Raw genomic sequence first — 55,632 nt, 5'->3', positions numbered from 1 at the left:
GTCGTCGGCGAGGTCGGCGCCCTCGTGGTGCTCGATCAGCTCGCTCACGATGGTCAGCGGCACCTCCACCGCGTCCTGCAGGCGGCTGCGGCGGGTCGCCTGCTCCAGCGCGTGCGTGCCGAACTCGCCGCGCGCGGACCGCGCGGAGAACACCCCGTCGCTGACGATGACGAGCCGGTCGCCGGGCTCCAGCCGGAACCGCTGCGGCCGGTACTCGGTGTCGGGGAACATGCCGAGCGGCAGCTGCTGCTCCAGCGGGACGCGCGCGACCTCGGCGCCGCGCATCCGCAGGATCCGCGGCGAGCCCGCGTCGATGACGTGCACCATGCCGTCGGCCAGGTCGATCCGCATCACCAGCGTCTCGGTGAACTCCCGCCCGCCGTAGCGGACGTGCACCATGTCGTTGGCCAGGCTCGCCTGCTCGCTGATGTCGGCGCCGGACCGGCGCGCGTTGCGCAGCGCCCCGACGGTCAGCGACGTCAGCAGCGCCGCCTGGATGCCGGTGCCCGACCCGTTGGTGACGGTCAGCGCGAGGTGGTCGTGCTCGGCGGACCAGTCGAAGTTGTCGCCGCCGATCGAGTAGGCGGGCTCCAGGTGCCCGGCGAGGGTGTAGCCGTCTCCGGTGCAGGCGTGCCCGGGCAGCAGCTGCCACTGCAGCTCGGCCGCGAGCGTGAGCCGCTGGCTGCGCCGGGCCCGCTCGTACCGGTCGGTGTGGTTCCACGCGACCCGCAGCGCCGACCCGAACACCGCGCCGATCTCCGCCAGCTCGGCCAGCTCGCCCTCGTCCCAGTCGCCGCCCGCCGACCCGAACTCCAGGACGCCGAGCCGCTCGCCCCGCGCGGTGACGGGGGAGTACACCCGGGCGTCCATGCCGTCCGGCGCTTCGGAGCCGTCGGCGGGGACGGGCTCGACGACGGGCCGCCGGGAGACGAACGCGCGTCCCGCCGCGGAGCCCTGGATTCTGATCGGCGCGGCCGGCTCCCCTCCGGCCGGCCGCGCCGGCGCGGTGGGGAAGGGCTCGACGGGGAGCAGGATGCGCGAGTGGTAGTCGTTCACCAGCAGGCGGGCGCCGCGGATCCGCGGGAGCTCCCGCTGGAGGAGGGCGGCCAGCGTCTCCGGGAGCGCATGCGCCGGGGCGGTGCGCAGCGTCCGTTCGACCTCGGCCGCGCGGCCGTGCGTGCTCATTGCGACCCCATCTCGTTGTCCGGGCCGTCCACCTCCCGGGGGCATGGTTCCTCCGCAGCCCGTCCGGACCGGGACGGGGAACCGCAGGGGAAGACTGCCAAAAAGCTTGCCACATGGCAAATACTTGATGTCGAGGAGCACCGGAATTCCCTCCGGTACTTGCGGGCGGCGCGTGCGGCGGGGCGGCGCGCGCGGGAGCGGGACGCGGGCGGCGGGTCAGGCCGTCCGCGAGCCGAGTGCCTCGGACGCGCCCGCGTCCTGCCGCTCGCGCGCCATGTCGAACTCGGTGAGCGCGTCGATCAGCCGCCCCCGGGACGCGGGCGACAGCTGCGCGAGCACCTCGCGCACCGCCTCCCGGCGGCGCCGGGTCAGCTCCGAGTACAGCCGCTCGCCCTGCTTGCTCAGCCGGACGATGATCTCCCGCCGGTCGGCGACCGCGTTCTCCCGCACCACCAGGCCCGCCGCCTCCAGCCGGTCGCACAGCCGGCTCGCGGACGAGGGGATCGCGCCGAGCTCCTCGGCGAGCCGGCCGAGGTTCGGCCGGCCGAAGCGGGCGATCGCCTCCACGGCGCGCAGCTGGATCGGCGACACCGCCGGCTCCAGGCCCTGGTCGGCGCGGCTCCACAGCAGCGCGGCCGCGCTCAGCACCCGCTCCACGGCGGCGGTGACGTCGTCCGGCACCTCGCCCGTGCCGCCGCCCGCCGGTTCCTCCGTCGCCGGGTCGTCGGTCGAGAGCCGCGGTCGTCGCTGAGTCACGCCCCCGCCTTTCTCATGGAGTTCCCTGGCCAGGCCGCTCACGGCGCAGGCTCGCGCGTCCCGCCGCGGCGGGACGGGACGGGGCGCGTGGCGGACGGTAGACCACGATAAACGACGACGCCCGTCAGAGGGCGGCGGCGGACGGGCCGGGCCCCTCTCGGAGCCGCGCGACGAGGTCGCCGAGCGCGTCCTCGGTGCCGGGGTCGTCCCACGTCCAGAACGGGACGGTGCGCAGGTGCCGGCCCTGCGGGTCGAGCAGCTGGCCGGCGAGCTTCACCTGCCACAGCGCGACCGCCCGGTCCGTGATCGTCAGCTGCGGGAAGCGCCGCCGCAGCGCCGTCTCGAACGACTGGACGCGCTCCACCGACCGCAGCCACACGGCGAACAGCACGTTGTCCGACCCGGTCAGCGACGCGCACATCCGGGTCTCGCGGAGCCCGGCGAGCAGGGCCGCGAGCCGCGCCACCTCGTCGGGCGGCGCCGCGCCCCACAGGTACACCGTCACCGGCCAGCCGGACAGGAACCGCGCGACCTCGCACCGGTACATCAGCGCGCCGCCGCCGTGCATCCGGGCGAGGCGGCGCCGCACGGTGGTCGGGCTGAGGCCGGTGCGCTCGGCGAGCCGCGCGACGGGCTGCCGGCAGTCCTCCACCAGCAGCCGCGCGAGCGCCTGGTCCTCGGCGCGCAGCGCCCACCCGCCCATCTCGCCCGGACCGCGGGGGCGGTCGCGCGCCAGCAGGTCCCGCTGCTCGCGGCCGAGCCGGTCGAGCCGCCACCGGCTGCCCTCGGAGTGCAGGGTGGTGGCGATCTGCGTGCGGGTCGCGGCGACGCCGTCCAGCCGGCCGAGCCGGAAGCCGACATAGCGGGCGAGCTCCGCGTTGTCGCGGACCACCACGGTCATGAGCAGGTCCCGGCCGCCGGTGACGTGCTCCAGGTTGAACACGTGCGGGTCCTCGGCGATCTCCGCGGCCACCGCGTGCAGCCGGCCCGGCACGCAGTCGATCTCGATGAACGCCACCACCGGGGTCAGCCAGTCGACCGCGGCCGGGAAGCACGCCAGCCAGGCCAGCCCGGCCCCGGTCAGCCGCGCCCAGCGGCGCGCGGCGGTGGAGGCGTCCGCGCCGATCGCGGCGCCGATCCGCCGCCAGTCGGCGCGCGGGGCGGTCTGCAGCGCGGTGACGAGCAGGTGGTCGAGCTCGTCGAGGGTGGTCGATGTCGGCATCCGGGCGGCCTCTCGCGGTGGATACCGGCAGAAGCCGGGCGGAAAGGGTCCGCTTCCGCACCATACCCCCATGTCTGTCTGTGACGATGCCGCTGACCTGCGGGAAGAACTGACCGAACTGCGCCGCGCCCTGCACCGCGAGCCGGAACTCGGCCTCGACCTGCCGCGCACCCAGGAGAAGGTCCTCGCCGCGCTGGACGGGCTGCCGCTGGAGATCACCACCGGCAAGGGCCTCAGCTCGGTCACCGCCGTGCTGCGCGGCGGCGCCGCCCGCGCGGACGGCCGCCGGCCCGCCGTGCTGCTGCGCGGCGACATGGACGCGCTCCCCGTCCAGGAGGACACCGGCCTCGGCTACGCCTCGACGATCCCTGGCCGCATGCACGCCTGCGGGCACGACCTGCACGTCGCGGGCCTCGTCGGCGCCGCGAAGCTGCTCGCCGCGCGCCGCGAGCGGCTGGCCGGCGACGTGGTGCTGATGTTCCAGCCCGGCGAGGAGGGCATGGGCGGCGCCAAGATCATGATCGACGAGGGGGTGCTGGACGCGGCGGGGGAGCGCGCCGTCGCCGCCTACGCCCTGCACGTGTTCTCCACCGCGCTGCCGCGGGGCACCGTCGTCAGCCGCGGCGGGACGGCGATGGCCGCGTCCGACGCGGTGAACATCGTCGTGCGCGGCGAGGGCGGGCACGGCTCGTCGCCGCACGCCGCCAAGGACCCGGTGCCCGCGCTCGCCGCGATGGTCGGCGCGCTCCAGACGATGGTCACCCGCGAGCTGGACATCTTCGACCCTGCCGTGGTCACCGTCGGCTCGATCCACGCCGGGACGGCCGGGAACGTCATCCCCGAGACCGCGTCGATGGACGTCACCGTCCGGTCGTTCTCCGAGGAGGCGCACCGCAGGGTCCGCGCGGGCGTCGAGCGGACCGTGCGCGGGATCGCCGCCGCCCACGGCGTCGAGGCCGAGATCGATTACGTCGAGCAGTACCCCGTCACCGTCAACGCCCCGGACGAGGCCGCGTTCGCGTTGGGCACCGCCCGCGACCTGTTCGGCGACGGGCGCGTCTTCGACGTCCCGCGCCCGATGGCCGGCTCCGAGGACTTCTCGTTCGTCCTCCAGCAGGTCCCCGGCGCGTTCATCGGGCTCGGCGCCTGCCCCGCCGACCGCGAGCCCGCCACCGCGCCGATGAACCACTCCCCGCAGGCCGCCTACGACGACGCCGTCCTGCCCGACGCGGCGGCGCTGCTGACCGAGCTCGCCGTGCGCCGCCTGGAGGACGCGTGACGGCCGCCACCGGCGCCGCGTCGGGAGCGCCCGACGCGGGCGCGCCGGACGCGGGCGCGCCGGACGCGGGCGCGCCGCCGGTGCGGTCCGTCACCGCCGTGGTCGGCCTGCTGGTGCTCTTCGAGCTGGTCAGCGGGTTCCTCCAGGCCGGGATCGCGCCGATCCTGCCGAGCATCGGCGACACCTTCGGCGTCTCCGACTCCGCCGTCGCGCTCGTCGTGTCCGTCCAGCTGCTGTCCGCGGCGGTCTGTGCGCCCGCCCTGGGGCGGCTCGGCGACCTGCACGGCCACCGCCGGATGCTGCGGATCGCGCTGGCCTGCGTCGCCGCCGGCTCGGTGCTCTGCGCGGTCGCGCCCGCCTTCCCGGTGCTGCTGCTCGGGCGCCTGCTGCAGGGCCCGCTCGTCGCGCTGATGCCGCTGGAGATCGCGCTGATCCGCGACCGGCTCCCCGTCGGCCTCGCCCGGCGCGCGATCGCCCGGCTGGTCGGCGCGCTGACCCTCGGCGGCCTGCTCGGCGCCGTCGGGATGGGCACGGCGGGCAAGATCTTCGGCGACGTCCGGATCGCCCTCGCCGTCCCCGCCGTGCTCGCGCTGGCGTGCGTGGCCGTCTCGATGGTCGCGATCCCGGAGTCGGTCACCCGCGCCGCCGGACGGGTCGACCGGCCGGGCGTCGTGCTGCTCGGCCTCGCCGTCCTCGGCCTGCTCGCCGGGGTGTCGTCGGCCGGCGACCACGGCTGGCTCAGCGGACGCGTCCTGGTCCCCACCCTGGCGGGCCTGGTCCTGCTCGCGGTCTGGGCGCTCGTCGAGCTGCGCACCGCCGAGCCGCTCGTGGACCTGCGCGCCATGGCCGGACGGCACGTCGCGCCGTTCTACTTCGCCTCGTTCGCGTTCGGCGTGGTCTACTTCGGCGGCCAGTCCCCGAACGCCGCCTTCTTCGCCACCGACCGGGACGAGGCCGGCTACGGGTTCGGGCTGTCCTCGCTGTCGATCGCGCTCGCCACGCTGCCCGCCATGATCGCCAGCATCGCGGGCTCCGCGTGCACCGCCCGGATCGCCGCGAAGGTCGGCTACCGCACCGCGCTGATCGGCTCGTTCCTGCTGGTCGGCGTCGGGTTCGTCGCGTTCGCGGCGGCGCACGGGGAGCTGTGGGCGGTGGTCGCCGAGCTGACCCTGATGGGCCTCGGGCTGGGCACCGCGCTCGGCGCGATGCCGACGGTGATCGCCGAGGCGTCCGACCCGTCCCGGACGGGCGTCGCCACCGCCGTCTACAACAACGTCAAGACGGTCGGCGGCGCGGTCGCGGGCGGCCTGTTCGGGACGCTGCTCGCCGCGCCCGCCGGCCGGGACGACCCCAGCGAGGGCGGCTACGTCGCGGTCTGGCTGATCGGCGCCGCGTTCGCCCTGGTCGCCGCGCTGCTCGCGGTGGCCGCCCGTAGGCGCGAGGTCTGAGGCGGCGGACGTCCCGCCGGGCCCGCCGGCGGGACGTCCGCGCGGCGTTCCCCGATGATCACGGAATCTCCTCGCCATATCCGGGCAAAACCGCGCGCTGACCAGGGTTCGCGCCGCTCCCCGCCGGTAAGGGGACGTCGGAACGGCCGCACGCGCGCACCCGAGGAGAAGCCATGGACCAGCCGCCCGCCGGCGGCGCGCCCGGCGAGGACCCGGACGTCCTGCTGGACGTCCCGGTCGTCAAGGTCGACGAGATCGAGATCGAGGTCGACGAGCTGCGCGCGGACGTGTCGCTGCACGCCGCCGTGCTCGACGTGCTCTCCCTCGGCGTCGGCGCCGAGGTGTCCCTCGGCCGGGTCAGCCTCGTCCTCAAGGGCGTGGAGGCGCAGGCGCTGCTCAAGGTGCGGCTCGACAACGTCGCACGGATCATCGACCGGGTGCTGGAGACCGTCGACGCGAACCCCGACCTCCTGGCCGGGACGGCGCGCGGGGTCGGCGCGGCGGCGGGCGAGCTGGGCCGGGGCGCCGGCGGCGCGGTCCGGGACGCGGGCGCGGGCACGGCGCGCGCGGTGGACGACGCGGGCAGGGGAGCGGGTCGGGCCATCGAGGGCCTGGACGCCGGCCGGGCCGTCCGGGACGCCGGCCGCGTCCCGGGCGGCGACGTGGGCCGGGCGCGGAACGGGACCGAGGCCCGGAGGCCGCCCCGACGCCCGCACGTCGGGAGAGAGCCCGGACCGGAGCCGCCGCGCCCCGGCGCACCGCCGCCGGTCCCAGGCCGCCCGCCCCGGCGCGACGAGCACGAACGGCGGCGCGACGAGCACGAGCGGCGGCGCGACGAACGGGAGCGCGAGCGGCACGAGCGGGAGCCGCAGGCGATGCACGACGAGCGGGAGCCGCGGGCGGCGCACGGCGAGCGGGACCGGCGGGCGGCGCATGACGAGCGAGAGCCGCGGGCGGCGCGGGACGTCCCGGAGCGGCCGGACGACCTCGCGGCGGGCGAGCTGGCGGCGGCGCTGACCAGGAAGTCCGTCCGCGCCGGCCGGGACCTCATCGGCGGCGTCCTCAAGCGGCTGCCGGGAATGTGAGGGGGAGCGATGCCGGAACCGGAACGGAAACCGGATGTGGAGATCGGGGCCTCGGTGAAGGCGGACGAACTCGTCTTCCGCGAGACGCCGGAGGTCACCGAGCGGGCGGGCGCCGAGCCGGAAGGCGAGTCCGGCACCGGCACCGACCGGCGGAACCTGCCCCGGCCCGCGAAGCCGAACGTGACCTACCGCGACGTCCGCGTCTCGCACCGCCTGAGCGCCCGCCTGACCGGCGCCGACCCGGCCGACGAGCCGGATGACGACGAGCCGGCCGAGAACGAGCCGACCGAGGACGGGTCCACCGAGCGCGACGGCGACGAGCCCGGCGGCAGGTGACGTCCCGGGGCCGGGACCCGCAGGCCCCGGCCCCGAACCGGACGTGACGGGTCCGTCAGGGCGCGGACGCTCAGGCGGGCTGGTGCACCTGCTTCGCGGCCTCCAGGGTCTCGCGGAGGTGCGTCTCGGCCTCGTTGCTGAGCGAGGTCTGCATCACCTCGCCGCCGTACTCGGCGATCTGCGGGATGACCCGGTCCGGCGTCACGGAGATGACCAGCAGGAACAGCACCGCTCCGCCGGGCTGGAGCTTCGCGCCGACCTCCCGCATGAACGAGTCGTCCACCCCCACGTCCGTCATCGAGCCCCCGGCGGCCCCGGCGGCGGCGCCGACCGCCGCGCCGACCAGCGGCGCGAAGAACAGCATGCCGAGCAGGCCGCCCCACACGCCGCCCCACAGGGCGCCCGTGCGCGTGGTGCTGTGGATCTGGTGCAGCTTGATCTTCCCGTCCGGCCGCTTCTCCACCACCGCGGCGTCGCCGAGCGTGATCAGTTTCCGGCGCTGCATGTCGATCAGCCGGTCGCGCACCGTCACGGCGGTGTCCACGTCCGGGTAGGCGACGGCGATCAGATCGCTCACGGCATCCCCCGATGCTCCGGCGCCAAGGGTGTCCCCGCTGGCGCTCCGATATGCGTTTGATGCCATCTTCGCTGTCATATCGCCAAAGAACTGCAATCCATTGGCATAGAAGCCTTTTGTGCCATTTGTCGCCGTTAGCATGGGGATCATGACGGCGCCCGCAGGTCCTCCCGTGGACGACCGGCTCGTCTCCTGGTGGGGGTCGCTGGAGCGGAGGTCGCCGGAGTCCATCACGACCGTCGTCCTGCACGCCACGGAGATCCCGACGCTGGCGGAGGCGTGGGACTTCGCCGAGCGGAGCGCCACCGGGACCGAGGACGGGACGGGGGTGTGCGGCCACCTCTACGTCGACCGCGACGGCGGCTGCCACCGCTTCGTGCCGCTCGACCGGGTCGCCGCCCACGCCGCGGGCCACAACACCCCGTCGATCGGGATCGAGCTGGTCAACACCGGCCGCCATCCCGACCATTTCCATTCGCGGTCGCAGGACCCCTCCGAGGACTTCCCGCCGGAGCAGACGGCCGCGCTGATGGACCTGCTGACCGTCCTCACGGAGACCCACCCGGCGCTCGTCCGCCTGGTGCGCCACAGCGACCTGGACCAGGAGAGGGTCCCCGCGTCCGACGACCCCGGCATCCTGGTGCGGCGCCGCATCGACCCGGGCCCGCGCTTCCCCTGGGACGACGTCCGGCGCCACTGGGAGCGCCTGATCGGCCCGGCCCCCGCCTGACCCGGCCCCCGCCTGACCCGGGGCGTGGACACCCGCTAGCCCGGATCGGCGGAGGTGGGGGCGCGGCGCCCGAACCGGGACCGCAGGTCCGCGTCGACCTCGGTGAAGTCGCGCTCCTTCGTCTCCGGGACGAAGCGGCTCACGAAGACCCAGCCGAGCCCCGCGATCACCGCGAAGATCCAGAACGTCTCGCCCTGCCCGATGACGGTCGCGATCGGCAGGAAGACCAGGCTGACCACGAAGTTCGCCAGCCAGTTCACCGCGGTGGACGCGCTGGACCCGGCGGCGCGGGCGCGCGGCGGGAAGATCTCGCCGATCAGCGTCCAGAACACCGGCCCGGTGCCGACCGCGTACCCGGCGATGTACAGCACCATGAAGACCAGCGAGAGCCCGGACGACCAGCCCGCGACGAACGACAGCCCGAGCAGCGCCATCATGACCGTCATCGCACCGAGCGAGAACAGCAGCAGCGGGCGCCGCCCGGACCGGTCGATGACACGGATCGCGACCAGCGTCATCACCAGGTTGATGACGCCGATGGCGAGCGAGTAGACGATCGAGTTGGACGCGCTCAGCCCGCTCTTCTCGATGATCGTCGGGGCGTAGTAGATGATCGTGTTGATGCCGCCGAACTGCTGCACGGCCGCCAGGGTCAGCCCGACCACCAGCGCGGGCCGGACGTCGGCGGCGAGCAGCGTCCGCCGGCCGGTCCGCCGCCCGCCGTCCCGCCGCGCCCTGTCCCGCTCGTAGCGGTCGAGGAGCCGGTCGGCGGTGGCCTCGTTGGTGACGGAGGCGACCAGCCGGCGCGCCTCGGCCCGGTCCCCGCGCGCGGCCAGCCAGGCGGCCGACTCCGGCAGCACCCACAGCGACGCCGCGACGATCACCGCCGCGGGCACCGCGCCGACCCCGATCATGGCGCGCCAGTCGCCGGCCCCGGAGAACGCGAGGTTGGTCAGGTAGGCGACCAGGATGCCGATCGTGATGAGCAGCTGGTTGAGGGTCAGGGTGCGGCCCCGGATCTCCTTGGGGGAGATCTCCGAGAGGTACACCGGCACGGTCGCCGACGCGCCGCCGACCGCGAGGCCGAGGACCAGCCGGCCGACCACCAGCATCGCGTAGCCGGTGGACAGGACGGCGATGACCGTCCCGACGAGGAACACCAGCCCCTCCAGGCCGAAGATCCTGCGGCGCCCGATCCGGTCGGCGATCCGCCCCGACCCCATCGCGCCCGCCATCGCGCCGAGCACGAGCACGCTGACCACGCTGGACTGCTCGAACGAGTCGAGCCCGAAGTCGGTCTTGATGTACAGCAGCGCCCCGGAGATCACCCCGGTGTCGAAGCCGAACAGGAACCCGCCGACCGCGATCAGGACCGCCCAGAGCCAGATCTTGCGCAGCCCGTCCGGCGGGACCTCGGAGAACGGCCCCTCGTAGACCGTCGCGGTGGAGAACGCCTGCACGTCAGGCCCGCCGCCCGGCCGCGCGCGGTCCGCGGCCCGCGGCCGCCCGGATCGTCGTCATCGCCGTTGACCTCCCCGATCGGCGCCGGTGCCGATCGGGCCCTACCCTCCGTGATCACCGGCACACGCACTGGTCGCTCCGCGGGGGCGCGGTCAGTACGGCAGGCGGGCCTCCGCCGCGCCGTCCTGCGCGGAGACGCCCTGCTCGGTGACCCAGACGGCGATCTGTGCGCGCGAGGAGAACCCGAGCTTGGCCAGGATGTGCTCGACGTGCGAGTCGGCGGTGCGCTTGGCGATCGTCAGCCGCTCGGCGATGTCGCGGTTCGACAGCCCCTCCGCGACCAGCGCCGCGACCTGCAGTTCGCGGTCGGTGAGCGGGCAGGCGTCCGGCGCGGGCCCGTCCGCGGCGCCGTCGGGGCCGGGGTCCTCGGGGGCCGGGGGCTCGCCGAGGGCGTCCCGGAGCGCCTGCGCGGGCGCGAGCCGCCCGCCCTCCTCGAACGCGGCGCGGTACCGCCGCTCGCCGAGGGCCTCCCTGGCCTTGCCGATGTGGATCTCCCGCAGCATCGCGTGGTGCGGGCCGAACCACGCGGTCTGGGTGGACTCGCGCATCCGGTCGGCCGCGCCGAGCAGCCGGACCGCGCGGAGGTACTCGCCGCCGCTGCACAGGCACCCGGCGATCGCCTCCAGCCCCAGCGTCATGCCCAGCTCGTCGCCGAGGTCGCGCTTGATCCGCAGCGACCGGCAGAGCCGTTCCAGCGACGCGCCGAGGTCGCCCGCGAGCCACAGCGCCAGCCCGCACACGAGCATGCCGTAGGACCGCACCCACAGCTCGCCGTGCTCCTCGCCGATCCGCGCGCCCTGCCCGGCGTGCGCGACCGCCGCCGGGTAGTCCCCCTTGAACAGGTACGCGACGCCCCGGAAGACCTCGACGAGCAGGAAGAGCACGTCGTCGCCGGCGGCGTCCTCGCTCACCTCGTCGGCGGCGCCGAGCAGCCGCAGCGCGAGGTCGACGTCGCCGGCGAACAGCGCCGCGACGCCCTGGCACGAGACGATCAGGGCCGCCGTGTCGGCGTCCCCCTCGGCCCGCGCCTGCACCAGCGCCCGGTCGAGCAGCTCCCCGGCCGCGTCCAGGTCGTTCTGCAGGGCCATCGTCAGGGCCGCGACGCCGAGGAACGCCGACCAGCCCTCGCCGGTGGTGTCGCGGGTCTCCAGGAGCCGGTCCATCCAGTGCCGGCACTCGCCCGCCATGCCGTGCAGCATCCAGAGCCGGCCGAGCGCCTCCATCGCGTCCCGGATCGTCGCGGGCTCGGCGGTCGGCAGGACGTGACCGAGCAGGGCGCGGATGTTGGCGCGCTCGCTGCCGAACCAGGCGAGCCAGCCGACCTGCCCGGCGCCGGCCAGCTCGGCGCGCGCGACGCGCAGCCGCCCCGCGTACCAGTCGAAGCAGCGCCGCCTCAGCCGGGTCTCGCCGCCCTGTGCGGCGAGCCGCTCGACGCCGTACTCCCGGAGGCTGTCGAGCATCCGGTACCGGACCTGGCCGCCGCGGTCGGCGCGCTGCACGATCGACTTGTCCACCAGCCCGGTGAGCAGTTCGACGACGTGCTCGGCGGGCAGGTCGTCGCCAGAGCAGACGTGCTCGGCGGCGTCGAGCTCGAAGTCGTCGGCGAACACCGACAGCCGCGCCCACAGCAGCCGCTCCCCGGCCGAGCAGAGCGCGTGGCTCCAGTCGATCGCGGCGCGCAGCGTCTGGTGCCGCGGGACGCTCGTCCGCACGCCGCGGGCCTGGAACAGGCGGGTGCCGAGCCGGCTCAGCACCTGGTCCGCCGAGAACGTCCGCAGCTGCACCGCGGCCAGCTCGATCGCCAGCGGGATCCCGTCGAGCCGGTCGCACAGCCGGACGACGGCGTCGCGGTTGCCGCGGGTGAGCGTCCAGCCCTGGACGGCCGCGGCGGCGCGCTCGGCGAACAGCTTGACCGAGTCGCACTCCTCGGCGTCCGCGCGGTCCGGTTCCGGCCGGCCGAGCGGCGCGACCGCGATGGTGTGCTCGCCCAGCACGTCGAGCGGCTGCCGGCTGGTCGCGAGCACGCGCAGCCCCGGCGCGCTTCGCAGCAGCGCCTCGGTCAGCGCGGCGCACTCGTCGAGCAGGTGCTCGCAGGTGTCGAGGACGAGCAGCACCCGCCGGTCGGCGAGATGGTCGGCCAGCCGGGACGCGGCGGGCTCGCCGCCCTGCTCGACGAGGCCGAGCGCGTCGCAGACCGCCTGCGGCAGCAGCGACGGCTCGGACAGCCCGGAGAGGGCGACGAAGTAGACGCCGCCGTCGAACGCGTCGCGCGCCCGGGTCGCGGTGCGGACCGCGAGCCTGGTCTTGCCGACCCCGCCCGGGCCGGTGAGCGTGACAAGCCGGTGCCCGTCGATCAGCCGCCCGACCTGGTCGAGCTCCGCCTTCCGCCCGACGAAGCTGGTGAACTCCGCGGGGAGTCTTCCCGTCTGCCGTTCCAGCGTCACATTCAGCGCCACGCCGTCTCCGAGTCAGTTCCCGCCGGACGCCCGGCAACCAGAGGGGACCTTTGGAGTGTAGTCGCGGTGCTACGGAAGGCGACCGAAAATCGGTACCGGAATCCGTTCAGCTACCGATGGCGGATCCCGGCCGCCCCGCCAGGATGGGCATGGCCGCCGGCGGCCGGGGATCCGGGGGGAACCCCCGGCCGCCGGGCCGGACCCCGCCATCGCCACCGTGTCGTCGGCGCCGGTGGCGATGGCGGGCTCTTGCTCCTTTTGACACTCAGTGCCACTATGGCGTGGACCGCTTTATCGGCCCGATGGCAGCGCAGCCGTTGTCCGCCCGAAAAAGGCCTTCCACCTCTGCGACGTCGGGTCTGACCCATGTGGAGGAAGTAAGCCATGGCGCGTTTGACAGGCAAGGTCGCTTTCATCACCGGCGCGGCGCGCGGGCAGGGGCGCGCGGAGGCCGTCCGGCTCGCGTCCGAGGGCGCCGACATCATCGCGGTCGACCTCGTCGGGTCGGCCAGCTCGTACGTCCCCTACGAGCCCTCCGCCCAGTCCGACCTGGACGAGACCGCCAAGCTGGTGGAGGCGCAGGGACGCCGCGTGGTGGCCCGCAAGGCGGACGTGCGCGACCTCGCCGCGCTCCAGGCGGCCGTCGGCGAGGGCGTCGCCGAGCTCGGCCGGCTCGACGTCGTCGTGGCCAACGCCGGGATCGTGAACTACGGCCGCACCTGGGAGCTCGAAGAGCAGCAGTGGCAGGACATCATCGACACCAACCTCACGGGGGTGTGGAAGACCGTCAAGGCCACCGTCCCGACGCTCATCGAGCAGGGCCAGGGCGGCTCGATCATCATCACCAGCTCGGTGGCGGGTTTGAAGGGGCTGCCGTTCCTCGCCCACTACGCCTCGTCCAAGCACGGCGTCGTGGGCCTGGCGAAGGTGCTGGCCAACGAGCTGGGCGAGCACGACATCCGGGTCAACACCGTCCACCCGCACGGGGTGCGGACCGGCATGACCGCCGGGACGATGACCGAGCTGCTGGAGCAGAACCCGCTGCTCGGCCCGATCTACATGGCGACGCTGCCCTACGAGATGGTCGAGCCGGAGGACATCGCGAACATTGTCGCGTTCCTGGCCTCCGACGAGGGCAAGTACATCACCGGCGCCCAGCTGCCGGTCGACCTCGGCGCCCTCAACCGCTGACGTCAGCGCGGATCGCGGCCGGCCGGGCGGACGGCCGCGATCCACCGTCCTGCGGCCCTGCGCGCCCGTGCCCCGGCCTTGCGGGCCCGTCCTGCGGCGGAGGGGAACGACTCGGGGAGCCGGACGTCCGGGAGCAGGGGAGCGGCAGAGAGCGCGCGGGCGGACGCGGCCGTCACACCGGAGCCGTAGGCGACGTCCTCGGCGAGCCGCAGGACCGTGTAGCGGACGGGATCGACGGCCGGACGCTGCCGCAGCCATTCCAGGGCGATGGGGGCGAGCATGGCCGCCGCCGCCGCGCGCGCGACCCGGCTCCGGGGCGAGGCGGCGAGCACGACCAGGCCGAGCGGCCACCACTCGCGCCGCAGCGCGTGCCCGAGCGCGGCGGCGTCGGCGGCGACACCCTTGCCGACGATGGCGGCGGCCAGGCTCCAGTCGGCGGGCAGCCGCGACAGGCGCCGGGCCAGCAGCGCCGCCGCCACTCCCGCGACGCCGGCGGCCGCGGCCGGGCGTCCCCGCGCGAGCAGCCCGAGCACGGCCAGGTTCCACAGCGACGGCCGGGCCGGCGCGAGCCGGCCGGGGTGGCGCCGGGCGAGATCGGCCGCGGACGTGCCGTACTCGTGCCGCCGCCGCGCCCAGGCCGCCGGGCGCAGCCGCGGCGTGTGCGCGACGCGTGCGGCGGGCTCGTAGCGGACGTTCCACCCCTGGTCGCCCAGCCGCCAGACGAAGTCGACGTCCTCGCCGAGCCGCAGGTCCTCGTCGAACGGATCGTCCGGGACGGCCGCGACCCGGACCAGCAGCGTCGCGGTCGGCACGAACCCGAGCCGGCCGCCGGGACGGACCAGCGCGGGCCGCAGGCCCATGTCCAGCGCCGACCGCGCGGTCTCGTAGCGGGCTAGCAGCCCGGTGTCGTCCGACAGCGGCACGATGCGGGGGGCGACGGCGGCGACGCGGGGGTCGTCGAAGTGCGGGACGAGGACGTCGAGCCAGCCCGCCATCGGGCGGCAGTCGGAGTCCACGAACGCGGCGAACCGCGTCTCGACCAGGCGCAGGCCGGTGTTGCGGGCCGCCGCCGGGCCCCGGTTGCGGGAATGCCGGACGAGCCGCGCGCCGTACGCGTCCGCGACCCGCCGCAGCGGTCCGGGGTCGGGCGACGCGTCGTCCACGACGACCACCGGCACGTCCCCGACGGCGGCCAGGGATCGTTCCAGCTCGTCGGCCCGCCCGTAGGCGGGGACGACCACCGTCACGTCGTGCGGTCCGGGACGCGGCGCCGGGAGCGGGTCGGCCATGCCGAGGTCGAGGAGCCTGCGCGCCAGCGCCCGCCCGAGCGGCGAGGGGTCGGCGAGGCCGGCGCGGCCCGCCCGGCGCAGCGCCGCCAGGTGCGGGCGCGCCGCGTCCGCCAGCCGCACCACCTTCCAGGGCGCGCCGCCGGTGGCCACGCGCCCGCCCGACCAGAGCGAGGTGTCCCGGGCCAGCGCGACGGGCAGGCTCGCGGGCAGCCGGAACCGGTCCTTCGGCGCGCTCATGTTCTTCGGCGGTGTCATGGCCGCGCGGCGGCGGGGTCGAGGAGCCGGCCGCGCTCGTCCGCTCGCCGGCCGCCGATGCGGCGGACGACCGACGCCACCATGTCCGCCGCGATCTCGCGGCCCCGTTCGGCGGTCGCCCCGGCAGGGTCGCCGAGCACGCCGGACGGCGAGACGGCGCGCACGCCGCCCGCGACGAGGTCCGGCATGATCGCGGCGAGCGGGCGGGTCTCCCCGGTGACGCCGCCGAAGGGACGCACCAGATCGGGGGCCAGATGCAGCATCACGGACGTCTCGGTGAACCCGGCGTGCGCGTCGCCGCCGGGCACGCCGCAGCCGACCCAGGCGGTGTCGTGCCCCTCGGCCCGCATCCGCCCGGCGGCGGCGTCGAGCGTGGGGACGTTGCCGCCGTGCCCGTTGACGAAGACGACGCGTCCCGCCCACAGCGCGAGCGACCGCACGGTCTCCACCAGCACCGCGTGCAGCGCCTCGTGCCCGATCGAGACCGTGCCGGGGAACCCGGCGTGCTCGCCGCTCGCCCCGAACGCGATTGCCGGGGTGACGAGCACCTGCCCGTCCGCCTCCGCGCGCAGCGCGTCCGCCGCGCGCGCGGCGACCGCCTCCGCGATGACCGTGTCGGTGGACAGCGGAAGGTGCGGCCCGTGCTGCTCGGTCGACCCGACCGGCACCAGGACGAGCGGGGCCGCCCGGACGTCCGTCCAGGCGGCCCCGGCCAGCCCTCCGGCACCGGCCGGGTCTCCGGCACCGACCGGGTCTCCGGCACCGGCCGGTCCTCCGGCACCGACCGGCTCTCCGGGGCCGGGCACGTCAGCCGGCCGAGCCGCCGCCGCCCAGCGTCAGCGTGAAGCCGGGCGGGATGACGAGGTCGTCGGGGTTGAGTTCGCCGACCGAGGAGTGGCCGAGCCCGAGCACGGCCGAGTCGAGGCCGCCGCGCATGATGTCCAGGACGTTCTCCACGCCGGCCTGCCCGTTGGCGGCCAGCCCCCACAGGTACGCGCGGCCGATCAGCACGGCGCGCGCGCCGAGCGCGAGGGCCTTGGCGACGTCGCCGCCGCGCCGCACGCCGCCGTCCAGCAGCACCTCGATCTGGTCGCCGACCGCCTCGGCGATCGACGGCAGGACCCGGATCGTGGCCGGCGTCGTGTCGAGGTTGTTGCCGCCGTGGTTGGACACCGACAGCGCCGTCACCCCGGCGTCCACGGCGCGCTTGGCGTCGTCGACGCGGGTGACGCCCTTGAGCAGGAACGGGCCGCCCCACTCCTCGCGCAGCCACGCGACGTCCTCCCAGGTGGGAGGCGGCGTCTGCATCCACTCGCCGTACGCGCCGAAGAAGGTCGGCGCCGGGCCGTTCGGCGGCTTCAGGTTCGGGGTGGTGAGGTCGGGGATCCGGCCCTCCTTGGCGAACTTCCACAGCCAGCCCGGGTGGGGCAGCACGCCGGGCGCGAGCTTCGCCGCCGTCCTGAAGTCGATCTTCTCCGGGATCATGGGGCTGCCCCAGTCCCGGCCGTTGGAGAACGACCAGTCGAGCGTGGCGATCAGCGCCTTCGCGCCGGCCTTCTTCGCGCGGTCGAGGCGCTGGACCATCGCGTCGCGGTCGCCGCTCCAGTACATCTGGAAGAAGACGTTCGGGTTGGCCTCCGCGACCTCCTCCACGGGCTTGCTCGCGAACGAGCTGAGCCCCATGATGACGCCCCGGTTCGCGGCGGCCCGCGCCACCGCCACCTCCCCGTCGGGGTGCACGGCCTGCACGCCGGTGGGGGAGATGAGCACGGGCATGGAAGTCTCCACGCCCATCACGGTGGTGGACAGGTCGCGCTGCGCCTTGTGGCCGACGACGCGGGGCGCGAAGCCGAGGTCGCCGAACGCCTTCGTGTTGGCGTCGATCGTCCGGCCGCGCTCCGAGCCCGCGACCAGCGCCCCGTAGACCATGTGCGGGAGCCGCCGCTTGGCCCGGCGCTGCGCCTCGGCCACGGTCTCGAACCACGGGTTCTTGAACATGTCGATGTCTCCTGAAGGGGTGGACCACGAGAGGGTCCGTTGGAGGAACCGCCGGGGAACCGCTAGGAGAGCCGGAGTCCGGCCAGCGGGTTCTCCTCGCAGGCGCTCACCGGCGGGCGCTCCGGCGGGCGGCTCATGAGCGTGACCGGCACCGGCCGCCGGCGCGGCGGCGAGGTGCGGTGCGAGTGGTCGGCGGACGGCTTCGGGATCCCGGCCCGGTCCTCGGGACGCCGCGCGAGCAGCTTCTCGCCGTGCCCCTGCACGCATTCGGGGTCGGGGCCGTCCAGCGGCAGGCCGGTGAAGAACTTGGCGGCCATGCAGCCGCCCTTGCACGTGTCGTAGAAGCCGCAGGACGCGCACGCCCCGCCGGTCTGCGGCTCGCGCAGGTTCCGGAACAGGTCCGACTCGCGCCACACGCGGGCGAACCCGCCCGGCTGCCGGATGCTGCCCGCGAGGAACTCGTCGTGGATCGCGAACGGGCAGGCGTACACGTCGCCGATCGGGTCGATGAGGCAGACGACCCGTCCGGCGCCGCACAGGTTCAGGCCGGGCAGCGCCTTGCCGTAGGCGGACAGGTGGAAGAACGAGTCGCCGGTCAGCACGCTGTCGCCGTGCGCCACCAGCCAGTCGTACAGCTCGCGCTGCTGCTCCTGGCGCGGGTGCAGCTCGTCCCACACGTCCGCGCCGCGGCCGGACGGGCGCAGCCGCGTCAGCCGCAGCTGCGCGCCGTACTCGTCGGCGATCGCCTTGAACGCGTCCATCTGCGGGATGTTGTGTCGGGTGCACACCACCGACAGCTTGAAGTTCTTCATCCCGGCATCGCGCAGGTTGCGCATCGCGCGGATCGCGGTGTCGTAGGAGCCGGGGCCGCGGACCGCGTCGTTGACCTCGGGCGTCGCGCCGTCCAGCGAGATCTGCACGTCCACGTAGTCGTTGGCCGCGAGCCGCTCGGCGACCTCCGGGGTGATCCGGACGCCGTTGGTGGAGAACTTCACGCCCACGTGGTGGGCGGTGGCGTAGTCCAGCAGCTCCCAGAAGTCGGGCCGGACGGTCGGCTCGCCGCCGCCGATGTTGACGTAGAAGACCTGCATGGCCTCCAGCTCGTCGATGACGGCCTTGCACTCCTCGGTGCTCAGCTCGCGCGGGTCGCGCCGTCCCGAGCTGGACAGGCAGTGCGCGCACGACAGGTTGCAGGCGTAGGTGAGCTCCCAGGTCAGGCAGATCGGCGCGTCGAGCCCGTACTCGAACAGGTCGACCAGCCGCGTCCCCTGCCGGGCGGGGCTCTGCGGGGCGGGCCGGTTCGTCGTGGTGGTCATGGGGTCCTTTCCACGAGCATGGAGGAGCCGGCGAGGGCGCCGAGCGCCGCGCCGAACCTCGGCAGGTCCGCCGCGGGGACGCCGGCGCGGGCGCACGCCTCCCGGGCGGTGGGCGCCTCCCCGAGGGACCGGACGACCTCCAGGAGGCGGCGGTCCTTCAGGAACGACAGCTTGCGCGTCCCGAAGTGGTAGAGGAGCGCGCCGAAGGGCTCGGGCCGCACCGAGACCTGCGGGTGCAGGTCCCAGGCGCGGTCGAGGTCGAGGTCCGGCACGGGCTGGGCCATGGCGTGCGGCCTAGTAGACGCCGCACATGCCGTCGATCGAGACCTCCTCGATCAGCGACTCGGCGACGTCGGCGTCCTGGGCGCGGTCGTCGGCCTGGTCGGCCGGCGGGTTCTGCGGAGCGTTGCTCTCCATGGGTCCTCCCTCGTGCGGCGTGCGACGGCCCGGCCGCCCCGGCGGGCGGGGCGGCTCGTACCATCGGTCCTGGACGGATACTAAATGCATCGAGTGTCATAAAGGAAGGTCCCGCTCCATGATCCGCCGGAATCGCCGGTGAGCACGCCCGCCCCGCGCCGCCCCGACGTGCTCGTGGTGGGAGCGGGCGGCAGCGGCGCCGTCCTGGCGGCCCGGCTCAGCGAGGACCCCGGATGCGAGGTGCTCCTGGCCGAGGCCGGACCGGTCCCGCGCGCGCTCTCGGACTTCCCCGGCGGCCTGCTCGACGCTCGCCTCGTTCCCGGCGCGCAACCGGGCAACGCCGCCGTCCGGACGTTCCCGGCCCTCCTCGCGCCCGGCCTGCCCTACGCGGCGGCGCGCGGCCGGTTCCTCGGCGGGTCCACCACCGTCAACGGCGGCTACTTCATCCGGGCACGGCGCGCGGACTTCGACCGCTGGTCCGTCCACGGGGACCTGTGGTCCTACGACCGGGTGCTGCCGCTCATGCGGGCGCTGGAGACCGACCTCGACTTCGGCGCCACCGCGCTGCACGGCGGCGACGGCCCCGTCCCCGTCCGCCGCACCGACCCGGGCCATCCCGCCGCCGCCGCGTTCCAGGCCGCCGCCCGGTCCCTGGGGCACCCGGACGACCCCGACAAGAACGCGCAGGCCGCGCCCGGCTCCGGCCCGGTGCCGTCGAACACGGTGGACGGCCGGCGGATCAACACCGGGATCGCCTACCTCCTCGGCGAGGCCGCGAGGCGGCCCAACCTCACCGTCCTCGGCGACTGCGTGGTGCGGTCGGTCGTGATCAGGCGCGGCAGGGCGACCGGAGCGGTGCTCGATCACGGCGGGCGGCGGACGGTCCTCGACGCGGGGGAGGTGGTCCTGTGCGCGGGCTCGCTCTCCTCGCCCCACCTGCTGCACCTGTCCGGCGTCGGCCCCACCGACGACCTCGCCCGACACGGCGTCCCCGTCGTCCACGACCTGCCCGCCGTCGGCGCCGCGCTCAGCGACCACCCCCAGGTCACCGTGGAATGGGCCCCGCGGCGCCCGCTGCCGCCGCCGTCCGGGAGCTGGCTCGGCGGCGCCCTCCACCTGTCCTCCACCGGCGGCGCCGCGGCGGGCGACCTGGAGATCCTCCAGTCCCTCGTGCCGATCATGGGCCTGGTCGGCGGGGAGCCGGCCGCCCCCGGCGCGCCCCTGCCCCTGCTCGTCTCGGCGCTGGCGCCCCGCGCGAGCGGGACGCTCCGCACCGTCTCCGCCGACCCCGACGTCCCGCCGCGGATCACCTACGGCTACCTGGAGACCGCCGCCGACCGCCGCCGGATGCGCGAGGCCGTGCGCGCCGCGGCCGCCATCGTCGCGGCCGACGCGTTCGGCGAGGTCTCCGGCGGCCTGGTCGACCCCCCGCCCGGCCCGCTGGACGACGACGACCTGCTCGACGCGTGGATCCTCGCCCGGCTCGGCACGTCCCAGCACACCTGCGGGACCGTGCCGATGGGCGCCGCCGTCGACGGCCACGGCCGCGTGCACGGCCTGACCGGGCTCCGCGTCGCCGACACGTCCGTCCTCCCGGACGCGCCGCTGCGCGGGCCCGCCGCGACGGCCGTCCTCATCGGCGAGGTGATCGCCGGGGCCGTCCGCGCCGGCGGGTGACGCCCGCCCGCCGCGCCTCCCGCCAGGCCGACGCCTCCCGCTAGGCCGACACCGAGCCGGCGCCGTCCAGCACCGCCGACAGGCCCGCGCTCACCTGCCGCAGCGCCTCGTCCAGCACGTCGGCGAGCACCGTCTCCTCGCCGGACGCCAGCCAGAACTCGTACGCCGACACGCAGGCCGACAGCACGACGTTCCCGGCGAGCCGGGGCACCAGCGCCGACACCGGCGCGCCGGTCCGCTCGGCCACGAACGCCGTGATCACCGACCGCCAGGACGCGTACCGCAGCGTCGCGTCCGCCTGGAGCGTCGGCACCCCGAGGATCAGCTGCATCCGCTGCCGGTGCCACGGCACGTCCTGCGGGTCGAACCGGTTGAACTCGACGACGGCGCGGCGCACCGCGTCCATCATCGGGACGTGCGGGTCCGCCTCGTCGAGCAGCTCCCGCAGCCTCCGCAACTGGCCTTCGAAGTCGCCCCACACCAGGTCGTTCTTGGACGAGAAGTAGCGGAAGAACGTCCGCCGCGCGATCCCCGCCGCCGCCGCGATGTCGTCGACGGTGGTCTCGTCGAACCCCTTGCGGGCGAACAGCTCGAACGCCAGCCGCTCCAGGACGGCCGGCGAGGTCGCGCGCGGCCTGCCCATGGCCCGCTGGGGACCGGCCGTCCCGCCTTCCGAGGTCACGGCACCAGAATCCCACGCCCCGCACGGGTCCGCATCCGGAAGCCGCGCGGGGCCGTGTCGAGGAGACGGGTCGGGGCCGCGCCGAGGAAGGCGGGCGGGCCGCGTCAGAAGACGGGCGTGCCGTCGCGGACGAGCCTCCAGTTCGCCACGTGGAACGACGCCGGGTCGATGGTGCCGGCCGCCGACGCGTACGCCACGATCGCCTCGCGGATCGCGACCTGGGCGTTGTAGACCACCGGCGCCGTCGAGATGTGCGGGAAGCCGCCGCCGCCCGACTGGCGGTAGTTGTTCACCGCGACGACGAACTTCTGATCGTCCGCCACCGCCGTTCCGTTGAACGCGAGATCGCGGATCCGCGACCCTTCCGCCTGGGCGATGTCGATGTCGTAGGTGACCCCGGAGAACTGGTCGTAGTTGTAGTCGGGGAGGTTGTGGGCGTTCGTCCACGACGCGGGATCGACGGCGTCCCCGGCGGCGACCTGCTTGTAGTACCGCGCCGAGTATTCGAGGTAGTCCTTGATCTGCGCGCCGGTCAGGACGCTGGCGAGCAGGGTGTTGTCGTAGATGTAGAGCCCGGCGATGTCCTTGATGGTGACCTTTCCGGCGGGAAAGGTCGCGGCGCGGCTGAACGGCGCCGCGATCGACAGCACCGGAAGGGACGCGTACTCGGTGCCCGCCACCGCCTCGGTGACCTTCGCGGTCTGCACCGCGTTGACGTAGTCGAGGATCGCGGTGTCCTTCCAGCACGACTCCGCCGCCGACATCTCCTCGGTGGACGTCGCCACGACCTGGTTCACGTAGGCGACCACGGCGTCGTGCTGCTTCTTCACCAGCCCGGCGAGCGCCGGGTCCTCCTCCACGGTGTTCGTGTTCACCGTCGTCGCCGACTTCCCGACGACCTTCCACCGCCCCCGCTCGCGCCGCAGCGTCAGGTCGAAGACCGACAGCCGCTCGCCCCAGCACTTCGGCTCGCTCATCACGACCGTCTCGCCGGTCGCCTCGTTGGTGACGAACCGCTGGGGGACGTCGATGTGCGCGTGCCCGAAAAGGATCGCGTCGATCCCCGGGACCTGCTGGGCGACCATCGCGGAGGCGTTCTCCACCGGAATGTCGCCGGTGTAGGACGACAACCCGCTGTCGCCCGCGTGCGCGCTGACGACCATGACGTCCACGCCCTGCGCGCGCACGATCGGGACCCATTTCTTGGCCGTCTCGACCAGGTCCAGGAAATCGAGCTTCCCGGACACGTTCGCCTTGTCCCAGATCGCGACGCCCGGGTTCGTCAGCCCCAACAGCCCGACCCTGATCGGCGGATGCCCCGGGACGCGCATCCGCTTGATGATGTACGGGCGGAACGCCGGACGGTCGGTGCCCGCATGCACGGCGTTGGCCGCGAGCACCGGCGCGTCCATCTGACTGATCCACTTGTTCAGGAACGGCAGCCCGTAGTTGAACTCGTGATTGCCGAGCGCCACCGCGTCGAATCCGATGGCGTTCATCTGCAGCGCCATCGGGTGCGTCAGGCCCGTCTTCGTGATGGGCTCCACGGTCGCGTAGTAGAAGCCGAGCGGGGTCCCCTGGATGGTGTCCCCGGCGTCGAAGAGCAGCGTGCGCTCCCGCCCGCGCGCAGCGCGGATCCGCTTCACCAGGCTCGACACCCGCGCCAGCCCGACGACGTTCCCCGCGCTGTCGCTGTACGCGGCGTCCTTGTAGTAGTCCCAGTTCACCGCGTTGCTGTGGAGGTCGGACGTGCCCATGACGGTGATGGTCACGTCGCTCTCCGGCCGCCTGCCCGGCGCCGCGGCCTCCGCCGTCCCGGGCCATCCCGCGAGGGCCAGCGCGCCCGCCGCCGTCAGCCCGCCCAGCGCCTGCCGGCGGCTGATGCCGGGCCGGTGCCCGTGGTCGCCGCCGGCCTCGTCCGGCACCCGGCACGAACACCAGCGCGGCGCCGCTCCCTGCGGTTCGTCCATCGCACGTCCTTCCAAGGGCTCCAAGTGAGACGACCCGCAACCCTAGGCCCGCCGCGCCGGACCGGAGCCGGTGAGAATCCCCGATCCTGGGCCCCGATCGTTGGCAATCCCCGTCCTTGCGCCGCGCCGTCCGGAGCAGGTGTGCGACCGTCCTGACCGGGCAGAGCAGGCGCGTGAGCACCAGTGCGCTGATCGTCGTCGACATGCTGAACCCCTACGGCCACCAGGACGCGGGCCTGCTCACCGCGAGCGTGGAGCGGACGATCGAACCCCTGCGGCGGCTGCTGGAGCGCGCCCGCGAGCGCGACGACGTGCGCCTGCTGTACGTCAACGACAACCACGGCGACTTCACCGCCGACCGGCACGACCTCGTCCGCCGGGCGCTGGACGGCGAGCGTCCCGACCTGGTCGAGCCGATCCTGCCGCCGGACGACTGCCCCTTCCTGGCCAAGGTCCGGCACAGCGCCTTCTACGGGACGGCGCTGGAGTACCTGCTCTCCCGCGAAGGCGTGGAGGAGATCATCCTCGCCGGGCAGGTCACCGAGCAGTGCGTGCTCTACAGCGCCCTCGACGCCTACGTCCGGCACTTCAAGATCAAGGTGGTCCGCGACGCGGTCGCCCACATCCACCCCGACCTCGGCTACGCCGCGCTCCGCATGATGGACCTGAACATGCGCGCCGAGATCGTCACCGCCGCCAAGTGCCTCTGACGGGGCGGGACGCGGCGGGGAGGGGCGTGCCGCGGCCCGTGGAACGATGAGCGCGTGACCGTCGAGGCGACGACCGAGCGGGTGCTGCGGCTGCTGGGGCTGCTCCAGCGCCGGCCGTCCTGGACCGCCGCCGAGCTGGCGGCGGAACTGCGCGTCACCGACCGCTCGGTGCGCCGCGACGTGGAGCGGCTGCGCGCGCTCGGCTACCCCGTGCACGCCGTGCCGGGCGTCGGCGGCGGCTACCGGCTCGGCGCGGGCACCCGGCTGCCGCCGCTGCTGCTCGACGACGAGGAGGCGATCGCGACGGCGGTCTCGCTGCGGCTGGCGGCGGGCGGGACGGTCGCCGGGGCGGGGGAGGCGGCGCTGCGCGCGCTCGCGAAGCTCGACCAGGTGATGCCGCCCCGGCTGCGCGCCGAGGTGCGGGCGGTGCACGGCGCCACCGAGACCCTCGTCGGTCCAGGCGCCGTCGTCGACGCGGAGGTGCTGGTGACGCTCGCGCGGGCCTGCCGCGACGCGCTGCGGGTGCGGTTCCGGTACGCGGCCCGCGACGGCGCCGAGCGCGAGCGCACGGTGGAGCCGGTCCGGATGGTCGCGACCGGCCGCCGCTGGTACCTGATGGCCTGGGACGTCGACCGGGACGGCTGGCGGACCTTCCGGCTGGACCGGATGCGCGAGGTGGCGGCGACGACCTGGCGCTTCGCGGCGAGGGAGCATCCGGACCCGGTCGACTACGTGCGGCGGTCGGTGGCCGAGGCGCCGTACCGGCACCTCGCCCGGATCCGGGTGCGCGCCCGTCCGGGCCGGGTCCGGGAGCTGGTGCCGCCCGAGGTGGGCCGGGTGGAGGACGGCGGCGACGGGTGGTGCGTGCTCGTCGTCGGCGCCGACGACCTGGACCGGATCGCCGTGCGCGTCGCCCGGCTGGGCTTCGAGACGGAGGTGCTGGAGCCGCCGGAACTGCGGGAGGCGGCCGCCCGCCTCGCCCGCCGCCTCGCCGCGATGGCCGGACCCGACGAGATGCAACAGTGATGTACAACGCCGTTGTATATCGGTCGGTCCCTCGCTAGCCTGCCGCCATGCCCGACACCGCAGCCCCCTTCGCGCCCGCTCTGACCTTCGCCTTCGAGATCCGCGCCGACCTCGCCCCGACCCTGCACGTGGGCCACGGCGCGGGGGAGAGGACCGAGTTCACCCCCATCACCGGCGGCACGGTCGACGGCCCGCTGCTGCGCGGGACCGTCCTGCCGGGCGGCGGCGACTGGTCGAGCACCCGCGGCGACGTCTGCCAGCTCGACGCCCGCTACCTGCTCCGCGCCGAGGACGGCGCGGTCATCGACATCGTCAACCGCGGCTACTACCACGAGGCCGGCGACTCCCCGGAGCAGTTCGACGGCGACCTCCAGGTGTCCGCGCCCGGCGTCTACTACCGGACCTCGCCCGTCTTCCGCACCGACGCGCCGGCGCACCTGTGGCTCGCCCGGACCGTCTTCGTTGGCCTGGCGCGCGCTTCGGACCCCGAGGCCGTCTTCATCCGCATGTACGCCCTCCTCTGACCCGCCTCGCCGAAGCGCGCCCCCGCTCGCCGAAACGCCCGTCGCGGGCGGTGGTCAGCTCGGTCGGCGGGCGGGGCAGTGCTCGCCGGTCCGCAGGTTCGCGGTGGCGGCGGTGATGACGGTGTCGAGCCTGTCCCGGGCGCCGGACAGGTCGCTGATCCGCCGGTCGATGCGCTCGCGTTCCGCGGCGAGCCGGTCGAGGAGCTCCGGCGTGGCCTCGCCGTCCACGACGCAGGGCAGCAGCTCCAGGATCGACCTGCTCGACAGCCCGGCGCCGTACAGCTGCTGGATCAGCAGGACGCGGTCGACCGCCCCGTCCGGGTAGTGCCGCTGGCCGCTGGGGCTGCGCTCCGCGGCGAGCAGGTCCTGCTCCTCGTAGTACCGCAGGGCGCGGACGCTCACGCCCGTCCTGGCGGCGAGCTCGCCGATCCGCATCATGCCTCCCGGTGTGATCCCGGCCACGCCACTTGCCTCTGACGTCAGCGTCAGCTTTTAGCGTAGCCGCGAAGTCGCGCCCGCCGCGTCAGCGGCCGGAAGGGAAGAGCCATGACCGAAACCGCAACACCGACCCTCGATATCGCTTCTGATCGGCCCGTCCCCGTCGTCTCGGTGAAGCCGGTGGTGCTGCCGCCGCCGGGACCCGGCGCGGACCCGCGCGGGGAGGACCTGCGCGTGCGCGTCTCCGCGCCCGCGACCGGCGACGCCCTGCCGGTCATCGTGTTCTCGCACGGCTTCGGGTCGTCGCTGGAGGGCTACGGCCCCCTGACCGACTACTGGGCCGCCCGCGGGTTCGTCGTGGTCCAGCCCACCCACCTCGACTCGAGGACGGTGGCCCTGCCCGAGGACGACCCCCGGACGCCGCGGATCTGGCGGTTCCGGGTCGAGGACCTGAAGCGCGTCCTCGACCATCTCGACGTGCTGGAGGCCGCCGTCCCCGGCCTCGCCGGACGCCTCGACCGCGACCGCGTCGCCGCGGCCGGGCACTCGTTCGGCGGCCAGACGGCGGGCAACCTGCTGGGCCTGCGCGTCCTCGACCCCGTGACCGGCGAGGGCGAGGACCTCTCCGACCCCCGGGTCAAGGCGGGCGTCCTGCTCGCCACCGCCGGGCGCGGCGGAGCCGACCTCACGCCGTTCGCGGCCGAGCACTACCCCTTCATGAACCCGACCTTCGCGCACATGACCACGCCGGCCCTCGTGGTCATGGGGGAGCGGGACGACCTCCCGCTGACCGTCCGCGGACCGGACTGGACGGCCGACCCGTACCACCTGAGCCCCGGCGGCAAGAGCCTGCTCACGGTGTACGGGGCGGAGCACTCGCTCGGCGGGATCCCCGGCTATGAGGCCAGGGAGACGACGGACGAGGACCCGGAACGGCTCGGCCTCGTCCAGCGGCTCACCCTGGCCTACCTCCGCCACGCGCTCGGCATCGACGACTCCGGCTGGACGGCGGCGTGCAGGGAACTGCTGGAAGACGACGATCCGCTCGGACGCGTCGAATCCAGGTGATGCGCCGCGCCCGCGTCGCGCCCGCGTCGCTCACGCCGTCGCGAGCCACTCCTCGAACGTGGTCGGCGCGATGCGGGCGCCCTCGCCGGGCAGCAGGACGTTGCCCGCCATGTCCGTGCCGAGCGGCCCCGCCCAGGTCGGCACGAGCTTCACCGTGCGGCCGCGCGCCTGGTGGGTGCGGCGCGCCATGTCCACCAGGTCCTGCGGCTCCGGCCCGGCGAGGTCGGGGCAGCGGCCCTGCGGCGTGCCCGCGGCGACCTCGGCGAGGACGTCGGCGACGTCGGCGGGTGCGACCGGCTGGACGAGCAGCGGCGGGATCGCGGCCACGCCGTCCCGCTCGGTCCAGCCGGCGAGCATCGCGGCGAAGTCGTGGAACTGGGTGGCCGGGACGATCGACCACGGCACCGGCCCCGCGGCGACCAGGCGCTCCTGCTCGCGCTTGCCCGCGTAGTGCGCGTTGCCCTCGACGCGGTCGACCCCGGCGATCGACAGCAGGACGTGGTGGCCGACCCCGGCGCGCTCCTCGGCGGCGAGCAGGTTCCTGGTGGCGGCGGTGAAGAAGGCGACCGTCTCGGCCGGGTCGGCCGCCGTCGCGTTCGTGGCGTCGACGACCGCGCCGACGCCGGCCAGGGCCGCGTCGAGCCCGTCGCCGGTCACCAGGTCGACGCCGAGCGAGCGGCTGATCCGCACGACGTCGTGCCCGGCCTTCTGGAGAGCGGCGACGGTGAGCGCCCCGATGTTCCCGGTCGCGCCCGCTACGGCGATCCGCATGATGACCCCTCCTCGTCTCTGGACCGGACTGCACAGTATCTCGGACTAAAAGGATCTGCAATATCCGTGATAGGTAGGATCGGGGCATGAAGCTGCCCGTGAGCACCGAATGGCTCCTGCACTGCGCCGCGACGCTGGCCCAGCTCGACCCGGGCGCGACCGCCTCGGCGGCCCAGCTCGCGCAGTACTACGACCTGCCGGCGCCCTACCTCGCCAAGCAGCTCCAGACGCTGGTGAAGAGCGGCGTCCTGGCGGCGGCCACGGGCCCGCGCGGCGGGTTCCGGCTGGCCCGTCCCGCCTCGGAGATCACGCTCCTGCAGATCGTCGAGGCGGTCGACGGGGCGTCCTCGCCCTACGAGTGCCGCGAGATCCGGCAGCAGGGGCGCGGTGCCCTGCGCCCCGAGGACTGTCAGGAGACCTGCGTCCTCGCCGCGAAGATGGCCGAGGCGCACGAGGCATGGCGGCAGAGCCTCGACGCCACGTCGCTCGCCGACATCCTCGCCACCCTGCCCGCGTCCGCCCCCGACCGCACCCGCCGGCGCATGGCGGGCACGGCGTAGCCGAGGGCGCTACGGCGACCGGAGCGCGTCGCGCTCGCGCACACCGCCGCCGGTGTCGCTGCCGAGAGAGGGCGCCCGTCCCGCCCACCACGGCAGCGGAACGGCGGCCAGCCCCGCGACGGCGGCCACACCGAACGCGATCCGCATCCCGGCGACCGAGTAGCCGGTACCGGCCCAGGCCAGGGTGGCCAGCGCGGGACCGAGCGAGAAGCCCAGCTGCCGCGCGAGGCTCTGCGCCGCCCCGGCCGTCCCCTGGAGCGCGGACGGCGCGCGCGCCATGAGCATCGCGAAGCTCGGACCGGCGAACAGGCCGGTCCCCGCCCCCACCACGGCCAGCCGCCACCCCAGATCGCCGCCCGCCGGGACGAGCAGGAGCACGCCCGCCGTCGTGACCGCCGCGCCCGCCGCGGCCGTCCGGGACGTCCCCCAGCGGTCGCCGAGCAGCCCGCCGACCGGACCGGCCGCGACCATGGCCGCCGGCATCGCCAGGATCGTCGCCGCCGCGTCCACCGGCGACAGGTGCAGGACCCGCTGCAGGTAGAACGGCGCCAGGAACTCCACCAGCGAGATGACCAGCGCGTTCAGCATGATCGCGGCCACCGGCGCCGCCGCGGGCCGGAACCGCGCGAGCCGCCGGAAGGGCGCGCTGGTTTGCGTCCGCCACCACCAGGCGAGCGGCGGGACGGCCGCGAGGGCGAGCGCCAGCCAGGCCGGCCCCCGGCTCGCCGACAGCGAGAGCGCCAGCAGCAGCGCCGTCGCGGCGGTGGCCAGCAGCAGCGCCTCCGCCGCGAACGCGCGGTCGGGACGGGCGAGCGCGTCGCGGTCCAGGCTCGCCAGCGCGATCGCGATCACCACGAGCCCGGCGGGCACGTTGATGTAGAAGATCCAGGGCCAGCCCCACGCCTGCACGATCAGGCCGCCGAGGACGGGCCCGCTGACCGCGCCGAGCGGCCCCAGGGTCATGACGAGCGCGCTCGCCCGTCCCGCGAGCTCCGGCCGGACGGCCCGCACCGTCACCGCCGGGACCAGCGCGAACAGCACCGCCGCGAACGCCCCCTGCACCACCCGCGCCGCCACCAGCGCGCCGAGGCCGGGCGCGAGGCCCGCGGCGAGGCTGCTCAGCGTGAAACCGCCGGTCGCGAGCACGCGCGCGGCACGCGGACCCGTCCGGTCGAGCCACCGCCCGGCGGGCAGGCTGAGCGCGACCAGCGGCACCAGGTAGCCCAGGACGGCCCACTGCGCCGCGGCCGTGCGGACGCCGAGGGCGCGCTCCACGGCCGGCAGCGCCACGGCCACGATGCTGGTGTCCAGCGTGGCCATGAACACGACGAGCCCGCACCCGACCACGGGCCACCAACGGTTCCTCTCCATCGACCCTCCAAACTGCACACCGCGTGTACTTCAAAAAATTACACACTGCGTGCAGTTAAGGCCAGGGTCCGGGCTGAGAGCATGGGGGGCATGGCGAGGTCGATCGAGGAGCCGCGGAACGCGCGCAGCCGCCGGTCGCGGGCGGCGCTGCTGCGCGCGGCGCGCGAACTCGTCGAGGAGCACGGCATGGCGGCGACGACCATGGCGGCCGTCGCGGAGCGCGCCGGGGTGTCGCGGCGCGCCGTCTACCTGCACTTCGCGTCCCGCGCCGAGCTGATCAGCGAGCTGTTCGACTACGTGAACGAGGTCGAGGACATCGAGGGCCGGTTCGCCCCGGTGAGCGACGCGCCCGACGCGGTCGCCGCCTTGGAGCACTTCGCGCACCGGCACGCCGCGTTCATGCCGCGCATCCTCGCGGTGTCGCGCGCGGTGGAGCGGGAGGCGGGCGACGACCCGGACGCGGCACGGCACTGGGCCACCGCGATGTACTGGCGCTACGAGACGAACCGGGCGCTCATCGCCCGCCTGGACGCCGAAGGCGTCCTCGCGCCCGGCTGGACCGTCGACACCGCCACCGACATGCTGCTCGCGCTCATCTCCAACGGCGTCAGCGAGACCCTCCTCGTCGACCGCGGCTGGACACCGGAGCAGATAGGCGACCACATGGCCCGCCTCCTGCACTCCACCTTCGTCGCCCCCCACACCCCGCGCTGAGGCGATCGGCGAACGCGGAGAGCCCGACCTCGAACGCTTCGTGTTGCCGGACGCGGACGGGGCAGGGTCTCCCTCGCCGATGGCGGCTGCGCGCGGGACGGGGAACGGAAGGCGGAACGAGATGGCCTCCTCTGTACCGGTGCGCCCGGCCTCGCTGAGCAGAGCCGACATCGCGGATCTCCCGGAACGGGTCGGCGGCCCGGTGGTGCTGCCCGGCGACGCCGGTTACCCGGCTGAATGTGCCACCTTCAACCTGCTGACCCCGGTACGTCCGGCGGTCGCGGTCGGCGCGACCGGCGCGGACGACGTCCGGGCCGCGGTGCGGTTCGCCGCCGAGCGGGACCTGCCGGTGGCCGTCCTCGCCACCGGACACCAGATGGCCCGCTCCGCCGAGGGGGCGGTGCTGATCAACATGTCCCGGATGGGCGCCGTCCGCGTCGACCCCGGCCGGCGGGTCGCGCGCGTCGAGGGCGGAGCCCGCTGGCGCGACACCCTCGACGAGGCCGGCGCCCACGGCCTCGCTCCGATCAGCGGCGGCTCGTCCAGCGTCGGCGTCGTCGGCTACCACCTCGGCGGCGGGGCGAGCCCGATCATGGGCCGCCTCCACGGATACGCCGCCGACCACGTGCGGGCGATCGAGGTCGTCACCGCGGACGGCGAGGCGCGCCGGGCCACCCCGTCCTCCGACCCGGACCTGTACTGGGCGCTGCTCGGCGGAACGGGCAACTTCGGCGCGGTCACCGCCCTGGAGTTCGCGCTCTTCCCCGTCCGCCGGTTCTACGGCGCCGGACTCTTCTTCGCCGGCGAGCACATGGCGCGGACGTTGCACGCCTGGCGGGAATGGGCACGCGGCCTGCCGAGGGAGATGAGCTCGTCCGTCGCCTTTCAGCGCGCTCTGCCCACGATGCCGGAGCCGCTCCACGGACGGTTCGTGATGCACCTGAGGTTCACCTCGCTCGGACCGCGGGACGAGGCGGAACGCGCTTTCGAACCGATGCGCCGGATCGCGCCGACGCTGCTGGAATCGGCCACCGAGCCGCCCTACCGCGAGGCCGCCTCGCTGTTCCTCGACCCGCCCGGCCCTTTCCCCTGGGTCGAGCGCTCGGGAATGCTGCGGGACTTTCCCGGCGAGGCGGCCGAGGCCCTCCTCGCCGTGGCGGGTCCCGATTCGGAAAGCGAACTCAGCCTCGTCGAAGTGCGCCGCCTTGGCGGAGCCATGGAAGCGCCACCGGCCGTCCCCAACGCGGTTCCCGGCCGGGACGCGGGATGGTCGGTGCTGGGCATCGGCGGAGGCGACGCGGGCAAGGCCGGGCTCTTCCAAGAGCAACTGGACACCCTGGTCGACGCGCTCGCCCCCTGGACCATGGACGAGCGAATGCCCAACCTTCTCGGCGCACGGGAAGCCGCCACTCCGCAAGCCCTACGCGCGATCTACGGCCCCGAACGGTACGACCGCCTCGCCGCCGTCAAGAAGCGCTACGACCCGCGCAACCTGTTCCGCATGAACCACAACATCACGCCCGCCCACCACGTCGACGGCGGGCGGCCCAAGGATTCTTGATGCCTTGTTGGCCGCGCCCGGGGCGATATCGCGGGGTTTCGGGAAACCACCACGCTGTCCGCGGATCGATCGTGAGGGGAGTTGCCCGGTGCCCAACCAACGCACCAGCCGAAAGCCCGCAACGGGAAGCCAGCCATGGGTGCACGTCGATGGCGGGGAGATCCAGAAGTTCGGCACGGTCCGGATGTTCCCGCTCGGCCTGTCGTTCGAGGCCCGGATGTACTCCTGCGAGAGGCTCAACCAGGTTCTGGCCGACACCCAGATCCTCCACAGCCTCTACAAGAAGCATCACTGGCTGATGCGCGGGCCGACCTTCTACCAGCTCCATCTACTGCTCGACAAGCATGCCGAGGAGCAGCTCAAGCTGGTGGACCTGATCGCCGAGCGGGTGCAGACCCTCGGCGGCGTCGCGGTCGGCGACCCCCGCCACGTCGCGGAGATCACCGCCGTGCCGCGCCCGCCGAACGGCGCCGAGGAGGTCCCCGCGATGCTGTCGCGGCTGCTCGAGGCGCACGAGACGATCCTCGTCACGGCCCACGAGGTCGCCGCCCGCGCCCAGGAGATGGGCGACGACGGCACGAACGACCTGCTGGTCTCCGACGTCATCCGCACCGGCGAGCTGCAGGCCTGGTTCCTGATCGAGCACCTGGTCGACACCCCGCTCGTCGAGGCCCCGCACAACGGCCCCGCCCGCTGACCCGGGCCCCGTTCGGCGTGCGCTTCACGGCCGCACGTCCCAGGTCGCGCGGCGTGTGACGGCGACGCTCCACGGCACCGCGAGCAGGACCGCGGCGCCGAACGGGAACGCGACGGCGCCCCGGTCGCCGGCCCGGGGGATGAACGCCCCCAGCGGCACCAGCGCGAGGAGCTGCGCCAGCAGGACCGTGCGGCTCCGGGCGTCCTCGCGGCCGTGCAGGTCGTGGTACAGGCTGCCGTTGAGCCAGGCGATCCAGACCAGCGTGAACACCGCGCCGAACTCGGCGAGCCCGCGCCAGGTCAGGTGCCCGGCCAGCTGATGGGCGGCCTGCCCGACGAGCACGACCACGACCAGGTCGTAGAACAGTTCGAGCGGGCCGACGTCCCGTTCGAGCGGCTGCTCCCCGTGCGGCCGCGGCGGCTGCCACAGCCGTTGGCGCAGTCGCGCCCAGCGCTCGCGTCCCTCGGACATGGCGGACGCGGATCAGCGCCGCGCCGCAGCGCCGGACTCCTCAATGCACATGAAGCGACGGTAGCCCACCGAGGCACCGGGAGCGCCCCGTGCCGGCGCGCGTCGCGGAGCCGTGCGTCAGGTGAGCCGCTCGCGCTTGGAGCCCGCTTCCGCGCGTACCTCGTCGGCGAAGTCGCCGTCGTCCTCCGAGGCGTCCTCCTGGTAGATGAGCCAGCAGCCGCGGATGCCGTCGAGGATGTCCTCCAGGAGATCGTGCGCGGGGCGAGCGGGGTCCAGGGGAGTGGTGCGGAGCCTCTTGAGCAGCGTGCCGCGGAACCCCGGGTCATGGTGATGCCGGGCGAGGATCTCGGCTTCGCCGACGTGCTCGAGGAGCTCGTCGAGGTCGGGGATCCGGCCTTCCGCGACGATCATCGCCCCCCGGATCAGGGTGGTGACCGTCTCGTAGGGGCTGAGGCCGAGTTCGAGCTGTTCCAGCACGAGGGTCGGGGTCTCGTGCGCGAGGGCCTCGATGCCGTCCGCCTCCTGGATGATCTCCGTGGTCGCGTAGCCGGTCGTCTCGGACGTCACGTCGGCCGCGGCCTGCAGCCAGTGCGCCGCCGCGATGGCCGCGGCGGCGGGCTCGACCTCCGTGAACAGGCTCGGGCCGCCGAACGGGTTCGCATGGAGGATCCTGTCGGCGGCCTGGACCTGGACGGGCGAGGCATCGGCACGCGTGAGAGCGAGGGCCTGCCGGGCGCGCCCGGTGAGGTCGCCGAGCTCGGCCTGCTCGATCGCCTCCAGCTCGTCCCGCACCTCAACGCCGACCCGCCTGCTCAACTCCGCATCGCCGATGTCGTGCAAGGCACGGCCGACCCGGTGCGCGCACTCCTCAACGGGGTTGTACGACACGGTGAGCGTGCCGTCGGAGGGCAGGTTCGGCTTGGCCAAGGCCTCCGCCACACTCCCGAACGCTTCCCGTTCCTGTCGGCGTCGCCCGACCTCGCCGTTCACCTCTTGCACGTCCGCGGCGGACGCCGGATGGGTATAGGTGCGCCAGGCCCGGCCGGACAACCGCGTCAAGGCCCGAGCGAGATGCCGGACCGCGTCGGAGGGGACGTCACCCGGAAGCTCGGCGAAGGTGCGGGCCGCGCAGCCCGAGCCCGTCTCCCAGAACGCGACGATCGCGTGACGTTCCTCGTCGAAGGCGTAAGTCGTCACAGCTCCCCTCCCTCAGCACCACCTACGGTGCCACCCGCCGAGCCGAACCGCGACACGAACACCCACCCCAGGCCACTGCGAGGGGTGGGTGCGCGTGGCCGCTGCCGTTCCCGGCGTGCGACGGGTCAGCCGTTGGGGAGGATCACGGCGCGGCCGTTGACGCGGCCCGCGTGCAGGCGCTCGTACGCCTCGGGTGCCTCGTCGAGCGAGTACGTCTCGACGTGCACGTCCACGACCCCGGACCGCGCCAGCTCCAGCACCTCGATCAGCTCGGCGCGGCTTCCCCAGTAGGGCGCCCGCACCGACGCGTCGTACGGGACGACGCCGAACCCGAGCTGCGCGATGCCGCCGCCGATCCCGACGATCAGCACGTCCGCCTCCACGCCCGCGACGGCCGTCGCCGTCGCCACCGTCGGCGGCGCCCCGACGAAGTCGAAGACCGCCTGCGCCCCGAGTCCGCCGGTCAGCTCCCGCACGCGCGCCGTCGCCCGCTCGTCCGACAGCACCGTCTCGTGCGCGCCGACCGTCCGGGCCAGCTCCAGCTTGTCCTCCGACACGTCCAGCGCGATCACCCGCGCCGGGCTCAGCGCCCGCAGCACCTGGATCGCCACATGCCCGAGCCCGCCCGTCCCGATCACCACCGCGGCGCTGCCCGGCACCAGCTTCGGCAGCGCCCCCTTGATCGCGTGGTACGGCGTCAGCCCCGCGTCCGTCAGCGGGACGTTCCGCACCGGGTCCAGCCCGCCGAGCGGCACCAGGTGGCGGGCGTCATCGACCAGCAGGTACTCGGCGATCGCGCCGGGCGCGCCCAGCCCCGGCGGCCGGATCTCCAGCTCCTCCGCCCGCAGGCAGTAGTTCTCCTTGCCCTGCGCGCACATCAGGCACGTCCCGCATCCCCACGGCCCGTAGACGGCGACCGACTCCCCGATCGCCACCCCCTCGACGCCGTCCCCCAGCGCCTCCACCGTTCCGGCGCCCTCGTGCCCGAGCGTCAGCGGCAGCGGGAACGCGAGCTGCTCCGCCGGCCAGCTCATCACCGCGATGTCGGAATGGCAGACGCCCGCCGCCGTGACCTTCAGCAGGACCTGCCCCGGCCCCACGACGGGGTCCGGCACCGTCACGACCTCCGGCGCACCGCCCACCTCGCGATACTGCACCGCCTTCATGGCACCCCCTCCGACGACGGCCGCCGCCCCCGGACGGCCTTCTCCCTCGCCGCAGGGCATGCCCCCGAACAGGGCGTTCCACCCGCCCCGGAGGGCGGATCACCCGGAAGCCGGTTCGGCGGGGCTCCCGCCGTCCTCCCGGCGGACGCATTCGATCCAGTACCGGCCGTCCTCGTCCCGGTGGGCGCCGTGGATGTCGGTGGCGATGTCCGGGAAGGCGCGGTCGAACTCCTCCAGCGCCCGCAGGTACGTCATCACCGGCCCGTCGTCGGGCCCGGTGGCCTCTCCCGGCATCAGCATCGGGATCCCCGGTGGGGTGACGACGACCGTGGCGGCGCAGATCCGTCCGGCCAGCCGCTCCAGCGGCACCCGCTCGGTGCCGGACCGGATGAGGCGCTGGTAGCAGTCGCCGGGCGTCAGCGCGGGCTCCGGCAGGTCGGTGAACACCCGGTCGAGCAGCGTCCCGAGGTCCGACCCGCTCAGCCGCAGATGGGCCTGCTCGCAGTACCGGCGCAGGCCGACGCCCTCGGGCCCGAAGCCGGGCACCATCTCCCGCAGCGGCACGTCGCCGTCATAGGCGTTCTTGAAGTCGACGAGGGCGTCGATCAGCGTCCCCCACTTGCCCTTCGTGATGCCGATCGAGAACAGGACGAGCAGCGTGTAGTCACCGGTCTTCTCCACCACGATCCCGCGTCGCCGCAGGTAAGCGGCCACGACCGGCGCGGGGACGCCCCAGCGGGCCGGCCCGCCCGCCGCGTCGGCGCCCGGGCAGGTGATCGTCACCTTGATCGGGTCCAGCAGGCAGTAGCCCTCGTCGAGGCCGTCGAACCCGTGCCAGGACGCGCCCGGCTCCAGCGTCCAGCAGGAGGGCTCGGTGCACAGCAGCTCCGGGTCGGCGTCCTTGAACGGCACCGTCGTGCCCGTGCGCGGATCGGTCACGGCCGGCGGCTGCCACACGCCGAAGAACCACGGCGGACGCGCGTCGTCCGACCGGATCTGCGCGGCCACCCGCACCATGGCCTGCCGGAACCGCACCGCCTCCACGATCGCCTCGCCGGTGAGGAAGGGCCCGGACGGCCCGTCCATCATCGCCCCCGCCACGTCCAGCGACGCGATCATCGGATACAGCGGCGACGTCGAGGCGTGCATCAGATAGGTCTCGTTGAACCGGTCGTAGTCCACCGGTGCCCGCTCCGACGACCGGACGTGCAGCATCGACGACTGCGACAGGGCCGCCAGCAGCTTGTGCGTCGACTGGGTCGCGAACACCGTGGGACGTCCCGGCCCCGGCATTGCCCGCTCGTCCACCGCCATCCCGTACCGGCGCTCGTACATCCGGTTGAACCGCGCGTACGCGAACCACGCCTCGTCGAAATGGACGCGCGGGACGCTCTCGCCCAGCAGCCCCGCCACCCGCACCGCGTCGTAGCACAGCCCGTCGTACGTCGAATTCGTGATCACCGCGTACGAGGGCTCCGGCCCGGCAGCGCCGCCGGCGAGCGGATGACCGGCGAGCCGCCCCCGGACGGCGTCCCGCCGCAGAGCCCCCGGCGGGACCGGCCCGGCCAGCCCCAGCCCGTTGCGCTCCGGCACCAGGTACACCGGCCGGGCACCGCTGATCGTCAGCGCGTGCTGGATCGACTTGTGGCAGTTCCGGTCCACCAGCACCAGCTCGTCGCGGGCGATCGCGTGGTGCCCGACGATGCGGTTGGCGGTCGAGTTGCCGTTGACCACGAAGAACGTCCGCTCGGCCCCGAACACCCGGGCGGCGTTGCGCTCGGCGTCCCCGATGGGCCCGGTGTGCTCCAGCGGCGACCCCAGATCCGTCACCGAGATCGACAGGTCGGTGCGCAGCAGATGCTCGCCGAAGTAGTCGAAGAACGCCCGCCCCACCCCCGTCTTGAGGAACGCGACGCCCCCCGCGTGCGCCGGGGTGTGCCACGAGTACCGGTGGTCCTCGTCGAACCGGCGCAGCGCGGCGAAGAACGGAGGCAACCGGCTCTCGGCGTGCTCCTCCGCGGCCCGGCTGATCCTTCCCGCGATGAACGCGGGCGTGTCCTCCAGCGGGTACACCAGCCCGCAGATCACCTCGTACACCCACAGGGGCACGTCCCGGACGCCGCCGTCGCGCATCATCAGGAACACCGGCAGCCCATGAAAGCGTCCCGTGATCCCGCCGAGCACCTGGTCGGCGTCCTGCACCGCCCACTCGGCGAGGACCGCCGCGAGCGTCGCGTCCGACCGCAGCACCGCGAGCGCGTCCTCGGTCCGGTGGGTCCACCGCACCCGCAGCCCGTGCCGCTCCATCTCGCCGCGCACGTCCCGCAACTGCTCGGCGGCCACGGAGTCGGCGTCGGCCCGCTCGCCCGCCGCGATGAGAACCGTGTGCTCCAAGGGGGCTCCTAGGCTCGGAACGAGAACCCGGTCGCCGCCAGTAGTACAACAATCACCGTGCGTACAGACAGGCTCGGGCAGTCAACTGTCACCCACCGGTCTCATCCGCCACCGGACGCCTCGCGCCCCACTCGGTCGGGCTGGCGGGATTCGAACCCACGACCCCTGGCACCCAAAGCCAGTGCGCTACCAAACTGCGCTACAGCCCGCGACACGCCGCCGTCCCCGGCGACCCGTGAAGTCTAATGCCGATCAGGCCCGTCCGCCTCGCTCAACCCGGCATTACGACCGCGGACCCGTTCGCTCCCCGTCACCCGGTACGCTACCGTTGACGATCGAGGGCCCAGCCGGCCCTCCAACCCCTCGCGGGCGTAGCTCAATGGTAGAGCCCCAGTCTTCCAAACTGGCTACGCGGGTTCGATTCCCGTCGCCCGCTCTCTCATCTCTCCAGGTCAGAGCCCTGTTTTCCCACCTGGGCCGCCCTTTTCCTCAAGCTCTCTTCGGCTTCCGTGCCCGTTGCGCGCCCGATCGTTCCGGCGTGCCCTTGTCACTCTTGTCACGGGCCCGAGCCACCTTGAACGCCGCCGCGATCGCCTTGTCCCGATCCTGGCTCGCGTGCTGGTAGATCAGCGCCGCCCGAGATGAGGCTTGCCCCCTGCGGGACATCAGCTCTTTGAGGCTCGCGCCCGTGGTGGCCGTCAGGGTGTTGCCGACGTGCCGAAGATCGTGGAAGTGCAGATCAGAACCTGAGCCGCTGCATCTGCCAGCCGATTGCGGACCAGCAATCGACGAGACGGCCCATGACCTTGACGCCCCATCTCCCAGTCGCACAGCTTGAATCACTGCACTCTGCCGCTAGCCGACACCCCAGACAGTCACCGAGGCCAGGGCCAGCCCCGTGCGTGGACGATCGCCTTCCTCAACTCCTCCGGGTTGAGCGCCTCCACCAGCCGCTCGCCGCGGTCGAGCCGGACCATCGCCCACCATGAACCGGTGGCCTCCCCGTACCAGGCCCACACCCCGGAGAACTCGCGTTCGATCTGCGCAGCGACCGACCGCCCGCTCATCCCGTCCGGCAGCACCACCGGAACCGCACCCATCACGAGCCGTCCGGCGAGCTGGCGAACGGCACCGCCAGGACCTGAGCGATCCGGTTCGCCGCCGTATCGGTCTCCAGCAGCGGGCACAACGGCTCCAACTCCGGCGGAGACTGACGGGTCGGCCCAGCCCACACCCACAGCCACCACAGCACCCCCTCGTGCCGACGGCACACCAACTCCTGCCGCATCCCCGGATGCATCAACGCCCCGCGCGGGTCATCGGGGACGGGTTCGCCGGCCGGGTTACTCGCCCGCACCGCGCCCTGCCCGTACACCTGCGCGTCCAGGCCCCGCCGCTTCAATGCGTCGACCAGCGCCAGAGCCGCCGGACGCCACGTCGTGTCCTTCAGAGGCTTTCTGCTCACCACGTCCATGACCGAGAACTCCCAGCAGTCGAAGCGGGACCGGCAGGCGGGCGGACGACGTGGGTCCCCACACGCTCGGCGCGGCTGCCACGGGGGCGAAACGACCGCACCACCAGTCGACCGCCACGCCCGCCGGCCCCGCGGCTTCACCTACGCCGCACGCATCTTGCGCGTCGGCGCGCACCAGCGACACGGCTTCCGCCGCACCTGCGGACCGGAGTCACCCGGCGTACGAACACCACACGGAGAGGAGAGACGAACTTCCAGCCACGGCCACCGCACGAGCGGCGCCCCGGCTTGCCGGTTCCCTGCTGCTGCGTCATGCCGACCAAGATCCGCCAAATCCCGGACGGCACCCATTCCCAGGCGATATCCCGCGACGGGATATACGCTCAGCGAAGACCGGTTACGCGGAGGGAGACCCGATGTCGAGACGGGCGTCAGACCCGATCGTCATCCCGGACTCACTGTGGCAGCGCCCGCAGATGATCGAAGCCCTGACCACCCGCGACATCCGAACCGTCTTCCACCTGTTGCGCCAGTACGCAGGCGCCAGCCAAACCCAAATCGCGATCGCCTGCGGCATGTCGCAGGGCAAGGTCAGCGAGACCATGAAGAAGGGCGGCCGCCAGGTCACCACCCTGGAGGTCTTCGAGCGCATCGCCGACGGCCTCCAAATGCCCGACCCCGCCCGCATGACCCTGGGCCTGGCGCCGCGCACCCTCCCCGCGTTCACCTCGCCGACCACCACGAAGGCGACGATCATCACATCACGGGCTGCCCCCGCGGACTTGGTTCCGCCCGCATTCCTGGGTTCCCTGGACATAGATGCCGATGTCGAGGAAGGGGACCCCGTGCACCGCAGAACCTTCGGCAAGCTCGCCGGAGCCAGCGTGTTCAGCGCCATCCTCGCTGACCTACCGTCCGACGGCGCACCGCTAGAAGGCGTCGAGGCATTCGCCGCCGCCCTGGCCGGATACCCCTCCAGCAACGACGACCCGTCCCCGGCCGCCCTCAGCATCGCCCGCCTGGACGCCGCCGTAGCCGCAGCCAAACGCAGCTACCAGGACTGCAAGTACTCCACCGTCATCAACTCCCTGCCCGCCCTGCTGGCAGACCTGCGCAACGCCTGCGCCATCTACGACGGAGACGCCCGACTCCAGGCCGAAGCGCTCTCGGCCGAGGCCCACCACGTCGCCGCGAGCATCCTGCTCAAACTCGACCACGAAGGGCTTGCCTGGCTCGCAGCCGACCGCAGCATGCAGGCCGCCCGCCGCAGCCAGGACCTCACGACCATCGGGTCAAGCGCCCGCATCATCACCCACGCGCTGATGAACGACGGCCACCACGGCGCCGCCACCAAGACCGCCAGCACCTACGCCGAACGCATCGACCACGACATCGACCAGCGCACCCCCGACTTCCTGTCCGTCTACGGCGCACTCCTCCTACGCGGCGCAGTCGCCGCCGGCCAACGCTCCGACCGGCACACCGCCGCCACCCTCCTGGACGAGGCCGAAGCCGCTGGCCACGAACTCGGAGGCGACTACAACCACCGATGGACCGCGTTCGGCCCCACCAACGTCCAACTCCACCGCGTCAACATCGCCCTCAAACTCGGCGACGCCGGAGCCGCCATCCAGCACGCCCGCACCGTCGACCTAGGCCGCATCCCCCTCACCGAACGCAAAGCAAAACTCCTCGTCGACACCTCCGGCGCCCTCACCCAATGGGGCAAGCACGACAAGGCATACGAGGTCCTGCGCTACGCCCACCAACTCGCGCCCGAGGAGATCTCAGCCCGCCCCGCCGTCCACCGAATGCTCGGCGACCTCATGGCCACCGCCCCGCCCAGCATCAAGCGGCAACTCAAGGAGTTCACGACAGAAATCGGGGTGCGCCTGTGACCGACGCCGGAGCCGACGACGAGCGCCGCCGCGTCCTCTACATCATCGTCTGCGCAGCAGGCCCCGCCAGCGACGTCGGAAAACTCGTCACCCTCGCCCACCAACGAGGCTGGGACGTCCAGATCATCGCCACACCCTCAGCCCTGGACTTCATCGACGCCGAAGCCCTCGAAAAGCAAACCGGCCACCCCGTCCGCAGCCACTACCGCAAGCCAGGCGAACCACGCTCACCCAAAGCAGACGCCATCATCGTCGCCCCCGCCACCTACAACACCATCAACAAATGGGCCGCAGGCATCAGCGACACCTACGCCCTAGGCATCCTCGCCGAAGCCCCCACCCTAGGCATCCCCGTAGTAGTCCTACCCTTCGTCAACACCGCACTAGCCGGGCGTCTTCCATTTAGACACTCTGTCGAAAGTCTCCATCGAGAGGGTGTTCATATATTGTTAGGCTCTGGACAGTTTACCCCTCACTCGCCCGGCGAAGGGGAAAGTCGCCTAGATTGCTTCCCTTGGGAAAATGCTCTCAAGCAGGCAGATGATTACCGTGCGCGCGAAATCTAAGAGATATTTTCGCGTCGAAAGAAGTAAAGCCAGGCCGCAATGCTGGTTGCCGTTGCTATCACAGTAACGGCCGCCTGCCCCCATCCGTTGGGGAAAAATATTTGGACGGCAGCCACGATACCGGTAATGGCGAGCGTGAGCCATGCGATCGAGCGAAATGTCATTGATCGAGACACCATCCGGCGCCTAGCTGCCTCTATGTGGCGACTCTCCGCGATGCTGCGATACTTGTACTCATTCGGCCTGAGAGCATGAATCAGATCTCTCTCGTCATAGTTTGGGGCCTTCAATAGTTCAAAATTGAACACATCGGAGCAATCTCGGGACAATAGGAGTGCGACTACGTCCATGAGAAGATTCTTCTTTAGTGTGGTCACATCGAACATTGGCCTTCCGTGCGCGGCCAACCGCCCGAGCCTCTGATCAAGCTCAGGCCATGAAATAACACTAGCCCCAACTTGAACATCTTCGAGTTTTTCCAAACAAGTTCGGTACAGCGCGCGACCGTTCATGTCAACCGACGGCGAATAATCTTCCCCTGAAAGTCCGCTCGCAAGCTCTTCGAGGCGAGCATAAACGGCCGTTAGAGTCGCATTTACTCGGCCATCCACTTGCTCGTTGGAATATTCATGTTCCCTGATGCCTATAAATCTGACCTCCACCAAAGGATAGGTTGAGAGCGCGTGAACGAGAACATTGACATACGGATCAGGGCGATCAGAGCTAGCAAAAATGTAGAGTCTATTTGAACGATCGAGAGGCATTCAGTAAACCCTTAATCGCGGCTCGCAGTCGTCTGTATAACCTGATCTTTACCTTGCAGCTTGGCCCGCCGAAGACTAGAGGCCGCTTCGCTCAGACAAAATCCGATACCAACACTTAGCGTACAACCGCAGACATCGCGGAAAGTTTGACGGACCCGCTCGATATCTGAGAATGAAATAGAATCGGCCGTCCAAGATGCAATCAAGTCATCGCCGCCGGAGAGGACTATCGCGGCGCCCGATCGGGACAAGATTTCCTGCACTCGGGCAATAGCAATGTTAATGGAATTGCTATAGTCGCGCGCAGATTCCTCATCGTCATCAAGTAACATCAATTCTAGCTTCGACCCTACGTCGTCACCATCGAAATGTGCATATATCACTCGAAGTCTTCCAAATCACTCAATATGGACTTCGCCCGGCGATCTACTCCTGTCGTCCGGGCTGGGCGCGGCAGGACGTATCCGGTTGGCCTCGAGGCTACAGATCTATCTACCCGAAGCGCTGCCCAATTGGGCTGTTTGGGATCAAGGGGCGGCGGCGCTCGGGCCGCTGGCGCGGCCCCGCGCCTGGCCGCCCGGAGCGTGCGGCGTGGGCGCCGGTCACTGGGCGGCCGCGCCGGGCCGCGCATCGCGACGCGTCCGCCGGCCCCGCACCGTCCGCTCGTCACGGGGGCGCACCGCCGCCCGTCTCAGTCCCCGAAGAACCAGAGCTGGCTATGTCCGTGCTGGCTTGTGATCTCGCACAGCCGTTTGAGGTCGTCCCGCACCGCGGGGACCAAGGGGCTGCTTTCGGGGAGGCGGTCAAGTTCTGCGAGCAGTGAGCGCGCCTGCGAGCTGTTGAACATCGTGTCGGCGTACGGCAACAGGTGCCAGAGCATCGGGATCAAGTCCCGATCTAGCTCCCATATCCACGCTATGTCGATGCCGTGACTGCCCCACGCCTCAATGGTGCCGCCTCGCAGGACGCGGTAGTCAATCACGGCCGTCATCATCGCACGGGATCCTGGCTAAGCGAGCGTGAACCAGGGGGCTGCGCCGCCGTCAGACACAGTGGCACAGGCCATCCCCGGTGCGGGGACGTTGCAAGCTGAGGTGGAAATCCGCGGGGCTCCCCCCGACCCCGAGCTGTCGATGATACCGGCGGACGGGTTCTGTCAAGGGTGGCGAAGCCATCACGAAGTGACGCCCGAAGGGCGCCCTTGACAGAACCCGTCCGCCGCTAAGTGCAGGTCTCGTCGGGGCCGGGGGGAGGAAGGTGGGAGAAGAACAGCGGCTACGCCGCACGGCCTAGCGGTGCGGAAGCTAGGCGACCCGGCCGACGTGCAGAACCATGATGGCTTGGTCTTCCGGATAGATCTCGTAGAGGACGCGGTACCGGCCGACGCGGATGCGCCGCAGATCCTCGCTCCCGTAGGGAAAGGAACCATCGGGGCGGGGGTTGTCGGCGAGCAGATCGGTAGCGGTCATGACCTGGGCCAAGCCCTCGGCATCGTCGGAGAGGTAGCGGGAGCCTGAGGAGACAGCCCGTTCACTCCATGTGACGCTGTAGGTCATCAGTGGGTGAGCCCGAACCGGCGCCGTACCTCGTCCTGCGGGATCGCCGTCACCGTCCCCGCGTCCTGCTGTGCGCGGTACTCGGCCAGGGCTTCCGCCTCTTCCGCGTCGGCTTGCTCGGCGAGCTGCGCGCGGCGTTCGAGTTCACGCAGCCGACGGTACTCGTCGAGCGGGACGACCACGGCGGCCTCACCGCCGAGGCGGATCACCTGATGATCGTCGCCTACCGGGAGTTCGGTCATGGCTGCCATGCTAGATGAGGCGTCCGACGCCCGGCGCGGAGCCGGAACGCCGTGCCCTGATCGTGCCCGTTGGGGTGGTCGGCAGCGGGGTGCTACGGTCGTTCGCGGGCCATGGGATGTGGTCGCTGAGCTGCATCTTCGCTGGTTTCAAGATCGCGGCCCGAAATTTGGCCGCCCGAGGGCGACGGCCCGTTTCCGGTGCTGCTGCAGCGGATGCCGTACGACAGGTCGTCGTCGTTCATGGCGCAGCACATCATCGGGCTGGAGATCGTGTGCGCTCTCGACGCCGGTTTCGCGGTCGTCGTACAGGACACCCGCGGCCGGTACACCTCGGAGGGTGCCTTCACCCCGTTCGCGCACGAGGCGGATGACGGCCGCGACACCATCGCCTGGCTCCTGGAGCAGGATTTCTGCGACGGAAGCGTGTTCACGTACGGCGCCTCCTACGTCGGCGCCACGTAGTTGCTGGCCGCGTCGGTCGCGTCCAAGGGCCTGCGCGCCATCGCCCCCCAGCTGACCGCCTCCGACTACTACGAGAGCTGGACCTACCGCGGGGGCGCGCTGCAACTGGGGTTCGTCCTCCTGCGGATCATCGAGTCGCTCGCGCCGCCGGACCTGGACCGGCGCGGGTCCGCCGAGGCGTCCCGGGAGCTTCTGGCTGAACTCGGCAAGGACCCCTGGAGCGTGATGGACCGGCTGCCCCTGCGGCGTCCCGACCTCCAGGCGCTCGCCCCCTACGTGCGGGACTGGCTCGATCACCCGGCCCGCGACGAGTTCTGGGACGCCATCGATCCGTCCCGCGCGTACGGGCGGATGGACGTCGCCGCACTCCACATCGGCGGCTGGAACGACATCTTCCTCGAGGGGACGCTGCGGAACTTCGAGCGGCTCAGCGCGGAGGCCGCGACCAGCGACGCGCGGCGCCGGCAGTACCTGGTCGTCGGCCTGTGGTCACACGGCAACGTCAGCGCCTGGCAGGGCGACGGCTGGCACTGTTACGGCGCCGAGGCCGACCTGACCGCGATGCACCTGGAGTTCTTCTCGGCCCTCGCCGAGGGCCGGGAGCCGGACCTGCCGAAGGCGCGCATCTTCTTCACCGGCTCCGACACCTGGCATGATCTGCCGTCCTGGCCACCGCCCGCCGCCACCCCGACGTCCTGGACGCTGGACGCTGGCGGCCGCCTGGCACGAGACGGCACCGGTGAGCCGGCGACGCTGACCTACCGGTCCGATCCGGCAAACCCGGTCCCGACCGCCGGTGGGGCGACATTCCTGCCGGGCCTGCTCGTCGCCCGCAACTCCGGGCCCAGGGACCAGTTCGAGATCGAAGCGCGCGAAGACGTGCTGGTGCTCACCTCGGCGCCGCTGCAGTCCGATCTGACCATCGCGGGCGAGGTGCGCCTGCACCTGGAGGCAGCGTCGTCCGCCGAGGACTGCGACTGGACGGCGCGGCTCACCGAGGTCGACGCGGACGGCCGGTCGACCGGGCTCGTCGACGGCGTCGTCCGAGCACGGTACCGGCACGGCCGCGACCCCGCCCCGCTCCGACCGGGCCGCCGGGAGTCGTACAGGCTGCCGCTGGGCTCGCTCGCCCACGTCGTCCCCGCCGGGCGCCGCCTCCGCTTGCAGATCGCCTCGTCCAACCATCCCCGGTTCGACCGGAACCCGCAGACGATGGTGGAGCACGTGGACGCCACACCCGACGATTTCGTGGTCGCCGAACAGACCGTCTTCGTGGGCGACGGCGGCACCCGGCTCCTCATCCCGGTCGCGCCGAACCTCACGCCAGGCCGGCGCATGTGAATCAGGTCCTCGCAAGGGCCTGCCGCCGCGCCTCGCCCGTGCGAGGGCGTCCCGCGGCAGCCGGGCGGCCTCGTCATCGAGGTCGCCCCTGACGCCGTGGTCCACTACCGCATGGACCACTGAACACAGCCCTGCCGGCCCTCCGGACCGGCCCGTCCCGTTCGATCAGCCCTCCTGGGCGTGGTCGGGGCAGAGCGTCCTGATCCACTCCCGGCCGGTCTCCTTGCCCGGCTCCCCGCAGACTTCGCACGTGCGACGGGACTCGTCCTGGGCGGCCTGCAGGATCGCACTGATCCGAGTGCCGAGGTCACGGGTGACGCCGAACTCGCCGGTGCCGGGGTCGACGTACGCGCCCAAGTGGACGTCCAGCATGCCGTACTTCTCCTTGACCTGAGCCACCTGGTAGTTCGGCAGCACGGCGACGAGTTCGGCGTGGGTTCGCATCAGGATGCCGCGCCACCCGGGCCCGACATGGTCGAGGTACTCGGGTATCTGCCTGTCCGCCACGTTCGTCACAGAACCGATCCTGACGGAGTGCATGGCCGGGCGTCTGCCGAATCCGGCTCATCGGGATCAGGGCGCGGCGGCGCAGGGCCGCGCGTCGTCATCTGTCCGCCGGCCTCGCCCCGACCGCCAGGGGGTAACGCTGCCGCCCGAGTGGTTCGCCAACTCGTTCCCGGTTACGGCCGACCACTGGCCGCAGCTCATCGAGGTACTAGCCTGCTCGGCCCCCGAGCCTGGCAAGTCCTACTTCATCGAGGGCTACGCCACGGACCTGTAGCCGCGTGGCTGGGGTGGAAGGGCGCGGGGCTCCCCCGACCCCGAGCCGTGGAGGATGGCGGCGGCCGCTGAGTCCAGGTCTCGTCGGGGGGCAGCTCACAGCGTGATGTTCGCGCGGACGAGATTGTGGTCCGAGAGGCCGCCGACGTCCTCGACGGCCGCGCTACTGGTTCTGGCGCCCCGCACGACCACGTGGTCGATCCACTGTGGCTCCGAGCTTGAGGTTCGCGGCCGTGTCGGCAGGGCTTCCGGCGGGAGATCCACGACGTCGAAACCGGGGCCCAGAGCCGACGCCACGGTGGCACGGTCGGTGTTGAAGTCGCCCATGAGCATCGCTGTCCGTCCCGGCGCAGTGGCGGTCAGCTCGGCCAGGCGTGCCAGCTGGCGCGTGCGTCGCTGATCACCGCTCAGGTGGGTGGCGACGACGAGTGTCCCGGCGGTCTCGACGGATAGCACTCCCTTGCCCGGATCGTCCTCGAAGGAGTCGGCAGCGACCTTGCGACTTTGTCCGTCCACCAGAAGCACGAGGTACTCCTCCGGGGCGTGGAGCGGACGGGACGCGTGGCGCGGTACCGGGACGCGCGGATACCGCAACGTGTGGGCGGTTCGGCCGGGCAGTGCGAGGCGGATGCTGGCCAGTTGGTCACCGCTGACCTCCTGAAGCGCGATGACCTGCTCGGTCCGCGTTGCCAACTGCGCCGTAACGGCAGCGATCCGCTTCGATTCGTCCGGCCAGCGCGCCGGGACATCCTCGCCCCAGTTCTCGGCATGCACACGGTGCAGGACGTTCCACGTAGCCACAGTGATCACGTGGCGTGATGGTAGCCACTTATCGGTCGGCGTGTGCTGGTCGGTCGTGACCTGGCGGGCGACGACGCCCTTGGCCGTGAGGCGCCCCGCGACCGGGAGGGCGGCTTCGCGTGTCCGCTGAGAAGGCCCAGGCAGGGAGTCTCCTGCCTGGGGCTTGCTTCTTCTCTGAGGTGCGGGGCGTTTCGGCGGGGCCTGGCGCGGTGGGGGTTAGAGGGTTCGGGCTTGGGCTGCTGCTGTTGCTATCGCCTTGGTGAGGTTCTCCGGGTGGCGGCCGCCCGCGTTGGCCAGGGCGCCCTTGCCGCCGGCGCCGCCGCCGACCTCGCGTGCCGCGTCGGTGAGCAGGTCGCGGGCCTGGACGCCGGTGCGGGGGCCGGCTGCCGCGACCAGTTGCGCCTTGCCGCCGGACGCGGTGCCGAGGACGGCCAGGCCGCGGCCGTCGCCGGAGGCGACGATGGCGGACGCGAGGGTGCGCAGGTCCGCGGCGGTCGCGTCGTCGATCCGCTGCGCGACGAGCCACCCGGACGGTACCGGTTCGGCACGGGACGCCAGGCGCTCGGCGAGCGCGTCGAGTTCGGCGCGGCGGAGGGCCTCGAGTTCGCGTTGCGTCTCGGCGAGCAGGTCGAGGCGCTGCCGCAGCCGGTCGGGCGCCTGGTCGGGCGGGACGTTCAGCAGCGCGGCGAGCTCGGCCAGCAGCGCCCGTTCGTGGTCGAAGTGGCGGAGCGCGTCGGGTCCGGTGAGCGCCTCGATGCGGCGCAGGCCGGTGCCGATGGACGACTCGCCGACGATGTGCACCGGCCCCGCCTGGGATCCGTGCCCGACGTGGGTGCCGCCGCACAGCTCGCGGGACGCGTCGCCGATGTCCACGATGCGGACGGCGTCGCCGTACTTCTCGCCGAACAGCGCGACCGCGCCCGCCGCCTCCGCGTCGGCGCGGGACGCCTCCCACACGCGCACGTCGGGGTCGTCCGCCAGGTACTCGTTGACGAGCGTCTGGACGGTGCCGATCTCGGGCACGGAGGAGAAGTGCGCGAAGTCGAACCGCAGGCGGCCTGGTTCGACGCGGGATCCGCGCTGTGCCGCGTGGTCGCCGAGGACGCGGCGGAGCATCGCGTGCAGGACGTGCGTGGCGCTGTGCGAGCGGGTGGTCGCCGCGCGCCGGTCCGCGTCCACGGTCGCTTCCGCCTCGTCGCCCGGACGGACCTCGCCGTCCACGATCCGGACGGTGTGCACGTGCAGGCCGTCGATGCCGAGGCGAGTGTCCACGACCTCCAGGACGGCGCCGGGCGTGCGGATCGTGCCGGTGTCGCCGACCTGGCCGCCGCCCTCGGCGTAGAACGGGCTGCGTGCGAGGACCACCTCGAGTTCGTCGCCCTCGGACGCGATCGAGGTCGTGCCGGTCCCGTCGAGGAGCGCGACGACCCGGGTCTCGGCGGTGGTGGAGGAGTAGCCGACGAAGTCGGTGCGGCCGTGCTCGGCGACGACCCGCCGGTACAGGTCACGCCGCGCGACCGCGTCGCCCTTGCGGTCCTGGCCTGCGCGGTGCGCCTGCCGCCGCTGCTTCTCCAGCAGCTCCGCGAACGCGTCCTCGTCGACGGTGAGCCCCGCGGACCGCGCCGCGTCGAGGGTCAGGTCGATCGGGAAGCCGTAGGTGTCGTGCAGTTCGAACGCGGTCTGCCCGGAGAGGGTGGTGCCCGCCCGGGAGATCGCGGACTCCAGCAGCCGGGAGCCCTGCCGCAGCGTCCGCTCGAACCCGTCCTCTTCGGCCGCGACGACCCGCTCGATCAGTTCCGACTGCCGCTCCAGCTCTGGCCACGCCCCGCCGAGGTTGCCGACGACGCTGCCCGTCACCGGCGCCAGGACCGGCTCGTCGATGCCGAGCCGGCGCGCGTGCCGGACCGCGCGGCGCATCAGGCGGCGCAGCACGTAGCCGCGGCCGTCGCGCGCGGGCAGCACGCCGTCCGCGATGAGGAACGCGATGGCCCGCGCGTGTTCGGTGACGACGCGGAACGACAGGGAGTCCTCGCCGCCGTCGCGTCCGGGGTAGGGGCGTCCCGCGAGTTCCTGGACGAGCCGGAGCGTCGGCGCGAGCAGGTCGGTCTCGCAGACGGTGTCCACGTCCTGCAGGACCGCCGCGAGGCGGTCGAGGCCGAGCCCCGTGTCGATGTTCTTCGCGGGCAGTTCACCGAGGATCGGGTAATCGCCCTTACCGGTCCCTTCGCCGCGCAGGTTCTGCATGAACACGAGGTTCCAGAGTTCCTGGTAGCGCTCGCCGTCCACCGCGGGCCCGCCCTCGCGGCCGAACGCGGGGCCGCGGTCGTAGTGCAGTTCGGAGGACGGCCCGCAGGGGCCCGGCGTCCCCATCGACCAGTAGTTGTCCGCCATTCCGAGCCGCTGGATGCGCTCGGACGGGACGCCGACCCGCCGCCAGAGGTCCTCCGCCTCCGCGTCGTCGAGGTAGACGGTGACCCAGAGCCGGTCCGGGTCGAGGCCGTAATGGCGCGTGAACAGCTCCCACGCCCAGGCGACGGCCTCCGCCTTGAAGTAGTCGCCGAACGAGAAGTTGCCGAGCATCTCGAAGAACGTCGAATGCCGGGTCGTCCGGCCGACGTTCTCGATGTCGGACGTACGCGCGCATTTCTGCACGGACATCGCGCGGGGATGCTCGGGCTCGGTCTCGCCGAGGAAGTACGGCTTGAACTGGTTCATGCCCGCGTTCGTCAGCAGCAGCGTCGGATCCGGCGGGATCAGCGGGCCGGACGGGACGACGCGGTGGTCGCGTTCCCGGAAGAAGTCCAGGAAGGTGGAACGGATCTCAGCAGAGCGCATGGGACGGCCTCACGAGGTCGATGGGATGACGGCGCACACCGCCGAGCCGGGCCGGGCACGACTGCTCGTTCCCCAGCTCGGCGCGGCTAGCTCGCCGCCCCACCTCGTGAAAGACCATCGGACGCTTCCGTTCGCGGATACCTGCCTACAACGCTAACCGAGGCGACCCCCGCCCCGCGAAACAAATTCCTTCGCTTCGCGGTCTGCGGCTCTCCTACGGTTTCCTCGTGTACGTGTACGCAGGCCCGCCTGAACTCCTCGCTCAGGTGCGCCCCGGGGTGATGGGCGCGCCCATCGCGTCGTCCGCCGACATCGACGGCCTGACGCCGGATGACGAGCCGTTCACCTACGTCGTCGACCTTGAAGGGACGCTCCGCATCGCGCCGCGCCGCAGCGAGCACGTCGCCTGTGCGGGCGGACGTCCCGTGCTCGCGGCCGGTGAGATCGCTTTCGAGCGCGTCCACGGCGAGTGGGGCGTCACCGAGGTCAGCAACCAGTCGACCGGCTACTGCCCCGACCCGGCTTCGTGGCGGGAGGTCGCCGAAGCGCTGGACCGTGCGGGGATCGCGCGTCCGGACGGCTTCACCGCGACGTTCGTCTTCCGGCACTGCCCCGGTTGCGGGGAGCTCAACGTGGTCAAGGACGAGGACTACGTGTGCGTGTTCTGCGGATGCGGTCTCAGCGGGCTCAGCGGTCTCAGCGGGCCTTGAGGGCTTCGGTCTCGGCGGTGCGGGCGTCGTAGGCGGCGCGGGCGGCGTCGATCTCGCCGAGGTGGGTCTCGGCCCAGGACACCATGGTGATGGCGGCGTCCAGGAGCGTCGCGCCCATCGGGGTGAGGGTGTAGTCGACGCGGGGCGGCACGACCGGGTAGACGGTGCGGGCGACGATGCCGTCCCGCTCCAGGCCGCGCAGCGTGACGGTCAGCATGCGCTGGCTGATGCCCTCGATCTCGCGCTTGAGCTCGGTGAAGCGCAGGGTCCGCTCGCCGAGCACGGCGATCACCTGGAGCGACCACTTGTCGCCGATCCGCTCCAGGATCTCGCGGCCCCGGCAGCCGGCGGCGGTGTGCTCGGTGAGGTTCATGGTTATCTCCAGGGAACCGAGGCAGAAAAAAGTGCCTTCTTGTGCGGCCGGCGCGGTGGTCCGCACCATGGAGGCGGTTCCTGAAAGGAACCGCCTTACTGGTCATAACCAAGGAGACACGATGACCGCGGAACTTGTCGAGATCCCGGACTACGTCGCCGGAACCTGGACGATCGACCCCCTGCACTCCGGCGTCGGCTTCACGATCCGGCACCTGATGGTGAGCAAGGTCCGGGGCCGCTTCGCCGCGTTCGAGGGGACGGTCGTGACCGGGGACGACCCGCTGCGGTCGGAGGTGACCGCGACGATCGACCTGGCGTCGATCGACACCGGCAACGCGCAGCGCGACGAGCACGTCCGGTCCGCCGATTTCCTGGACGTCGAGAAGTATCCCGAGATGACGTTCCGGTCCACCGGGGTGCGCGCCGACGGCGACGGCTTCCTGCTGGACGGCGAGCTGTCGCTGCACGGCGTGACGAAGCCGGTCACGCTGGACCTGGTGGTCGAGGGTTTCGGGCCGGACGTGTTCCGGCAGGACGACCCGTTCAAGGGCGCCCGCGCCGGGTTCACCGCGACCGGCGAGATCAGCCGGCTGGAGTTCGGCGTCGGCGACGCCGCGACCGTGCCGGGCGGCAAGCTCGGGCTGAGCGACAAGGTCGAGATCGTCCTGGAGATCGAGGCGGTGCTCCGGACGGACTGAGCCGGCCGGAACGAGCCCCACCAAGCGATCCCAGCGGAGCGATCCCGGCGAACGCGCTGTTAACCGTCCGTTCCCCGCCGGTTCGCCGCCGCGCGGGCGCGGCGCCCCATGATCGGAGGGGACAGGACGGAGGGCGCGGATGCCGAACGGGACGTCCGGGGCACGCCCGCGGCCGGCCCCGGACGGCGCCGCCCCGGTGGAGCGGCGGGGGCGGCTGGCGGCGCCGTGGATCGTCGGCGGGCTGACCGCGGTGATCACGGCGGTGACGACGTCGCTGGACGCGTTCAGCCTGCCCGCCCCGGTGCAGGCGGCCGTCACGGCCGGGGTCGCGGTGCTGGCCGGCGTCGCGGCGTGGGGCGCGCAGCAGGCGGAGCGGGCCGCCCCGCCGGAGCGGGCCGCGGGCGGGGTGACGCCGGCGCAGCTGCCGCCGGTGATCGCGCACTTCACCGGGCGGGACGCGTCGCTGGCCGAGCTGCGCCGGACCGTCGCCGCCGGGTCCGGGTCGCCGGCGTCGCCGCTGGTGGTGTCGCTGCACGGGCCGGCGGGCGTCGGCAAGTCGGTGCTCGCGGCCCGGTTCGCGCACGAGATCGCCGACGGGTACCCGGACGGCGCCCTGTACTTCGATCTGCGCGGCGCGGGCGGGGCGCCGGTGCCTCCCGAGGAGGTGCTGCTCGGGTTCCTGCAGGCGCTCGGGGTGCGGCTGGCGACGGACCCGGGCGGGCTGCCCGAGCTGCAGAAGCTGTGGTGGACGTGGACGCGCGGGCGCCGGCTGCTGGTGCTGCTGGACAACGCGCACGACGCCGCGCAGGTGCGGGCGCTGCTGCCGCCGGGCGGCGGCTGCGCGGTGCTGGTGACGTCGCGGCAGTCGCTCGGCCTGCTCAACGACCTCGACCGGCGGCTGACCGAGTTCACCGCCGGGCACGCGGTGGAGCTGCTCGGCCGGCTCGCCGGCCGGGACCGGGTCGCCGCGGACCCGGAGGCCGCCGCCGAGATCGCCGAGCTGTGCGGGCGGCTGCCGCTGGCGATCGGGATCTGCGGCGGACGGCTCGCGGCGCGCGAGTCGTGGACGCCGCGCGTGCTGGCCGACCGGCTGCGGGACGAGCGGCGCCGGCTCGGCGAGCTGGAGCGCGGCATCGACAACGGCGTCCGGGCGAGCCTGGCGCTGAGCTACGACGACTGCAGCCCGACGCAGCGGCGGCTGCTGCGCACGCTCGGCGTCCAGGCCGCCCCGGACGTGCAGGCGTGGGCGGCGGGCGCGCTGCTCGGGGTGTCGGATCTGGAGGGCGAGGACCTGCTGGAGGCCCTCGTGGACGCCCAGCTCGCGGAGTGCTCGGGGACGGACGCGACGGGCCGGATGCGGTACCGGCTGCACGACCTCGTCCGGCTGTACGCGCTGGAGCGGGCCGAGCGGGAGGACGCCGAGGACGAGCGGGACGCGGCGGTCGAACGGCTGCTGGACGGGTACCGGGAGCGGGCGGAGCGGGTCGCGGCGAGCCGGTGGCCGCAGGACTGGCACCGGGGGTTCGGGCAGGTCCCCGATCTGGGGTTCTCGGCGGTCGACTGGCTGACGAGCGAGCGTCCGGCGGTGCTGGCGCTGCTCGGGCAGGGCGCGGAGCGCGAGATGTGGACGCTGGTGTGGCGGCTGGGGCGGGCGGCGTGCTCGCTGTTCCATTCGCTGCGGGTGTTCTGGCCGGAGTGGAAGGCGGCGGCCGATCTGACCTGCACGGCCGCCGGGCATCTGGACGACCGTTCGCTCGGCATCGCGCTGCTGGAGCGGTCGTCGGTGCGCGGCAACCAGGGGCAGATCGACCTGGCGCAGGAGGACGCGGCCGAGGCGCTCCGCATCTTCACCGGCAACCGGGAGATGTGGTGGCGGGCGCGCGCGCTGAGGTCCACGGGCATGTGCCTGCGGGACGCGGGCAACCTCGACGAGGGGCAGCGCTACCTCACCGAGGCCATCGACGCGTTCGAGGCGGAAGGCGACGCGTGGTGGCAGGCGCGGACGCGCCGCAACCTCGCCGAGCTGCGGCTCGCGCAGCGCCGCTACGAGGAGGCCCGCGAGCTGCTGGAAAGCGCGCTCGCGGTGTTCCAGCGGAGCGGCAACCGGTACTCGGAGGCGCAGACGCTGCGCGCGCTCGGGGAGGTGCTGGCGTCCGAGGCCCGCGCCCTGCGCGGGTCGGGTGACGACGCGGCGGCCGAGGTCAAGTACAGCCTGGCCGCGCCCGCGCTGGAGCGCGCGGCCGAGGCGTTCCGGCTGCGCGGCGAGCAGTGGGAGGAGGCGCGCTGCCTGCGCGCCGCGGGCGAGGTCGGCGATCCGCGCAACGGGCTGCGCGAGCTGGCGTTCGTGCGGACCGCGGAACGGGTGCTCGCCGACCTGGGCGACACCTGGGGCGTCGCGCGCACCCGCGTGTCGGAGGCCGGCGCGCTGGCCCGGCTCGGCCGGTACGGGGAGGCCGCCGACACGGTCCGGCGGGCCGTCGCGGAGTTCGACGGGCTGGGCGACCGGTGGTGGCAGGCGCGCGGGCGACGGACGCTCGCCGAGATCCTGCTGGACGCGGGCGACCGCGCGGCGGCGCGGCGGCCCGCCCGAGAGGCCCTCGACCTGTACCGCAGCCTGGGGAACGCGGCGGGGGAGGAGCGGGCCCGCGCCGTCCTCGCCCGCACCGGGCCGCCGGAGCCCCGGACGGCCGGGCCGCCGCGCCCCGCGCCGGACGAGCCGGAACCGCCGCGGGCCGAGCCGCCGCGCCCCGCGCCGGCGGAGCCGGGACCCGCCCGGAGCGAGCCGCCGGGGGACTAGCGCCGGCGTCCGGGAGACTGGGACCGTGGAACTGCGGCGGCTCAGGTACTTCGTCGCGGTCGCGGAGGAGGCGAACCTCACCCGCGCCGCCGAACGGCTCGGGCTGCGCTCGCCGTCGCTCAGCCAGCAGATCCGCGGCCTCGAACGGGAGCTCGGCGCCGCGCTGTTCGACCGGACGGCCGCCGGGATGGACCTCACCCCGGCCGGGGCGGCGCTGCTGCCGGAGGCGCGGGCGGCGCTGGCCGCCGCCGAGCGGGGCGCGCGGGCCGTGGCGG

The 55,632-nt window shown here is 73.0% G+C and carries 53 protein-coding genes, 2 tRNA genes and 1 pseudogene (1 of these 56 only partly in view); 23 read left to right on the top strand and 33 right to left on the bottom strand.

The annotated features are described in order from the left end of the window. The 3 genes from amrb99_RS37190 to amrb99_RS37180 all read right to left on the bottom strand — a co-directional run. Nucleotides 1-1,185: the 5' portion of a GAF domain-containing SpoIIE family protein phosphatase gene (locus amrb99_RS37190; protein WP_190865252.1), read on the bottom strand. 63 nt of this gene lie to the left of the window's left edge; the window shows 1,185 of its 1,248 coding nt (coding positions 1-1,185); it begins with the start codon at nucleotides 1,183-1,185; its stop codon lies beyond the left edge, outside the window. A gap of 216 nt (nucleotides 1,186-1,401) precedes the next feature. Then, nucleotides 1,402-1,941 carry a MarR family transcriptional regulator gene (locus amrb99_RS37185; protein ID WP_190865249.1) on the bottom strand — a complete coding sequence of 180 codons (540 nt, stop codon included), beginning with the start codon at nucleotides 1,939-1,941 and terminating at the stop codon, nucleotides 1,402-1,404. Between the two features lie 124 nt (nucleotides 1,942-2,065). Further along, nucleotides 2,066-3,163, bottom strand: a complete 1,098-nt coding sequence (locus amrb99_RS37180; RefSeq protein ID WP_190865247.1) for an Lrp/AsnC family transcriptional regulator — start codon at nucleotides 3,161-3,163, stop codon at nucleotides 2,066-2,068. Nucleotides 3,164-3,233: 70 nt separating this feature from the next. On the opposite strand from amrb99_RS37180, the gene amrb99_RS37175 reads away from it, so the two are divergent. From amrb99_RS37175 to amrb99_RS37160, 4 genes are all read left to right on the top strand, one after another. Continuing rightward, nucleotides 3,234-4,442, top strand: a complete 1,209-nt coding sequence (locus tag amrb99_RS37175) for a M20 family metallopeptidase (RefSeq protein WP_190865245.1) — start codon at nucleotides 3,234-3,236, stop codon at nucleotides 4,440-4,442. Next, nucleotides 4,439-5,890 carry an MFS transporter gene (locus tag amrb99_RS37170; protein WP_190865242.1) on the top strand — a complete coding sequence of 484 codons (1,452 nt, stop codon included), beginning with the start codon at nucleotides 4,439-4,441 and terminating at the stop codon, nucleotides 5,888-5,890. Before amrb99_RS37175 ends, amrb99_RS37170 begins: the two co-directional genes overlap by 4 nt. A 173-nt stretch (nucleotides 5,891-6,063) precedes the next feature. Continuing rightward, nucleotides 6,064-6,975: a hypothetical protein gene (locus tag amrb99_RS37165; protein WP_190865240.1), complete on the top strand. Its 912-nt coding sequence runs from the start codon at nucleotides 6,064-6,066 to the stop codon at nucleotides 6,973-6,975. Between the two features lie 9 nt (nucleotides 6,976-6,984). After that, entirely contained in the window at nucleotides 6,985-7,311 is a 327-nt protein-coding gene (locus amrb99_RS37160; RefSeq protein ID WP_241756280.1) for a hypothetical protein, read from the top strand. A 70-nt stretch (nucleotides 7,312-7,381) separates the two neighbouring features. Here amrb99_RS37160 and amrb99_RS37155 read toward each other — a convergent pair whose 3' ends face one another. Further along, entirely contained in the window at nucleotides 7,382-7,888 is a 507-nt protein-coding gene (locus amrb99_RS37155; RefSeq protein WP_190865238.1) for a DUF1269 domain-containing protein, read from the bottom strand. Between the two features lie 148 nt (nucleotides 7,889-8,036). Here amrb99_RS37155 and amrb99_RS37150 point away from each other — a divergent pair, with 148 nt between their 5' ends. After that, nucleotides 8,037-8,618 carry an N-acetylmuramoyl-L-alanine amidase gene (locus amrb99_RS37150; protein WP_190865236.1) on the top strand — a complete coding sequence of 194 codons (582 nt, stop codon included), beginning with the start codon at nucleotides 8,037-8,039 and terminating at the stop codon, nucleotides 8,616-8,618. Nucleotides 8,619-8,653: 35 nt separating this feature from the next. On the opposite strand, the gene amrb99_RS37145 is transcribed toward amrb99_RS37150, so the two are convergent. Beyond that, complete coding sequence (locus amrb99_RS37145; protein ID WP_190865234.1) at nucleotides 8,654-10,078, bottom strand: sugar porter family MFS transporter; 1,425 nt, start codon at nucleotides 10,076-10,078, stop codon at nucleotides 8,654-8,656. A 153-nt stretch (nucleotides 10,079-10,231) separates the two neighbouring features. Further along, complete coding sequence (locus tag amrb99_RS37140; protein WP_347257017.1) at nucleotides 10,232-12,595, bottom strand: LuxR C-terminal-related transcriptional regulator; 2,364 nt, start codon at nucleotides 12,593-12,595, stop codon at nucleotides 10,232-10,234. Between the two features lie 384 nt (nucleotides 12,596-12,979). Between amrb99_RS37140 and amrb99_RS37135 the strand changes: the two genes are divergently transcribed. Beyond that, nucleotides 12,980-13,786 (top strand): mycofactocin-coupled SDR family oxidoreductase, encoded by an 807-nt coding sequence (locus amrb99_RS37135; protein WP_190865232.1) that lies wholly within the window; start codon nucleotides 12,980-12,982, stop codon nucleotides 13,784-13,786. A 2-nt stretch (nucleotides 13,787-13,788) separates the two neighbouring features. Here amrb99_RS37135 and mftF read toward each other — a convergent pair whose 3' ends face one another. The 6 genes from mftF to mftA all read right to left on the bottom strand — a co-directional run bounded on the left by mftF (nucleotide 13,789) and on the right by mftA (nucleotide 19,061). Further along, a complete protein-coding gene (gene mftF / locus amrb99_RS37130) occupies nucleotides 13,789-15,312 on the bottom strand; it encodes a mycofactocin biosynthesis glycosyltransferase MftF (RefSeq protein ID WP_206700256.1) in 1,524 nt (507 codons plus the stop codon). Between the two features lie 14 nt (nucleotides 15,313-15,326). Next, nucleotides 15,327-16,136: a mycofactocin biosynthesis peptidyl-dipeptidase MftE gene (gene mftE, locus amrb99_RS37125; protein WP_347257016.1), complete on the bottom strand. Its 810-nt coding sequence runs from the start codon at nucleotides 16,134-16,136 to the stop codon at nucleotides 15,327-15,329. Between the two features lies 1 nt (nucleotide 16,137). Next, nucleotides 16,138-17,328 (bottom strand): pre-mycofactocin synthase MftD, encoded by a 1,191-nt coding sequence (gene mftD, locus amrb99_RS37120; RefSeq protein ID WP_190865228.1) that lies wholly within the window; start codon nucleotides 17,326-17,328, stop codon nucleotides 16,138-16,140. Nucleotides 17,329-17,390: 62 nt separating this feature from the next. Next, the gene (gene mftC, locus amrb99_RS37115) at nucleotides 17,391-18,644 is read right to left on the bottom strand and encodes a mycofactocin radical SAM maturase (RefSeq protein ID WP_190865226.1); all 1,254 of its coding nucleotides are present in this window, start codon (nucleotides 18,642-18,644) and stop codon (nucleotides 17,391-17,393) included. Further along, nucleotides 18,641-18,928, bottom strand: a complete 288-nt coding sequence (gene mftB / locus amrb99_RS37110) for a mycofactocin biosynthesis chaperone MftB (protein ID WP_190865217.1) — start codon at nucleotides 18,926-18,928, stop codon at nucleotides 18,641-18,643. The genes mftC and mftB overlap by 4 nt, the downstream gene beginning before the upstream one ends. A gap of 10 nt (nucleotides 18,929-18,938) precedes the next feature. After that, the gene (gene mftA, locus amrb99_RS37105; protein ID WP_190865215.1) at nucleotides 18,939-19,061 is read right to left on the bottom strand and encodes a mycofactocin precursor MftA; all 123 of its coding nucleotides are present in this window, start codon (nucleotides 19,059-19,061) and stop codon (nucleotides 18,939-18,941) included. A gap of 138 nt (nucleotides 19,062-19,199) precedes the next feature. Between mftA and mftG the strand changes: the two genes are divergently transcribed. Then, nucleotides 19,200-20,738, top strand: coding sequence for a mycofactocin system GMC family oxidoreductase MftG (gene mftG, locus amrb99_RS37100; protein ID WP_190865213.1), 1,539 nt, complete (start codon nucleotides 19,200-19,202; stop codon nucleotides 20,736-20,738). 40 nt (nucleotides 20,739-20,778) lie between these two features. On the opposite strand, the gene mftR is transcribed toward mftG, so the two are convergent. Together mftR and amrb99_RS37090 are read right to left on the bottom strand one after the other, a co-directional pair. Continuing rightward, a complete protein-coding gene (gene mftR, locus amrb99_RS37095) occupies nucleotides 20,779-21,420 on the bottom strand; it encodes a mycofactocin system transcriptional regulator (protein ID WP_347257015.1) in 642 nt (213 codons plus the stop codon). Nucleotides 21,421-21,524: 104 nt separating this feature from the next. Beyond that, nucleotides 21,525-23,390 carry a 5'-nucleotidase C-terminal domain-containing protein gene (locus tag amrb99_RS37090; RefSeq protein WP_190865211.1) on the bottom strand — a complete coding sequence of 622 codons (1,866 nt, stop codon included), beginning with the start codon at nucleotides 23,388-23,390 and terminating at the stop codon, nucleotides 21,525-21,527. A gap of 173 nt (nucleotides 23,391-23,563) precedes the next feature. Here amrb99_RS37090 and amrb99_RS37085 point away from each other — a divergent pair, with 173 nt between their 5' ends. From amrb99_RS37085 to amrb99_RS37075, 3 genes are read left to right on the top strand one after another with little or no spacing between them, the layout of a single operon-like run. Next, a complete protein-coding gene (locus amrb99_RS37085) occupies nucleotides 23,564-24,100 on the top strand; it encodes an isochorismatase family protein (RefSeq protein ID WP_190865209.1) in 537 nt (178 codons plus the stop codon). 54 nt (nucleotides 24,101-24,154) lie between these two features. Beyond that, the gene (locus amrb99_RS37080) at nucleotides 24,155-25,126 is read left to right on the top strand and encodes a WYL domain-containing protein (protein WP_190865207.1); all 972 of its coding nucleotides are present in this window, start codon (nucleotides 24,155-24,157) and stop codon (nucleotides 25,124-25,126) included. 47 nt (nucleotides 25,127-25,173) lie between these two features. Further along, nucleotides 25,174-25,650: a DUF3237 domain-containing protein gene (locus tag amrb99_RS37075; protein ID WP_190865205.1), complete on the top strand. Its 477-nt coding sequence runs from the start codon at nucleotides 25,174-25,176 to the stop codon at nucleotides 25,648-25,650. A 54-nt stretch (nucleotides 25,651-25,704) separates the two neighbouring features. On the opposite strand, the gene amrb99_RS37070 is transcribed toward amrb99_RS37075, so the two are convergent. Continuing rightward, nucleotides 25,705-26,085 (bottom strand): MerR family transcriptional regulator, encoded by a 381-nt coding sequence (locus tag amrb99_RS37070; RefSeq protein WP_190865203.1) that lies wholly within the window; start codon nucleotides 26,083-26,085, stop codon nucleotides 25,705-25,707. Between the two features lie 111 nt (nucleotides 26,086-26,196). Here amrb99_RS37070 and amrb99_RS37065 point away from each other — a divergent pair, with 111 nt between their 5' ends. Then, a complete protein-coding gene (locus tag amrb99_RS37065) occupies nucleotides 26,197-27,156 on the top strand; it encodes a chlorophyllase (protein WP_190865201.1) in 960 nt (319 codons plus the stop codon). A 30-nt stretch (nucleotides 27,157-27,186) separates the two neighbouring features. Here the strand turns inward: amrb99_RS37065 and amrb99_RS37060 are convergent, their stop codons facing one another. Next, on the bottom strand, nucleotides 27,187-27,927 hold the full coding sequence (locus tag amrb99_RS37060) for an NAD(P)H-binding protein (protein WP_190865199.1): 741 nt from the start codon (nucleotides 27,925-27,927) through the stop codon (nucleotides 27,187-27,189). A gap of 86 nt (nucleotides 27,928-28,013) precedes the next feature. Here amrb99_RS37060 and amrb99_RS37055 point away from each other — a divergent pair, with 86 nt between their 5' ends. Continuing rightward, nucleotides 28,014-28,487, top strand: coding sequence for an Rrf2 family transcriptional regulator (locus tag amrb99_RS37055; protein WP_190865197.1), 474 nt, complete (start codon nucleotides 28,014-28,016; stop codon nucleotides 28,485-28,487). A gap of 9 nt (nucleotides 28,488-28,496) precedes the next feature. Here the strand turns inward: amrb99_RS37055 and amrb99_RS37050 are convergent, their stop codons facing one another. Beyond that, nucleotides 28,497-29,858 (bottom strand): MFS transporter, encoded by a 1,362-nt coding sequence (locus amrb99_RS37050; protein WP_190865194.1) that lies wholly within the window; start codon nucleotides 29,856-29,858, stop codon nucleotides 28,497-28,499. A gap of 90 nt (nucleotides 29,859-29,948) precedes the next feature. On the opposite strand from amrb99_RS37050, the gene amrb99_RS37045 reads away from it, so the two are divergent. The 3 genes from amrb99_RS37045 to amrb99_RS37035 all read left to right on the top strand — a co-directional run bounded on the left by amrb99_RS37045 (nucleotide 29,949) and on the right by amrb99_RS37035 (nucleotide 32,830). Beyond that, nucleotides 29,949-30,572, top strand: coding sequence for a TetR/AcrR family transcriptional regulator (locus amrb99_RS37045; RefSeq protein WP_190865192.1), 624 nt, complete (start codon nucleotides 29,949-29,951; stop codon nucleotides 30,570-30,572). A gap of 121 nt (nucleotides 30,573-30,693) precedes the next feature. Next, nucleotides 30,694-32,133: an FAD-binding oxidoreductase gene (locus amrb99_RS37040; RefSeq protein WP_190865190.1), complete on the top strand. Its 1,440-nt coding sequence runs from the start codon at nucleotides 30,694-30,696 to the stop codon at nucleotides 32,131-32,133. A 184-nt stretch (nucleotides 32,134-32,317) separates the two neighbouring features. Continuing rightward, complete coding sequence (locus tag amrb99_RS37035; protein ID WP_241756282.1) at nucleotides 32,318-32,830, top strand: DNA starvation/stationary phase protection protein; 513 nt, start codon at nucleotides 32,318-32,320, stop codon at nucleotides 32,828-32,830. A gap of 24 nt (nucleotides 32,831-32,854) precedes the next feature. Here the strand turns inward: amrb99_RS37035 and amrb99_RS37030 are convergent, their stop codons facing one another. The 5 genes from amrb99_RS37030 to amrb99_RS37010 form a co-directional block, all read right to left on the bottom strand. Next, nucleotides 32,855-33,301, bottom strand: coding sequence for a low temperature requirement protein A (locus amrb99_RS37030; RefSeq protein ID WP_190865186.1), 447 nt, complete (start codon nucleotides 33,299-33,301; stop codon nucleotides 32,855-32,857). Between the two features lie 117 nt (nucleotides 33,302-33,418). Then, nucleotides 33,419-34,498 carry a hypothetical protein gene (locus tag amrb99_RS37025; protein ID WP_190865184.1) on the bottom strand — a complete coding sequence of 360 codons (1,080 nt, stop codon included), beginning with the start codon at nucleotides 34,496-34,498 and terminating at the stop codon, nucleotides 33,419-33,421. Between the two features lie 125 nt (nucleotides 34,499-34,623). Next, a complete protein-coding gene (locus amrb99_RS37020; protein ID WP_190865182.1) occupies nucleotides 34,624-35,664 on the bottom strand; it encodes an NAD(P)-dependent alcohol dehydrogenase in 1,041 nt (346 codons plus the stop codon). A 99-nt stretch (nucleotides 35,665-35,763) separates the two neighbouring features. Continuing rightward, complete coding sequence (locus tag amrb99_RS37015; protein ID WP_206700255.1) at nucleotides 35,764-38,058, bottom strand: Orn/Lys/Arg decarboxylase N-terminal domain-containing protein; 2,295 nt, start codon at nucleotides 38,056-38,058, stop codon at nucleotides 35,764-35,766. A gap of 135 nt (nucleotides 38,059-38,193) precedes the next feature. Then, nucleotides 38,194-38,267: transfer RNA gene (locus amrb99_RS37010), tRNA-Pro, on the bottom strand. A 156-nt stretch (nucleotides 38,268-38,423) separates the two neighbouring features. On the opposite strand from amrb99_RS37010, the gene amrb99_RS37005 reads away from it, so the two are divergent. Then, nucleotides 38,424-38,494: transfer RNA gene (locus tag amrb99_RS37005), tRNA-Gly, on the top strand. Nucleotides 38,495-38,933: 439 nt separating this feature from the next. On the opposite strand, the gene amrb99_RS37000 is transcribed toward amrb99_RS37005, so the two are convergent. Both amrb99_RS37000 and amrb99_RS36995 read right to left on the bottom strand, forming a co-directional pair. Continuing rightward, nucleotides 38,934-39,158 carry a hypothetical protein gene (locus tag amrb99_RS37000; RefSeq protein ID WP_190865179.1) on the bottom strand — a complete coding sequence of 75 codons (225 nt, stop codon included), beginning with the start codon at nucleotides 39,156-39,158 and terminating at the stop codon, nucleotides 38,934-38,936. After that, the gene (locus amrb99_RS36995) at nucleotides 39,158-39,532 is read right to left on the bottom strand and encodes a hypothetical protein (RefSeq protein ID WP_190865177.1); all 375 of its coding nucleotides are present in this window, start codon (nucleotides 39,530-39,532) and stop codon (nucleotides 39,158-39,160) included. The genes amrb99_RS37000 and amrb99_RS36995 overlap by 1 nt, the downstream gene beginning before the upstream one ends. Nucleotides 39,533-39,948: 416 nt before the next feature. Between amrb99_RS36995 and amrb99_RS36990 the strand changes: the two genes are divergently transcribed. Next, nucleotides 39,949-41,430 carry a helix-turn-helix transcriptional regulator gene (locus tag amrb99_RS36990; RefSeq protein WP_190865175.1) on the top strand — a complete coding sequence of 494 codons (1,482 nt, stop codon included), beginning with the start codon at nucleotides 39,949-39,951 and terminating at the stop codon, nucleotides 41,428-41,430. After that, entirely contained in the window at nucleotides 41,427-41,996 is a 570-nt protein-coding gene (locus tag amrb99_RS36985; protein WP_190865173.1) for a flavoprotein, read from the top strand. Before amrb99_RS36990 ends, amrb99_RS36985 begins: the two co-directional genes overlap by 4 nt. On the opposite strand, the gene amrb99_RS36980 is transcribed toward amrb99_RS36985, so the two are convergent. The 5 genes from amrb99_RS36980 to amrb99_RS50275 form a co-directional block, all read right to left on the bottom strand. Next, complete coding sequence (locus tag amrb99_RS36980) at nucleotides 41,993-42,760, bottom strand: hypothetical protein (protein WP_190865171.1); 768 nt, start codon at nucleotides 42,758-42,760, stop codon at nucleotides 41,993-41,995. The genes amrb99_RS36985 and amrb99_RS36980 overlap by 4 nt on opposite strands. A gap of 11 nt (nucleotides 42,761-42,771) precedes the next feature. After that, nucleotides 42,772-43,143: a mCpol domain-containing protein gene (locus amrb99_RS36975; RefSeq protein WP_190865169.1), complete on the bottom strand. Its 372-nt coding sequence runs from the start codon at nucleotides 43,141-43,143 to the stop codon at nucleotides 42,772-42,774. A 308-nt stretch (nucleotides 43,144-43,451) separates the two neighbouring features. Further along, nucleotides 43,452-43,754, bottom strand: a complete 303-nt coding sequence (locus tag amrb99_RS50280; protein WP_206700254.1) for a hypothetical protein — start codon at nucleotides 43,752-43,754, stop codon at nucleotides 43,452-43,454. Nucleotides 43,755-44,064: 310 nt separating this feature from the next. Then, nucleotides 44,065-44,316, bottom strand: coding sequence for a type II toxin-antitoxin system RelE/ParE family toxin (locus amrb99_RS36965; RefSeq protein ID WP_190865167.1), 252 nt, complete (start codon nucleotides 44,314-44,316; stop codon nucleotides 44,065-44,067). Then, a complete protein-coding gene (locus amrb99_RS50275) occupies nucleotides 44,316-44,558 on the bottom strand; it encodes a hypothetical protein (RefSeq protein WP_206700253.1) in 243 nt (80 codons plus the stop codon). Before amrb99_RS50275 ends, amrb99_RS36965 begins: the two co-directional genes overlap by 1 nt. A 141-nt stretch (nucleotides 44,559-44,699) precedes the next feature. On the opposite strand from amrb99_RS50275, the pseudogene amrb99_RS36950 reads away from it, so the two are divergent. Beyond that, nucleotides 44,700-46,361, top strand: a pseudogene (locus tag amrb99_RS36950) (CocE/NonD family hydrolase). Nucleotides 46,362-46,526: 165 nt separating this feature from the next. Here the strand turns inward: amrb99_RS36950 and amrb99_RS36945 are convergent. From amrb99_RS36945 to alaS, 3 genes are all read right to left on the bottom strand, one after another. After that, nucleotides 46,527-46,877: a TraR/DksA family transcriptional regulator gene (locus amrb99_RS36945; RefSeq protein WP_190865161.1), complete on the bottom strand. Its 351-nt coding sequence runs from the start codon at nucleotides 46,875-46,877 to the stop codon at nucleotides 46,527-46,529. Nucleotides 46,878-47,237: 360 nt separating this feature from the next. Next, a complete protein-coding gene (locus tag amrb99_RS36940; protein ID WP_190865158.1) occupies nucleotides 47,238-47,951 on the bottom strand; it encodes an endonuclease/exonuclease/phosphatase family protein in 714 nt (237 codons plus the stop codon). A 207-nt stretch (nucleotides 47,952-48,158) separates the two neighbouring features. Next, nucleotides 48,159-50,777 carry an alanine--tRNA ligase gene (gene alaS / locus amrb99_RS36935; protein WP_190865156.1) on the bottom strand — a complete coding sequence of 873 codons (2,619 nt, stop codon included), beginning with the start codon at nucleotides 50,775-50,777 and terminating at the stop codon, nucleotides 48,159-48,161. Nucleotides 50,778-51,004: 227 nt separating this feature from the next. On the opposite strand from alaS, the gene amrb99_RS36930 reads away from it, so the two are divergent. Next, nucleotides 51,005-51,487 (top strand): hypothetical protein, encoded by a 483-nt coding sequence (locus amrb99_RS36930; protein WP_347257014.1) that lies wholly within the window; start codon nucleotides 51,005-51,007, stop codon nucleotides 51,485-51,487. Here amrb99_RS36930 and amrb99_RS36925 read toward each other — a convergent pair. After that, the gene (locus tag amrb99_RS36925) at nucleotides 51,474-51,860 is read right to left on the bottom strand and encodes a helix-turn-helix domain-containing protein (protein WP_190865154.1); all 387 of its coding nucleotides are present in this window, start codon (nucleotides 51,858-51,860) and stop codon (nucleotides 51,474-51,476) included. The two genes, amrb99_RS36930 and amrb99_RS36925, sit on opposite strands and share 14 nt — an antisense overlap. A 121-nt stretch (nucleotides 51,861-51,981) precedes the next feature. Here amrb99_RS36925 and amrb99_RS36920 point away from each other — a divergent pair, with 121 nt between their 5' ends. From amrb99_RS36920 to amrb99_RS36910, 3 genes are all read left to right on the top strand, one after another. Beyond that, nucleotides 51,982-52,560, top strand: a complete 579-nt coding sequence (locus amrb99_RS36920; RefSeq protein WP_190865151.1) for a YceI family protein — start codon at nucleotides 51,982-51,984, stop codon at nucleotides 52,558-52,560. Between the two features lie 139 nt (nucleotides 52,561-52,699). Further along, nucleotides 52,700-55,357, top strand: coding sequence for a tetratricopeptide repeat protein (locus amrb99_RS36915; protein ID WP_190865149.1), 2,658 nt, complete (start codon nucleotides 52,700-52,702; stop codon nucleotides 55,355-55,357). A gap of 25 nt (nucleotides 55,358-55,382) precedes the next feature. Then, nucleotides 55,383-55,632 (top strand): LysR family transcriptional regulator (locus tag amrb99_RS36910; RefSeq protein ID WP_190865146.1); only part of this gene is annotated, 250 nt, incomplete at its 3' end.

The sequence above is a fragment of the Actinomadura sp. RB99 genome, assembly GCF_014706005.1.
Taxonomy (GTDB): Bacteria; Actinomycetota; Actinomycetes; order Streptosporangiales; family Streptosporangiaceae; genus Spirillospora.
Note: the sequence above shows the minus strand (reverse complement) of the source record. Positions and strands in the feature narration are given on the sequence as shown.

Bases quoted from the DNA above. Each gene is read 5' to 3' on its own strand.
- amrb99_RS36995 (WP_190865177.1), bottom strand. From the start codon at position 39,532: ATGGACGTGGTGAGCAGAAAGCCTCTGAAGGACACGACGTGGCGTCCG.
- amrb99_RS36965 (WP_190865167.1), bottom strand. From the start codon at position 44,316: ATGACCTACAGCGTCACATGGAGTGAACGGGCTGTCTCCTCAGGCTCC.
- amrb99_RS37150 (WP_190865236.1), top strand. From the start codon at position 8,037: ATGACGGCGCCCGCAGGTCCTCCCGTGGACGACCGGCTCGTCTCCTGG.
- amrb99_RS37035 (WP_241756282.1), top strand. From the start codon at position 32,318: ATGTTCCCGCTCGGCCTGTCGTTCGAGGCCCGGATGTACTCCTGCGAG.
- mftC (WP_190865226.1), bottom strand. From the start codon at position 18,644: ATGACCACCACGACGAACCGGCCCGCCCCGCAGAGCCCCGCCCGGCAG.
- amrb99_RS37175 (WP_190865245.1), top strand. From the start codon at position 3,234: ATGTCTGTCTGTGACGATGCCGCTGACCTGCGGGAAGAACTGACCGAA.
- amrb99_RS37090 (WP_190865211.1), bottom strand. From the start codon at position 23,390: ATGGACGAACCGCAGGGAGCGGCGCCGCGCTGGTGTTCGTGCCGGGTG.
- mftB (WP_190865217.1), bottom strand. From the start codon at position 18,928: ATGGCCCAGCCCGTGCCGGACCTCGACCTCGACCGCGCCTGGGACCTG.
- amrb99_RS36990 (WP_190865175.1), top strand. From the start codon at position 39,949: ATGTCGAGACGGGCGTCAGACCCGATCGTCATCCCGGACTCACTGTGG.
- amrb99_RS37030 (WP_190865186.1), bottom strand. From the start codon at position 33,301: ATGTCCGAGGGACGCGAGCGCTGGGCGCGACTGCGCCAACGGCTGTGG.
- amrb99_RS37065 (WP_190865201.1), top strand. From the start codon at position 26,197: ATGACCGAAACCGCAACACCGACCCTCGATATCGCTTCTGATCGGCCC.
- amrb99_RS37075 (WP_190865205.1), top strand. From the start codon at position 25,174: ATGCCCGACACCGCAGCCCCCTTCGCGCCCGCTCTGACCTTCGCCTTC.
- mftD (WP_190865228.1), bottom strand. From the start codon at position 17,328: ATGTTCAAGAACCCGTGGTTCGAGACCGTGGCCGAGGCGCAGCGCCGG.
- alaS (WP_190865156.1), bottom strand. From the start codon at position 50,777: ATGCGCTCTGCTGAGATCCGTTCCACCTTCCTGGACTTCTTCCGGGAA.
- amrb99_RS37000 (WP_190865179.1), bottom strand. From the start codon at position 39,158: ATGGGTGCGGTTCCGGTGGTGCTGCCGGACGGGATGAGCGGGCGGTCG.
- amrb99_RS50275 (WP_206700253.1), bottom strand. From the start codon at position 44,558: ATGACCGAACTCCCGGTAGGCGACGATCATCAGGTGATCCGCCTCGGC.
- amrb99_RS36920 (WP_190865151.1), top strand. From the start codon at position 51,982: ATGACCGCGGAACTTGTCGAGATCCCGGACTACGTCGCCGGAACCTGG.
- amrb99_RS37070 (WP_190865203.1), bottom strand. From the start codon at position 26,085: ATGCGGATCGGCGAGCTCGCCGCCAGGACGGGCGTGAGCGTCCGCGCC.
- amrb99_RS37050 (WP_190865194.1), bottom strand. From the start codon at position 29,858: ATGGAGAGGAACCGTTGGTGGCCCGTGGTCGGGTGCGGGCTCGTCGTG.
- amrb99_RS37160 (WP_241756280.1), top strand. From the start codon at position 6,985: ATGCCGGAACCGGAACGGAAACCGGATGTGGAGATCGGGGCCTCGGTG.
- amrb99_RS37135 (WP_190865232.1), top strand. From the start codon at position 12,980: ATGGCGCGTTTGACAGGCAAGGTCGCTTTCATCACCGGCGCGGCGCGC.
- amrb99_RS50280 (WP_206700254.1), bottom strand. From the start codon at position 43,754: ATGATGACGGCCGTGATTGACTACCGCGTCCTGCGAGGCGGCACCATT.
- amrb99_RS36925 (WP_190865154.1), bottom strand. From the start codon at position 51,860: ATGAACCTCACCGAGCACACCGCCGCCGGCTGCCGGGGCCGCGAGATC.
- amrb99_RS37055 (WP_190865197.1), top strand. From the start codon at position 28,014: ATGAAGCTGCCCGTGAGCACCGAATGGCTCCTGCACTGCGCCGCGACG.
- amrb99_RS36980 (WP_190865171.1), bottom strand. From the start codon at position 42,760: ATGCCTCTCGATCGTTCAAATAGACTCTACATTTTTGCTAGCTCTGAT.
- amrb99_RS37040 (WP_190865190.1), top strand. From the start codon at position 30,694: ATGGCCTCCTCTGTACCGGTGCGCCCGGCCTCGCTGAGCAGAGCCGAC.
- amrb99_RS37045 (WP_190865192.1), top strand. From the start codon at position 29,949: ATGGCGAGGTCGATCGAGGAGCCGCGGAACGCGCGCAGCCGCCGGTCG.
- mftA (WP_190865215.1), bottom strand. From the start codon at position 19,061: ATGGAGAGCAACGCTCCGCAGAACCCGCCGGCCGACCAGGCCGACGAC.
- amrb99_RS37060 (WP_190865199.1), bottom strand. From the start codon at position 27,927: ATGCGGATCGCCGTAGCGGGCGCGACCGGGAACATCGGGGCGCTCACC.
- amrb99_RS37165 (WP_190865240.1), top strand. From the start codon at position 6,064: ATGGACCAGCCGCCCGCCGGCGGCGCGCCCGGCGAGGACCCGGACGTC.
- amrb99_RS36915 (WP_190865149.1), top strand. From the start codon at position 52,700: ATGCCGAACGGGACGTCCGGGGCACGCCCGCGGCCGGCCCCGGACGGC.
- amrb99_RS37020 (WP_190865182.1), bottom strand. From the start codon at position 35,664: ATGAAGGCGGTGCAGTATCGCGAGGTGGGCGGTGCGCCGGAGGTCGTG.
- amrb99_RS37180 (WP_190865247.1), bottom strand. From the start codon at position 3,163: ATGCCGACATCGACCACCCTCGACGAGCTCGACCACCTGCTCGTCACC.
- mftF (WP_206700256.1), bottom strand. From the start codon at position 15,312: ATGAGCGCGCCGAAGGACCGGTTCCGGCTGCCCGCGAGCCTGCCCGTC.